This is a genomic window from Limisphaerales bacterium (genome assembly GCA_014382585.1).
Lineage (GTDB): Bacteria > Verrucomicrobiota > Verrucomicrobiia > Limisphaerales > UBA1100 > JACNJL01.
On record JACNJL010000044.1, the window covers coordinates 57,672 to 107,893 of the forward strand.

Sequence of the window (50,222 nt, forward strand, 5' to 3'; positions counted from 1 at the left end):
AGGCGCGAGAGGCCGGCTTTCACTTGATTGCCCAGCGCGAGGTCCACGCCGGCTTGTGCGTATGCGGTTTTACCCATAGTGAATGACCAATGACCAATGACCAATCACCAAGGAATGCCGAATGACAAAATGACCCATTGGGGTTTGGGGCTTGGTCATTCCTTGGTCATTGGATTTTGGGAATTGGTCATTCATAACAGTCTAGGCTGCGTGTCTTCCGCCACGAGACTCTTGGCGCGGTCGCGTTGGCGTTCCATAATGTGCTTGTCCACGGCGGGATCGTATTCCACTGGATAATTTCCATCGTAACACGCCATGCAAAATGATTCCTTCGGATGACCGGTGGCGCGCACCATTCCCTCCTGTGAAAGATAATTCAGCGAGTCGGCATTGAGATAAGTGCAAATTTCTTCAATCGTATTATTGGCGGCCATCAACTTACTGCGATCAGGAAAATCAATCCCGTACACGCACGGATTTTTGTGCGGCGGGCAGCTCACCAAAACGTGCACTTCTTTCGCGCCGGCTTCTTTGAGGCTGTTGACGCGCTTTTTACAGGTGGTGCCGCGCACGATCGAATCATCCACGATGATCACGCGCTTGTCCTTCACCAATTCCGTGATGAGATTGAGCTTCACGCGCACATTGAAATCGCGGATGAGCTGGCTCGGTTGTAAAAAACTGCGGCCCACGTAGTGGTTGCGGACGAACGCCATCTCGAAAGGGATGCCACTCTCGTGCGCATAACCCAGCGCGGCGCAATTCCCGCTATCGGGAATGGGCACCACAATGTCCGCGTCGATGGGGTTTTCGCGCGCCAGTTCGCGGCCCATTTCCACGCGCACCGTGTGGACGTTGCGACCGTCAAGATTGCTATCGGGCCGTGAAAAGTAGACGTACTCGAATATACAAAACGACCGCTTCTCCTGTTCGGGAAAAGCCTCGATGCTACGCAATCCGTCATCATTGATGATGACAATTTCGCCCGGCGCCACATCGCGCACAAACTTCGCCTCAATCAAATCCAACGCGCACGTTTCGCTGCTGAGCACGTACGCGCCGCTGGCGAGCTGGCCGATGCACAGCGGGCGGAAGCCGTGCGGATCGCGCACGCCGATCAATTCGTTCTCGGTCATAATGATGAGAGAGAACGCGCCTTCGAGTTTGCGGATGGTGTTGACGAGCGTGTTCTCGCCATTGCTCGTCGGCTGCGCGAGCCAGTGCAACACGATTTCGCTATCAACGGTGGTTTGAAAAATAGAGCCGCGTTCTTCGAGTTCCTCGCGCAGCGCGGCGGCGTTGGTGAGGTTGCCGTTGTGGGCGATGGAAATTTGACCGCGCGAACAATCCACTGTAAGCGGCTGTGCATTGCCGATGTTGGAACTGCCGGTGGTGGAATAACGCGCGTGGCCGATGGCGGTGTGGCCAACCAATTCGTGCAGCACTTTGCCTTTGAACACCTGCGGCACGAGGCCCATCCCTTTGTGCTCGCGAAACTGCGTGCCGTCGTTGGCGACAATGCCGGCGCTTTCCTGTCCGCGATGCTGCAGTGCGTACAAGCCGTAGTACGTCAGCTCAGCGGCATTGGGATGGCCGTGCACGCCGAACACGCCGCAGTAGTGTTTAGGGTAATCCTGTTCGTCGTTCATCCCACGCTCATTCTGCTAGGCCATTGCGTTGTCGATTGAGTTCCACCAAAGATCGTGCAAGCCGGCAACCTCCCACGACCACTCGCCGGTCGTCGACTTAATTTTCAACGCCGCGCCTGTTTCGGCGTCCACCGTCCCGATGCGCCGCGCGGGTACGCTCATCAACTTGGCGCGCTCGATGGCTTTCACGGAGTCCAATTCCGAAGTGGTGATGACGATGCGCCCGAGGGTTTCGCCAAACAAAAGGGCATCGAGACGTTCGCAATCAATTTCGGCTAAATCAATTTCTGCGCCGATGAAGCGCGGGGTGTTGCGGCCTTCGACTTTGGAGAAGCAGCATTCCGCCAAGGTCACGGCGAGGCCGCCCTCGGCGCAGTCGTGCGCGCTTTTTACCAAACCACTTTGGATGAGGCCCAGCAGTGTGGTGCCGAGCGTGCGTTCGGTTTCCAAATTGCAACGCGCCGGCGTGCCGTTTTTTTGCTCGTGCAACACTTGCAAATACGCCGAGCCGCCGAGGCCGCACAATGGATCGTCGGTGTCCACCGGTTCGCCGAGCAAAATAATCGCGTCGCCGTCGTCCTTGAACCACTGCGTTGTCACGTGGTCCGCGTCTTCGATAAGGCCCACCATCGCCATTGTGGGCGTGGGGTCGATGGCGCTTTTGGGGTTTTGATTGTAGAGGCTGACGTTGCCGCCGGTGACGGGCGCATCAAACGCCGCGCAGCCCTCGGCCAGACCGCGCACGGATTCCTTCAATTGCCAAAACAACTCCGGGTTATGCGGGTTGCCGAAATTTAAATTATCGGTGGAACCAATCGGCGTGGCGCCGCTGCACGCGAGGTTGCGCGCGCATTCGGCGACGGCAGCCTTCGCGCCCTCGAAGGGATCGAGATAAACGTGCGTGGCATTGCAATCCACGGCGAGAGCGAGAATTTTTTCAGGGAACGCGCCGTTGCGGTCTGTGCCATTGTCAGCGCCGGGAACGCTGTCGGCTTTGATACGGATGACTGCGGCATCGCTGCCGGGATTGACCATCGTGTTGGCGCGCACCATGTGGTCGTACTGGCGGTAGACCCAATTTTTGGAAGCGATGGTCGGCCACTTGAGCAGTTTGCCGAGAGCGGCGGTGGGGTCTCCCACGTCGTCGATGCCTTCTAAAGTGAACGCACGCACATCGGCGAGGTACTGAGGCTCCTGCGCTTCGCGGTGATAAATGGGCGCGTCATCGGCGAGCTTGCTGGCGGGCAGATCGACGACTATGTCGCCGTGATTTTTTACGACCATTTGGCCCGTGCCCGTCACGTTGCCAATTTCGGCCCACGGCAAATCCCATTTATCGAAAATGCGTTTGACTTCCTCCTCGCGACCTTGCTCCACGATGATGAGCATGCGCTCCTGCGATTCGCTCAGCAAAATTTCGTAGGGCGTCATGCCGGGGCTACGTTGCGGCACCTTGGCCAAATCGATCTCAATGCCCGTGCCGCCGCGCGCCGCGGTTTCGCAAGTGGAACACGTGAGGCCCGCGGCACCCATATCCTGAATGCCCGCAACCGCTCCGGTGGCGAGCAACTCAAGACAGGCTTCCATGCAGAGCTTTTCCATGAAGGGATCGCCCACTTGCACCGCGCCGCGCTGGTGTTCGGCGGATTCCTCGGTGAGATCCTGCGAGGCAAACGCCGCACCCGCGAGCCCATCGCGTCCCGTGGCGGGGCCGACATAAAAAACCGGGTTGCCCACGCCCTTTGCCGCGCCGCGCGCAATTTGGTCGTGCCGCAACACGCCCAGCGCGAAGGCGTTCACGAGTGGATTGCCCTCGTAGCTTTTATCAAAATAAACTTCGCCTCCGACCGTCGGAATGCCAAAGCAATTTCCGTAATGCGCGATGCCGCTGACCACGCCGCGAAAGAGCCGCCGCACTTCGGGGTTGGAAAGCTCACCAAAGCGCAGCGAGTTGATGGCGCAAACCGGCCGCGCGCCCATCGTAAAAATATCGCGAATGATCCCACCCACGCCGGTAGCCGCGCCTTGGAAGGGTTCCACAGCACTGGGGTGATTGTGGCTTTCAATCTTGAATGAAATGGCGAGGCCATCGCCAATGTCGAGAATACCGGCATTCTCCTCGCCCGCCGCCACGAGCACACGCGGTGATTGAGTGGGGAAGCCCTTTAATAAAGCGCGTGTGTTTTTGTACGAACAATGCTCGCTCCACATCACGCTGAAGATGCCCAACTCGGTGTAATTGGGCGCGCGCCCGAGTAATTCCAAAATGCCTTCGTACTCCTCTGGCGTGAGGTTGTGCTCGGCAACCAATTCCGGCGTGATTGCGGGATCGGCGGCCATCAGGCGGAGGCGAGGTTGGGTTGGGATTTAAGTGTGGCGATGAGGCTTTCGAAAATGAGGCGGCCATCATCTTCGCCGAGGGCGGGTTCGGCGGCGCGTTCGGGGTGGGGCATCATGCCAGCGACGTTGCGTTTTCCGTTGCAGATGCCGGCGATGTTGGCGCGCGATCCGTTGGGGTTGGCGTGGTCGGTGAGGTCGCCTTCGACGTCGACGTACTGGAACAGGATTTGGTCGTTGTCCTCGAGTGACTGCAGGGTTTCGTCGTCACAAAAATAATTGCCCTCACCATGGGCGATGGGGATGCGGAGGTTTTTGCCTTCGGGGATTTGGCCGGTGAAGGGCGAGTCGTGCGTGGCGGTTTGCAGGTAAACGTGTTCGCAGCGGAATTGTAGCGAGCGGTTGCGAATGAGCGCGCCGGGGAGCATCCCCGCTTCACAGAGGATTTGGAACCCATTGCAGATGCCGAGTACGTGGCCGCCGTTATCGGCAAATTCTTTGACCGCCGCCATCACGGGGCTGAAGCGCGCGATGGAGCCGGTGCGGAGATAATCGCCATAGCTGAATCCGCCGGGGATGAACACCGCATCGGCATCGCCCACCGAGTTTTCCTTGTGCCACAGCAATTCCGTGGGGCGACCGAGCACATTGCGCAGCACGTGCACGCAATCCTGGTCGCAATTGGAGCCGGGGAATTGGAGGACCGCGAACTTCATCAGTCCTCGAAAACGAGCCGGTAGTCTTCGATATTCGGGTTGGCGAGGAATTTATCGGCGTATTCGCTGAGCTTGGCCTCGACCGTTTCGCGGTCGCCGTCCATTTCGATTTCCACGTATTTGCCGATGCGCACGTCGCCCACGCCGGAGCAGCCCATGTGCTCCAGAGCGGTTTGCACGGTCTTGCCCTGTGGATCGAGTACCGCGCGCTTGGGGGTGATGATGACTTTGGCTTTCATTCCTTCAAAAAAGGTGTGCCCACCAAAGACAGTATTTGCCTGCCTGCGGTCAAGGGGCATTTATTGGGGTTATTGACATAAAAAAAGGCACCCCTTTAGAGGGTGCCTTCGTGAAAATACCCGTGCTCTATTTTCGAAACACTTTAGTGGAAGAAGGCCCCATGGTCACTCCGCCTCTGGAATTAATGTGCGCCTTAACAAGTTTACCCCTAACTCCCAGATCTGCATCGGTAGATTGCTTGGCACTGCCATCCATTAACACCAACTGACCCTGACTTTTATTTAGCCCTGTGAAGGCCTCCGCGTGCGGAGGGTCTGCATCCGCACCACACCAATCCGCATCAGCAAGATCTTCGCCATGCACGTTTAAGGTCACGGAAAGAATGGAAGCGGGGCGAATGCTGTCTGCACCCTCCACAAACCCATAACTGATTGCCTTGGCCAATTCCATGTTATGGCCTTGAGCCTTTGTGTTATAGCTTGCCCATTTGGACTGACAAACCTCATTGGCAGCCTGGCGGGCGGCATCACAGGGCGAGGTGATGAGTTTAGCTGACTGGAGTTCACTTTTCATGGCCGCCATTCCAATAATGCAACCGGTCATTTGGGAAAGCATTGTTTGATTGCCAAAATGATTCATGATTCCATGGGGGGTTAATTGCCATGGCATCCGACCATCGTTTTCCTGAGCGAAACCAATAGAGGCCTTACCAATCTGCGCAAGATTGTTTACGCACTTAATACGGGCCGCCTTAGCCTTAGCCCGCGCGAGGGCGGGCAGGAGCATTGAGGCTAAGATCCCAATAATTGCGATTACCACCAGAAGTTCAATTAGAGTAAAACCCGCCTGCCGGGCTTCATTTATTCTTTCTTTATTCATCTTATAATTAAAATTTTTGATTTTTATATTTTTAGCAGCACCGTGTCAGGTCGCCACATTATCCGTAAAAAGCCTTACAGGCACTTTACGGGTTTCGTTTTAAAGGAAAAGGAAGCTAAGCCACCGATCGAGGCGGAGGCGAAGGAGGGGGAATGGGTTCGATAAAGAAAACAGAATTCGGATCGATTACGCAATTCAGAAACTTACCGGAATCCTCATGGATGCTAACATCACATGGGGGCATAGGAATCAACGGGCAAAGAATATCCGCCAGAACAGCTTCGTCAGGCACTCCATTCTGGTGGTTTTGGGTTTGTTGAATAATCTGGCAGATGTCACAGGAATCTCTGCAACTCATGGCTTTTTCGAGTGCCTGATCCAAGGGCATGACCTCTAGATTCACTAATGTATTATTACTCAAGGCAACCAACTGCAATAACACCAAGCGCGGCCCCAGCCCGAAAGCAATAGTCGCAATTATAGCAACCCGTAAGGCTTGACGAATCCAGATTGGCAACGACCGGCTCATTTGTCTTTTATGATCAACTGAAACGCCCCGGACATTTTGCTATTCGCCTCGGGCACCGGGATGGCGTTGTATTTCCAATCCACACGAATTCGATAGGCCACCCCTGTTGCGCTTGCCGGAACAGGCACCAGCGTCTCCCAACGGTTGGTGACCAGTGCTGTTCGCTGCATCGGAAAACTATTCGTCCCCACCAGCACCACCGGATGCACCGTTTCGTGGCGGACACCGTTGGCGTTGTTTTCCCAAATGATCTCGACGCGATATAGACCGTTGGGATCGCGCGGCTGTTGGGTCACGGTGAGGTTGGTGAGCGTGGCGCGGGCGCAGCCGCCCATTAGCAGCGCGGCGATGAAAACGATGAAAATTCCCGTTTGGCGTGTCATTGCTTAGCGGCATATTTGCACCGGCGAACGCGCTTGTAAAGCGAATTGGCAGGGAAATTGGTTTGACCCACCCGAGCCGGTGCGCTATGGGTTCGCGTCCCATTTTACAAGCCTATGTTTGGAACTTTTCGTAAACACTCGCAGCCGCTGTGGATCGCGATCATCATTGTGGTCGTCATCAGCTTTGTCATCTTTTTCACGCCAAATTTTGACCCCTTTGACACTGGCGGAACGGTCACCGCCGATGCCGCCGCGGTGGAACAGGCACAGAGCCATATTCTCATCAATGAAGTCATCGAATTGCGCCAGCGCCAATCGTTAGCTCAATCACTTGCACGGAACGGCCGCATACAGGAAGCCATACAACTCTCAGGCGGAAATTTTCAGGAAGCTTTCCAGTTGATCCAATCGCCCGACGTATTGGCCACCGCCAACGCCAACCGCATCGCCGGCAACTCGCGCCACATCGATCTCGACGGCGATGACTACAACGATATCAACAGTTTGGAATACCGTGCCCGCATTCGGTTACGAAAGCTGGCTCTCGCCCGGGAGCTGGGCATCATGATCAGCGACAGCGCCGTAAACGCCGCACGAAATTTTATGGTGCAGAACCTCAACGGCACACAGGAATACAACGCCAACCATTACGATCAACTGATGAACCAACTGGCCAATGGCGGCTTCATCGCCTCTGGCCGCATAGGCCGCGAGCAATTCGATGATTATCTGCGAAACCGCCTCACGCTGATGCAGCTTAACGCGTTGATGACCCGCAGCGCTGGATTCTGGCCCGATACGGATACAGCCGAACTTTTTGCACGCCAAAACCGGGAGTACGCCGTGGAAGCCGCTTTCATCTCCCTCACCAACCATACCGCCTCCGCGACGAATTATGCCGACCTCATCAAAGCCGATGGGTTCACCAATCATTTCAACCAAATCGCCAACCAATACCAAGTGCCCGTTCACCGAACCATCGCCTATGTGAAAATTGAACTGGCCGATTTCGAAGGCGACATCCGCAAAGAATTAAAATTTGATGATGAAGTGCAAAAACTCATTGAACAGCACAACACCACCACCAACCGATTAACCGAAACCAACGGCACCGCATTGCCCATCAATGCCACCAACCTCCTCGCCCGCGCCGAGGAAGAAGTGCGGAAAACACCTATCGGAGATAAAATGTTTGAAATCTCCAACGCCGCCGCGCGCGCTCAGGCGCTCGCCTTCCGCAAAGCCCTTTTCATTCAGCCCCCCTACGCCACCGCCCTCCTCGGAGCCACCGCCAAACAATTTGGGCTACCGCTTCACACCGCCACCTTCAGCCGTGAAAATCCGCCCGAAGATCTCCCCGGTGCCCTCATCGAGGCCGCCTTTGCCTCCTCGCTCAAGTCCGGCAAATTGCTCGAAAGCGCCGTGTTTACCACAAACCCGAACCACATTTACATTCTCGGCCTCCAATCTATTACGCCCCTCAAACTGCGGCAATACGCCGAGCTGACCAAGGACGAGCAAAAAGAAGTTCACGAAAGCTTCCTCACCTCCGAAACCCGCCGGTTAGCGCTGGAAGCCGGTGAACAATTTCAGGCCGTCGCCGAAGCCAGCCTCAAAGAAGGCCGCACGTTTGCCCACACCGCCACCAACGCCGGGCTCAGCATGGTCACCCTCCCGCCATTTTCACTCTACACCGCAGCTAGCACGAACCACATTGATTTACTGAAAAATCTCGTGCCACTCAACACCCTGCAAAACGCCGTGCGCACTCACGAACAAAATCAACAAAGCAAACCCGACTCCGAAAAAGAAAACCTCTCCGCCTTTCTCGAAAACATCGATGGCGGCGTTTCGTTTAACGACTCCATCGCCGGATATGTACTGCACATCACCAAACGCACCAACCCCATCGCGCCCGATGCCAATGCCCTCCGCGAATTTGCCGCAACGAGTCGACGCAACACCCGCACCCAGGCCGCCGGCAACGATTGGTTTACTGGCCACCAACGCCAACTCGATGCTGAAATTATCATCAGCTCCCTTGAAAACCGCCGCGCCGGTTTGCCTTCGGAAATTAATGAGGTGAACGAAAACATCCTCTATAAAGAACAAAAACTCGCCGGACAACTCGCCGCCAGCCTGAAGCAATCGGGCATCACCGATAAAACAATCACCGACCCCCTTGAGCATTGGACTGAAGCCCAAACAGGCACGCTGAAAAAACAGGTGCACGAACATTATTTTGCCCAGCCCCCCAAGCACCCCGCCGCCGCCAAAATAATCGTCCCGCTCCTCAGCAGCGGTCTCCGGGAACCGTGGGCAGATTTAGATGAAGTGATGGCCGACCTACACAAACTCAAATCTCTCCAAGCCACCGGCATCGACGAGGCCATCGCCAAAGCCAAGCAATTAGTGAAATAACTTAACCCCCGTTTTCCAACGGCACATCCTCCTCAATCTCGCGCCGCGTCCGATGCGGCATCCACGGCCGCACAAAGCCGTACACGAGATACACAATAAAAATCAGCGGCGCCCCCAGCGGCAGCGCGTATTTCCGCCCCACCGTCGCCAAAAGTCCGATCGCCACCGCCGCAATCACCATAAAGAAAAATGATCGCGACCCGCGCAGGTTTACTTTTTTGAACGTCGGATAGGCCACCCTGCTCACCATCATCGCAGAAAGAAACAACAACAACACCGGCAGCGCAAATTTCCAGTCGCCCTGCGTAAACCCTTTATCCTCAAACCAAATCAAAAAATAAGTAATGCTCGCCACCAATCCCGCCGCCGCCGGAATAGGGAATCCCTTAAACTCCCTCGAATGCTTGCCCGCCGCCTCGCCGCGCGCCTTGCGATCATCCTCAAGGGCTGAGTAGCAATTAAACCGCGCCAACCGCAGCGCCCCACAAATCACATAAATTGAGGCAATCCCCCAGCCCACCTCCGGCGAGTTCTGAAACACATCGCCCAACACCACCCGATGCACCAAAAACGCCGGCACAATCCCGAAGGAAACCACATCCGCCAGCGAATCAAACTCCCGCCCAAATGGACTATCATACCCTCCGAGCCGCGCCACGCGCCCGTCCAACACATCAAACACGCACGCCAACAAAATCAATTCCAGCGCCCAATAAATCGCCTGTTTCGCCGCAATAAATTGATCCCCAAACACCGGGTACTTCGTTGGATCCCACTCGTACAAGCTCGGCGCGCCCACAATGATCGTCAACGCCAAAAAGCCACAAAACAAATTCCCCGCCGTAAACAAATTCGGCAGAAAATAAATCTTTAATTCCCCGTTGTCATCAAAGCCAATGGGAGGCTTGGAGCCCTTGCGGTTGGGTTTGGATTCAGACATTAACACCCCCCGGTGCCCAGCACCGGAAAACAGCCGCACGCTACCCCAACCCACCCAAAAACTAAAGCTGATAATGGGATTAGGGAGTAGTGGCCAAATTCACACCCCTACTCCCTACTCCCCACTCCCTCAAAAATTTCTTATTTGCCACCGGTCGCTTCGTCGCTAGATTGCGCGCGTGAGTGATTTGAATTATGACCTCGCCATTGTTGGCGCTGGCCCCGGTGGATATGTGTCCGCCATTCGCGCGGCGCATCACGGGCTGCGGGTGGCACTCGTGGACCCCAACCCGCCCGGCGGCGTGTGCCTGCATACCGGCTGTATCCCCACCAAAACGATGGTCGCCAGCGTGGATCTACTGCGCCAAGCGCAGCAGTCCAGCCAATGGGCCGTGAGCATCGCCCAATCGGAAGCGCAGTTGGCCGCTATTGTGGATCGCCGCCAAAAGGTGGTGACCAAGCTCGCGGCGGGCGTGCAAAATCTCATCGACAAAAACGGCGTCGATTTCATCAAAGGCCGCGGGCGTTTGAAAAGCCCCACCGAAATTGAAGTGACCGATGCCGAAGACAACGTCACCCAAACGCTCGTCAACCCGCGCGCCATGATCCTCGCCACCGGCTCGCGCCCAACAGATTTGCCGATCGCCCAGCGCGATGGCGCGCGCATTCTCAACAGCGATGATTTGCTAACGCTCACCGAATTGCCGCCGCGTTTACTCATTCTTGGCGGCGGCTACATCGGCTGCGAATTTGCCAGCATCTTTGCCGCGCTCGGCAGCGAAGTCACCGTGCTCGAGGCCGAACCGCGCTTGCTCCCCGGGATGGATCCCGATCTATGCGATTTTTTGCGACGCGGATTCAAACGCCAAAAAATCACTGTCCGCCTAAACACAACCGTCCAATCCGCCACCGCCACCGATCAAGGCGTCTCCGTCCAACTTGCCGATGAAACCCTCGAAGGCACGCACCTCCTTGTCGCCGTCGGCCGCACGGCCAACACCGAAGCCCTCGGGCTCGAAGCCGCCGGTGTGGCACTCGATGGCCGCGCGATTGGCGTCAATGAATGTTGCCAAACCAACGTGCCCAACATTTTTGCCATCGGCGATGTCACCGGCAAAATGCAACTCGCCCACGTCGCCACCGCCCAGGGCCGCATGGTGGTGGATAACCTTATCGCCGGCAAAAACAATGCGGCAATGAATTACGATGAAATCCCCGCCGCCGTGTTCACGCATCCGGAGATCGCCACCATCGGCCTCACCGAAGCGGAGGCCGAAGCGCGCGGCATTCCCATCCGCATGGGCCGCTTCCCCTTCGCCGCTATCGGCAAAGCCCTCGCGCAAGGGGAGACTGATGGATTCGTCAAACTCATCGCCCACGCCGAAACCGGCCAACTCCTCGGCGGCCACATCCTTGGCGGCCACGCGGCAGAACTCATCGGCCAAATCACCCTCGCCATTAAATTGAACGCCACCGCCGAGCAACTCACCGAAACCATCTTCGCCCACCCCACCCTCAGCGAAGCCATCCTCGAAGCCTCCGAAGCCCTCTTCGGCCAAGCCACCCATTTACCCAAAGCCCGCGAACGTTAATGAGTCAAAACATCGTCTACTTCGATTTGGAAACCAAATACGCCGCGGACGATGTGGGCGGCTGGAGTCATATCGACAAGATGGGGATGAGCATCGGCGTCACGTACAGCACGGCGCGCGGGGATTACAAAATTTACGGTGAACCGGAGGTGGAGGATCTCATCAAGGAACTCCAGCGCGCCGATTTGGTGGTGGGATTTAATCACATCCGTTTCGATTATCGCGTGCTGGAGGGTTACTCGATTTTTGATTTCAGCCAGGTGCCTTCGCTCGATATGTTGATTGTGCTCAACGACACGCTCGGCCATCGCCTCAAGCTCGACTCCATCGCGCAAGCCACGCTCGGCTGCGAGAAATCCGCCGAAGGATTGCAGGCCATCGAGTGGTACAAACAAGGCAAACTCGCCGAGATCGCCGAGTACTGCTGCTTCGATGTGAAGATCACCAAACTCGTCCACGAATACGGCGCCGCCCACGGCCATCTGTTTTACACCAATCGGTTTGGAAATAAACTAAAGGTGGAAGTGGAGTGGTAAATGCAACCGTTGCACCCAATGTAGCCCGGGCTACAGGGCGGACGCCACGCCTACCGCTAGCTTCTGCCGATACGCGGCGGTATCCACTTTTCTGGATTCGGTGGGGTTGGAAAGATAGCCGCCTTCCACCAAAATCGCGGGGCGTTTCTGGCCTTTGATGACGGACATAAAACGCACGCGGCGCACGCCTCGATCAGGCATTTTGCAGGTGAGCAGCAATTGATTGTGCACGCGGGCGGCGAGTTGAAAGCTGCTGGCGTCCCACGGGTTATTGGGCAATTTGGTGGAAACCGGATCGGGATTGCCGCGCGTGAAGTGCGAGGGCATTCCGGTGGGCGAGATGCAATACGTTTCCAAACCGCTCACCTTCGCGGCGGCGGCGTTGAAGTGCAGGCTGATAAATACCGAGGCGTGCACGCGGTCGGCGAACTTCACGCGATCGGTCAGCGAGAGGCTGTCATCCGTGACGCGCGTGAGGTACACCCGCCAGCCTTTGCGTTCCAAAAGCGGCTTGAGCCGCATCGCCCAATCGAGCGTGTATTCCTTTTCGTATTTCTTGTTGAAAATACTGCGCGTGCCTTTGTTGTCTTTGCCGTGGCCGGCATCGATCACCGCCACGCGACCGAGCGTGGGCATTCCGGAAATGAGCGGCGCGAGATGTTTCTGCACGTCCAGCGCGTGGATATAAAGATGGCCCTCCACCAAACGCGGCCCAAAGCCGAGCCAGATTTGCATGCCCTGACAAGTGATGAGGCGCTGACGCGGCGTGAAGTCAAACCGCATATTCGCCGCCACCAAACGATGCACCGTGCCGCTGCGCTGTTGGATGCGGCCAAACCAGCCTTCGTATAACTTGCCCCAACGCTCGAGCGAAATCCATTCCGCGTCGGCAACCTTCACCGTGTATTCCTTGGGCAACGCCTGCGCGGGCATTAGTTTTTCACCCTGCAAAACGATCGGCTGCGCAGGTTGCACCTTCGGTCGCGCGGGAGGCGCGGTGGACGCCGTGCCCGTGCCGGGCGGCAAATATCGTGGCGGCTTGGCCGTGGCGACGCGCACGGGTGGCGCGGGCCGTTCGGGTTGTTGTTTTGCGACCCCAGTTTTTTTGGCTGCGGGCACACGGTAAGTGATCGGTCCGTGACTGCGCGGCGTCATTTCACACGACGCCAAGACCACGACCGCCAAGAGAGCGGAGTACGCCCGTTTTGATTTTGTTTGCACCTCCTTTGTCACGCCGACAGGGCGCGAAAAATGCGACGCGCACCCTGCCATCCACCCGCCGCGATGTCGAGGTTATTCACAATGGTGAACAAACCGCTTGCGCCATTTCCCCTGAAAAAGTAATGCTTTGCGCCCGTGAGAATTCTTGTGGCCATCACCGGCGCCAGTGGCGCGATTTACACCCAACGCCTGCTCGATCGGCTCGACCCCGCCGCGCACGAGATCCACGTCATCACCAGCAGCTACGCACAAATCGTGCTCAAAGAAGAACTGCCCGACGGCCTACGCCTCGCCGAGGGCGTGCAGCTTCACGCCGCCAAAAGTATGAACGTCCCCTTCGCCAGCGGCTCCAACGCCTTCGATGCGATGGTGATTCTCCCCTGCACAATGGGAACCCTCGGCCGCATCGCCCACGGCTACAGCGAGGACGCCCTCCTCCGCGCCGCTGACGTGATGCTCAAAGAAAACAAAACGCTCATCCTTTGCCCGCGCGAAACGCCACTCAGTTTCATCCACGTTAAAAACATGGAACTGCTCCTCCAAGCCGGCGCCACGATGATGCCCACCAACCCCTATTTTTATGCCGGCGCAAAAACACTCGAAGATTTGGCCGACACCGTCGTCGCCCGGGTCCTCGATCACCTCGGCGTGGAAAACGAAATCTCCCCCCGCTGGCGGGAAGAAGAGGAGTAAAGGAAAGGCGTGCTCTCCAAGCGCGCCAAGGCGGTTTCCGAGAAACCGCCCCACCATCACAATTTATTCAATTGTGATTTCTTCTTTTGCTTTTCCCTTCCCAAACCTCCACGCTCAACCCGTGGCGCGCAAAGACGAAACCAGCGAAAACCCCAAACCCTCCCTGCTCCAAAAATGGGGCGGGTTCGTTAAGTTTTCGCACACCATCTTCGCCCTGCCCTTCGCGCTGGCCTCGATGGTGTTGGCGGCGCGGGCGGGATTTGCCGTGCTGGGGCCAAAAGCGCAAGAATCTGTGCCGTGGATGAAACTCGGCTGGCCGGGTTGGAAATTATTCAGCCTCATTCTGCTGGCGATGGTCACCGCGCGCACGTGCGCGATGGCATTCAACCGCATCGCGGATCGCAAATTCGATGCCGCCAATCCGCGCACCAAAGATCGCCATTTGCCCGCCGGAAAAATCACACTCACCAGTGCGTGGACACTTTGCATCCTCAGCGCGCTGGCGTTCGTCGCCACCACGTTTGGCATCGATATGGTGCGCGATGCGCATCAGGGGCGGCTCGTTTGTTTTTTCCTGTCGCCGGTGGCGTTGCTTTTTATTCTCGGCTATTCACTCACAAAACGGTTTACCGATTTCACGCACGTCTTCCTCGGCATCGCACTGGCGATTGCCCCGATCGGCGCGTGGCTGGCGGTGAATGGTTCGTTTGATTTTTCGCCAAACGTCAAAGACCCGCTGCGGCACAGCGCGTTGCTGCCCACTATTATGGCGGCGGCGGTGGTGTTGTGGCTGATTGGCTTCGACATCATTTATGCGATTCAGGATTTTGAATTCGATCGCGATCACAAGCTGCACTCGCTCGTTGTCCGATGGGGCCCCGAAAACGCGCTGACCGCTTCGCTGCTGATGCACATGCTGTTGCTCGCGTTGCTGACGTTGTTTGGATTATTCGCCGCGTTCAAAATGTCATATTGGATTGGCCTGATTATCATTTCCGCGTGCCTGCTGCTCGAGCATTGGATCGCCCGCAAGCGCAGCCTCGATTGGGTGCAACGCGCGTTCTTCAATCTCAACGGCATCGTCAGCATCGTTTTTCTGGTGATGGTCGTCACCGAGGTCAGTCTTGTGGGCCGCTTCATTTCGTGGAGATTGTGGTGATGGATTTCATTTTGCAAAAAAGCGAACTGGCCGATCTCGCCGAAAAAGTCGAAACCGGCACGCCCCTCGATGCCGACGAGGCGCTGCGCCTGTTCCGCACGCCCGACCTCAACGCCCTTGGCCGCCTCGCCGCGCTGGCCACCGAACGCAAGGTCGGCAACCGCGCCAGTTACATCGTCAACCGCTACATCAATTATTCCAACTACTGCATTCTCTCGTGCCAGTTTTGCAGCTTCGCGCGCAAGAAACGCGATGGCGATGGCTTCGAACTTTCCATCGAGGAAATGGTGACCAAAGCCAAGGAAGCGCTGGCGCTCAATATCACCGAGCTGCACATCGTCGGCGGTTTGCATCCTTCGTTGCCGTTTGATTACTACACCGAAATGCTGCGCGCACTAAAAGCGCTCGATGCCAATCTCCAACTCAAATGTTTCACCGCTGTGGAGATTTATCATCTCGCCCGCCTTAGCAAACAGCCGATGCCCGAAGTGCTCGCCACGCTCAAGGCTGCCGGACTGGATTCGCTCACCGGCGGCGGCGCGGAAATTTTTCAACAAGACGTCCGCGACGCCATCGCCCGCGGAAAAGAAACCGCCGCCGAATATCTGGAGGCCCACCGCGCGTGGCACACCCTCGGCGGCCGCAGCACGTGCACGATGCTCTTCGGCCACGTGGAATCCATTGAGGATCGCATCGATCACCTCGCCCAACTCCGCGCGTTGCAGGATGAAACCGGCGGCTTCACCGGTTTCATCCCGCTGCCTTACCAGCCGGAAAACAACGCCATCCCCGTCACGCATCCGCCCACCGGCAACGATGCCCTGCGGACCATCGCTGTGAGCCGGTTGTTTCTCGATAACTTCGACCACATCACCGCCTATTGGGTGGGCCTCGGGATGAAGCTCGCCCAAGTCGCGCTCAGCTACGGTGCGGATGATTTGCACGGCACGATTGTGGAGGAGCACATTTTCAAAATGGCCGGTGCCGGCGGTGGCGATGGGCAAGCCGAGGCCGCGCTGGTCAAAGCCATCCGCGAAGCCGGCAAAGTGCCCGTGCAACGAAACACCTTTTACGAACCCCTCCGCGAATGGACCGGCGACACGCCCGATGCGCCCGACGATTCTGCCCCGCCGAACGTTTTGAACGATAATTTGGCCACTGCATGAAACGCATCGGCTCCGTTCCTTATCTCAACTCCGTGCCGCTCACGCACGGCATCGAGCACGAAACGGATTACGACGTGCCCTCGCGTTTGGCGGAAAAACTGCGTGCCGGCCAACACGATGCCGCGTTGGTGAGCATCACCGAGGCGCTTTTTCACGACGGCTACGATGTGCTCGATGGCGTGGCCGTGGCCTCGCGCGGCGCGGTGAAGAGTGTCTTCCTCGCGCACAAGCAACCGCTGGACAAAATCGAAACCATCCACTGCGACACCGCCAGCCTCACCAGCGTGAACCTCCTGCGCATGCTCTTCGCCGAACGCGGCCGCATCCCAAAACTCGAACCCCTCGGCGGCTATCGGCAATCCGCAACGCTGGAAAATGTGCTGCTCATTGGCAATCCCGCCATCGATTTCCTGCGCGCCCCGCACAAGCACCACATCTGGGATCTCGGCACCGCGTGGCACGAACTCACCGGCCTCCCCTTCGTCTATGCCGTCTGGGCCCTCCGCCGGGACCAACACGACGCGCTCCTGCGCGAAAAACTCCGCACCGCCAAAACCAACGGCCTCGCCCACCTCGCCAAAACCATCGCCACCTATCCCGACTACGACGCCGACTTCCGCCAATCCTACCTCGGCGGCCATATCCAATACGAATTCAGCGATGAAGAAAAAGCCGGTTTAGCAAAATTCTGTGAACTCCTAAAAACACACGGCAACCAGGAAGTGCACCATCCCACTTACGTGTAGGTAGGGCGTGCTCTCCGAGCGCGCCACGGCGGTCTGGGACAGACCGCCCTACCTTGCTTCAGTTTCATTTCGCGCTTACACTCCCCGCGTGGACGATCTGCTCCAAAAAACTTGGAACGGCGAACGCGTTTCCGAGGCGGAGGCGTTACAGCTGTATTCGCTGCCGCTGGAAACGCTTGGCGCGTTGGCGCATCGACGGCGGGAATTGGCCAAGGCGAAGGCCTTCGACGGGCGCGGCAATGAGATCATCACCTACAGCATTGATCGCAACATCAACTACACCAATGTCTGCAATGTGTACTGCAAATTTTGCGCCTTTTGGCGGAGCGAAAAGGCGGCGGACGCTTACGTGATTTCGCACGCGGAGATTGACCAAAAAATAGAGGAAACCCTCGCGCTGGGCGGCACGCAAATTTTGATGCAAGGCGGGCATCATCCCAAACTAACCAAGCAATGGTATCTCGATTTGCTGTCACACATCCGCGAAACATTTCCGTCCATCAACGTGCACGGCTTCAGCCCCAGCGAGTTCATTCATTTTCAGGAAGTGTTTGATGAACCCTTGGAGGAAATCATCCGCGATTTCAGCGCGGCAGGCTTGGGCTCCATCCCCGGCGGCGGCGGGGAAATTTTGGTGGACCGCGTGCGCCAAAAAATTTCCCCGCTCAAAGCAATGAGCGACGAATGGCTGGAAGTCATGGCCATCGCCCATCGCCAAGGCCTCGCCACCACCGCCACGATGATGTTCGGCCACGTGGAAACGGTGGAGGAACGCATCGAACATTTGGAACGCGTGCGAGTGCAGCAGGATGAAACGAAGGGCTTCACCGCCTTCATCGCGTGGACGTTTCAATCAGAAAACACAAAACTCAATGCCCCCACCGTGGGCGCGCACGAATATCTTAGGATGCAGTCGCTCTCGCGAATTTATTTGGATAACATCGACAACCTCCAAAGCTCATGGGTGACACAAGGGCGCGAGATAGGCCAGATCGCCCTGCGCCATGGGGCGAATGATTTGGGCAGCATTATGATCGAGGAAAACGTCGTGTCCAAGGCCGGCACGGTTTACTGCATGGACGTGGCCGACATGCAGCGCTTGATCAAAGACCTCGGCTACGAACCCCGCCAGCGGGATAATTGGTACGCCCTCGTCGACGGCGTGGCGGCTTAATTCAGCGATGGATCCACTTTATCCGCAGATACCGATGCCGGCAACGGCGGTGGTTCAAGACTGAAGACGCTGTTCAGAATCGCCTCTTTTGTTTTCCAAAGCATCGTCATGGTAAACGTGACGACGAGGGTGGCGATCCACAGGACGGCGGCTTTCATCATCGCGGCGAGGCCCAGATAACTGCCAATGCTTTCAGCAAATGCCGGGGCGGCTCGACGCAGGAGGTCGAACACCCAGTCCGCCTTCTGATGCGTCCACAAGCCGATGACGAGTGCCAGAAACAGGCCAAAGTTTAAATACACAAACAGCCGTACGTCCGCGCGCAGGATGGGGTCGGGCAACATCGCGGCGAGCCGTGCGAGCACGTGATTGAGGTTCAGCACGTACATCATGCTAGCAGTAAAAAAAATGCACGCGGAATAAACGATGTGCTTTTGTGCTTCGCTCATTTGGGTCCACGTCATTGTGTCGGACGTAAATTGCTGCTGCCAATGGAGGAAAGGCACGAGCCCCACCATCAGCAGCGCCAATACTCGCGCGAAGTGCACGGTGCCCTGCCACACACGTTCCTGTTTTTGGAAATGGCCGAGGCTGTGGGTGCCATACCACAACAGTGCCATTGCCGCCAGCGCGGGACCGATGCCCCATGATTCCCACCACGACACCATCGTTTCCTGCACACACACGAGCAGCGCAAAGGGCAGCGCCCAAAAGAGCACCTCCAACCCGCGCACGAGCCGGCGCAGTGTGGGCATGAGGTCGGGGTGCAACGGTTCGTGCGTTTCAGATTCAGCCATAATTAAAATGAAAGATAAGTGTACTCGTCCAGGCCTCGCTCGTATTCCTCGAGCAACCGCATTCCTTCGCTGGGCTTAAGGCGGTTGTCGCGAATGGCGGCGTCGAATTGTTTTTTCATCTGGCGCTGCAAATCGCGCCGGTGGAATTGCACGCTGTCGAGGCTTCCACTGAGGGTTTGGCCGCGGATGATTTCTTCGATGTAATAACCGCTCGGCTCGTCGGGGTCGAGAAACACGTGAATTTCATTCACGCGCCCGAAAAGATTGTGCAGGTTGCCCATCACATCCTGATACGCGCCCATCAAAAAGAATCCCAAGAAATACGGCTCGTTGCCTTTGCTGTTTTTTCGCAATGGATGGAGCGGCAGCGTGTCGCGCACGTCCTCAAGATTGATGAACTTCCGCACCGCCCCGTCGGAATCGCAGGTGATGTCCACCAACGTGGCCTCACGGGTGGGGCGTTCGGTGTGGCGGCTCAGCGGCACGATGGGGAACAGCTGCTCCACCGCCCAATGATCGAGCAGCGATTGGAATAATGAAAAGTTGCAAACATATTGGTCGCTCAATTGGTCTTCCAACTGCGTAATTTCCTCGGGCACATGTTCCGCATTGCGAAAATAGGCCACTACTTTTTGACAAATTTCCCAATAGAGCGTTTCGACTTTCGCTTTTTCCTCAAGGCCAAGCACGCCAAGGGTGAACATATTGGTGGCGTCGTCCTTGCAATTGACGGCGTCGTGATACGCCGCAAGCTTACCGCCACGCGCGAAGCCACGACGGATGCGCAATAGTTGCTCCACGAGCGGGTGTTCTTCTTTGCCGTATTTAAGGCGCGGCTTGTGGGTCTTCGGCGTTTTGTTATTGGCACCAAATACTTCCACCAACAGCACGCTGTGATGCGCGACCACGGCACGGCCGCTTTCGCTGATAAGATTTGGATGCGGCACGTCCTCGGCATTGCACACTTCGGCAACGGTTTGCACCACGTCGTTGGTGTATTCTTGCAGCGAGTAGTTTGCGGAACTTTCGAAAGCGGCACGTGAGCCGTCATAATCCACGGCCAACCCGCCGCCCACGTCGAGGTATTCCAGAGGGAAACCCAACTGCCGCACCTTCGCATAAAAACGCGCGCCCTCCTGCACGGCTTTGCGCACGGTGAGAATGTCCGGCACTTGCGAGCCAATGTGAAAATGCAACAATCGAAAACAATCCTCCCAACCCTCGGCGCGCAGCAGCTCAATGGCAGCCATCAGCTCGGCGGTGTTGAGGCCGAACTTTGCATCCTCGCCGCCGCTGTCCGCCCACTTGCCGGTGCTGCGACTGAGCAACCGCATCCGAATGCCGAGCTGCGGCCGCACGCCTTCGCGTTTGGCCACCGAAATAATCCGGCGCAATTCGTCGGGCTTCTCCACCACCAAAACCACTTGCCGCCCGAGCCGCGTGCCCATCAGCGCCGTGCGGATGAACGCGTCGTCTTTGTAGCCATTGCAAATCAGCAAACTGCCCGGCTCATCCTGCAATGCGAGCGCCGCGTGCAATTCCGGTTTGCTGCCCACCTCCAACCCAAACCCGTGCGGCCGACCGGCATCGAGAATTTCCTCCACCACTTCGCGCAGCGAATTCACCTTCACCGGAAATACCCCGCGATAGCGCCCCGTGAAGTCGTGCTCCTCAATCGATTGGTCAAACGCCGCGCAAATTGCCTCCACCCGATGCCGCAAAATATCCTGAAACCGCACCAACAAAGGCGCCTTAAATCCCCGGTCGCGGGCGGTGGCCAGCACTTCCATCAGCTCCACCTCCGCGCCCGCCGCCTGTTGTGGGTGCGCCACTACGCGGCCGCCGGCGTTGATGCCAAAATACTCCGCGCCCCAGCGATCGATATTGTACACGGCACGCGCGTCTTCAATCGTCCACGGGTCGTTCATATTTTCTTGGGCGGCATTCGTCATCGGCGGGGCATCATAGGGATGAAAAATAGATTTTCAATACGGGCATTGCAAATTTTTCCGCGAGCGCCTTTTATGCCGGATGCCATCCGTTCAGAAAAAAGCAGACCTCAAAACCATCGTGGCCCACTGCGACAAGACGTTGCGCCTCGACGCCATCGGCGATTACGACGGCGCGCACAACGGTTTACAGATGGAAAACAACGGGCGCATCACCCGCATCGCCGCCGCCGTGGACGCCTCGCTCGCCACGGTGCGGATGGCCGCCGCAGCGAAGGCGGATTTGTTAGTCGTCCATCATGGCTTATTTTGGAGCCCGCAACTGCCGTGGACCGGCCCCAAGCGCGCGCTCATCGGCGAGTTGGTCCAAAACAATCTCGCCGTGTACAGCGCCCATTTACCATTGGATGCTCATCCGCGCCTTGGCAACAACGCCGGTTTTTGCAAAGCACTGAAATTCACCAAGCCCAAACCATTTTTCGAGGAACACGGCGCACCCATCGGCCTGCGCGTGAGCACGCGTTTGTGCCGTGATATTTTGAGCAGCCGATTGAAGAGCGTGCTGGGCGCACCCCCCAAGCTCTTGCGCGGCGGGCCGAGTGTTTGCCAAAAGATCGGTATCGTCACCGGAGGCGCCGGCGGCAGCATCGCACGCGCGGCGGCGGAGGGGGTGGATACATTTATCACCGGCGAAGGCCCGCACTGGACCGGCGCGCTGGCGGAGGAATTGGGGATCAACGTTTTCTACGGCGGCCACTACGCGACCGAGACGTTCGGCGTGAAGGCGCTGGCGGCTCATCTGTCGAAGCAGTTTCGTCTGCCGTGGGAGTTTCTGGATCATCCAACGGGACTGTGACCTCCACTTCCAATTCCTCCGGCTCATCGTCGTCCTCATCATCGCGCCGCCGACTCGGCACAAAAATCAACAACGCGCCGAGCACGCCCGCCAATCCCAGCCCCGCGAGGCTGATGCGAATGCTCTCCGCGGGCGGTGCGAACTTAAATTCCACCGTGTGTTTCCCGGGCGACAAATGCACGCCACGCATTAAATAATTCGCCCGCAATAATGTTGCCGGTTTTCCATCCACCGTCACTTGCCACGCCGGATGATGTTTGTCGTTCAGCATCAACACCGTGGAGGTTTCCGCATCCGTCGAAATCACCACCCGTTTGGGATCATAAAATTCATAACGCGCGGGCACGACCGTCGCATTCGCATCCGTGCTATCCGGCTTGGGAATTTCCTCCGCCACCAGCACCTCCCGATGCGGATCCCAATCCGGATCCGGCAACAACGCCAGCGCCGTTTCATCCGCCACCCCACTCCGCCAATGCGAGTACACCCCTGCCCGCGGCAAGGCATCCTCAAACTCCACCAATGCCAGCAGCCCTCTCGGCGTGGCTTTGGCGGTATAGTTGGGGACGCCATTGGTGGAGCCCGGACGCGGGATGAGGTTGAAGGATTCCCGCAACGTGAATGCATTCGTGTGGGTTTTGAACATCTTGGGCAATTCCGGCAGGATGCTCACCCGCCCGCCCAGCAGCCAGCGTGTGCTAGTCAGTTCCATTGAGCGTCGTGGATTTGCGCCCACCGCCGCACGGTACGCAGCATTCTCCGGTGCCACGCGCGGTTCTTGGATGAGATCAACCGTGTGCACCCGATGCCACGGAAAGAGGCCCTGTTTCCAGTCGGTTTGGTACACCTGAAAAAACAACTGCAAATACTGCGACTGCGCACTCAAATCTGAGATACCGATTTCGAGCTGATTCTTTTTGATGGGATCCACCGTCTCCTGATGCTCGAGGATCAGCCGCTGTTGTTGCTGCGCCAGCGTGCGCAGTTCAGAAACCATCATACCCTGTGCAAATTGCACGCGCTGTTCGTAAGGCCGCTGGGTAAGGATGCGCACGATGTCGTTGGAGGCGTACTGGGTGAGGTGATTAAAATGCACGACAAACGGCGCACTCCCCCGCCCGAGATCTGCGCACAACAGCACGCCGCACACCACCCAACCCCCCGCCGAGCGTGCACCGGCCATCATCAGTGCCATCCAGCCCACCGCCAATACCAACATCCCCATCGCCACGCTGGCCGCAGTGATGCTGTGGCTCGCCATAGCCTCGGCGGTTTCTTTATCAAACCCAAGTGAATCGATGAGATTCAACCGGATATCCGGTAAGGAAACAAAATAAACCACCCACGCCAATAATGCGACGCCCACGAACGCCAACAGTCCCACACCCCAATTACGATTCCACCCCTGCAGCGAGGTGAGTCTTTTTTTCAATGAGATCCGCGCCGCCGTATTTGAATGGTACGCACGCGCCATGCCTTCGAGTCCGAAAGCAAATAACACGACCAGCGCCACGCTCATCGGATGCATGAATTTGATCGGGTTGCGGATGGTGTCGAAAAACGGCAGTTTATAAATCAGCTGATAGAACGGCGCGTGATGTCCCCAAGCCAACAATAAACATCCGAAGGCGCCGGCGGTCCATACCCAAACCCACCGCCGCTCAGCCGGACCGTACACGCCTTGCGCCCGAAGGCTTTGTAGAAAAGCCCACGCCGCGACCAACAGCACAATCAATCCCGCGTAAAGGCCCGGATACGCGTGCCGCTTGAAGGGAGCGCGCTGTGGACCGGCTACTTTCGCATACGATTCCATAGCCTTGATGTGGCTGCGGGGATTTTCCGCCAAGGCGCGGCTGTACGCCGGTTCCTGCCCCACCGCGCCCCAGTAACGGTGGGCATCAGACACCGGCAAGTTGAGCCAGCCGTGTGGATTATCGCGATACCCGAACAAACCGGGCACGGCCATGCGCAACGTTTCGCCCGGCGGCACGCTCCATTGCGTGGCGGCATCAAACTGTTGTTGCTCAATGAGTTTCAACTGAGCCAGCCTTTGAGATTCCACTTCGGCCAAGTATTGTTGCTTCTGTAACGGCCCGAGTTCAGGCGCAGCTTGGATCTGATCGCGGGCACGTTGCACCGCTTTCTCCAATTGGTTTAACGGCGAAACCTTCATCGCCGCAGCCGTGCCACCGGCAGTCTGAAAAAGATTCACCAGCGTGTGCCCCGCCATCAACGCAGCCGCCACAGCCACAACGCCTACTTTAGCAAACCCGCGCAGGGCGTTTGGCGCGAGATTATAAGTTCTTTGCCCATCGCGATTGAGCACCGCCACAAACACCACCGCCGCCACGCACAGGCTGAAAATGCCGCCCACATCAAAACTTTCCATCACGCCCTGCCCCAGCGCAAACCCGCCCAGCGCCGTCCACACCCAAACTCGCCAGCCGGTTTGGCGCAAGCCGTGGAAGACTGCTGCCAAACACAAACACGCGCCCGCCGCGCCGAGGGGCACGCTGGGCAAACCCCAAGTGGCGTGCGTCAGCAAATCACCATTGAGCGCCAACGCCAACGCGCCGAGCACGCACACCGGTTGCGAAAATCGCAGCGCGCGGAAAAGCAGCCACCCACTAAACCCAAGCAGCAGCAACGCCATCGGGGCGTAAGTTTTGGCAAAGAGCACAGGGCCGCCGTCACCGCCCAGCGCGAGGCACACATCGAAATAGGCTTTGGTAAAGTTGGGCATCGCCGAAGGCACCTCGCCGCCCAGCCAGTTTTGATCCTGCCAAAAACTCCAGCCGGATTGTTCATCGAAGGCGTGAGACTGAATACCCGCAAGCGGGGAATCATTGGCGAAAATGACCTGCCCGCGCTCGAGGCTCCCGCGAAAGAGAAAGCCCAGCACTAACGCCAGACACGCGAGCACAATCAGCGCGTCGAGCCATTTGGGAGAACGGGGTTCACTTGAAGAGTCGGACATCAAAACCTCAGCGGCGACCCTGCCCCGAAACGCCCCGCAAGGCAACGGCCAAGTTGCCCAGCATCCCCGCCCACGGGCCGGTAATGGCGCGGGTGGCGCGATCAATTTCCTGACGATAATGCGGCGTCTCCTCCGCCGATTGCGCGCGCTTCACCCGACTACGCGCGGCAAGCAAACAACGCTGGCGAAAATTCCACAGCCATGCACCGAAGCCAGTTTTTTCTAGCAACGCCGAGGCGGCCACCATCGCCTGCCATTCATCCGCAATCACTGCGCCCGGCTCGCGGCGGTTGCGGGAGGTGGTCGAATACTCGTGCCGCCGATATTCACAAAGGGCCGAAGGCACCTCGATCACCATCTCGCAAGTGGCCGCCAGTTCCGCATAAAAAACCGCATCGGCGCATTGAATGAAGTGCGTAAGAAATTCAACCGGCAACAATTGGCGGTTCGTTTTCATTAAAACCGCCGGCAAACAAATCGTCCGCAAATCCGCTTGGGCGGCGATAAATTCCTTTTGCGGAATGGTGATGGGCGCGCCGCCAGGCACAATGGGGAATGGACACATTAAATCCCCACCCTCCACCAATACGCCCTCTTCGCCGATCACTTCGTACGCCGAATAAACCAGCGCGCGCCCTTGGACCGCTTCCAACGGCTCAAGCATCCGCTCATAAAACTCCGGCTTGATGAGGTCATCCGCCGTGAGCAAATGCAGCACGTCCGCCTCTTCTGCGTAGCGCAGCGCGTTGTTAAAATTATCCGTTGACTCAACGTGCTCGTCGGTGAGCCGCCACTCGAAGCCTTCTTTTTCAAATGCCTTGGCGATCCGATGCGTGCCGTCGGTGGAACAGTTGTCTTGAATGATCACGCGATCGGGCCGGCGCGTTTGGCTGGCCACTGATTCCAGCGTGGCTTCAAGAAAACGTCCGCCGTTGTAAACGGGAATGACTGTAACCAGCTTGCTCATCAATAATTAAACGCCGAGTGTGCGCTTCAAGGTTTCCGCCACGCGCTGCACTTGTTCACGCGTGAGGTTCAGCGCCGACGGCAAGTTAATGCCCAACGGACTGAGGCGATAGCTCACTGCATTTCGCTTGCGTGCCACCGCCGCTTCCGCGTGTCCTTCATACGCCGGCAAACTGCTGAGCGGATGAAACATCGGCCGACTGTCGATGCCTTCCGCGTCGAGCGCGGCCATCAGTTTTTCTTTCGGCCATTCCAGCATTGGATCGAGCACGGCGGTGACCATCCAAAATGTGTTCTTCGTGTTGGCTGGTTCGTGATTCAAAGTGACGCCTTCCACTCCCACCAATGCCTCACGATACCATTCAAACATCTCCCGCTTGCGGGCCACCAATTCCTCCGCACGCTCCACCTGTGCCAAGCCAATCGCCGCGGCCACGGGCGGCATTTTGTACTTGAAAGCAACTTCCGTGTTTTTGAAATGCACATCACCGGGCTCGCGGCCGTGATCGCGCAACTGCATCACGCGCGCGTGTAATGTGTCGTCATTAGTCACCAACATTCCGCCTTCGCCGGTGGTGAAAGTTTTGGAACCGTGAAAACTAAACGCCGCGACATCGCCCAACGCACCCGCCTTGCGTCCGTCAAATTCGCTACCGATGGCCTCGGCGGCATCTTCAATAATTTTCAAGCCATGCTCATCGGCGATGGCCCGCAGCGCGGCATAATCCGGAACGCCGCCGTACAAATCTACCGGCAAAATCGCCTTCGTGTTTTCGGTGGTGCACGCGCGCACACTCTCGGCACTGAGGCACCACGTGTTTTCATCCACATCAGCGAATACCACCGTGGCACCGACATATGAAACCGGCGCGGCACTGGCAATCCAGGTGAGGTCCGGCACGATCACCTCGTCGCCCGGCCCAATGCCCAGTGCCGCCAACGCGAGATGCAGGCCCGAAGTGCACGAGGGCAAACTCACCGCGTGCTTCACGCCAATGTAGTTGGCAAAGGCGGCCTCAAAACGATGCGGATATTCACCGGCGCGCGCGTACCATCCATTCGTTGCCGCGTCGGTGGCGTAATCGATCTCCCGCTGAGTGATGCCCGGGCCGGCGATGGGGATGCGATCGCTCATTAGTCCGCCACGCATTTCAAATAACCGCCCGGAGCCACGCTGATTTGCAGCTTGGCGTCGATGGCGGTATTGACCTCAAAGCGTTCAGTCGTTTTCAAAAAAGCATCCGTCGCCGTGCGGGGATTATCACCTTTGTCCCACGGGCGATCGGGAAACGACCCCGCCGGCATATCCTCAATCAGCGTGTCGCACACGACTAAATAGCACCCCTTCGTGACCAGCGGCGCATACAATTCCAATTCCCGCAAAACGTGCTCGTGCGTGTGATTGGAATCAAGCACAACCATCACCCGCTCAGCTCCGGAGGCAACTGCGGCGACTTGCGCGGCGATGGCGTCCTCGATCGACGAGCCTTGAATCATTTCGATGCGCTCAAACATCGGGTGCGCTTCGATCTCGACGCGATTGTGTTCGCGGATGTCGATATCCACGCCGAGCACGCTTCCATCATTGCCGAGCAGTTGCAGCATCGACGCGTGAAAAATCAGCGATCCGCCGTGAGCGATGCCCGTTTCAATGATGAGATCCGGTTTCGTTTCCCAAATAATTTCCTGCAACGCCGCAAGATCCTGCGGAAATTGAATGACCGGCCGACCAAGCCACGTAAAATTGTAAGTGTAATGATGCGGCGCAATCGCAGCCACCCAATCGCGCGTCGCCTGTCGCACGGATGCATCCGCGTGCAGTCCGTCAATGTTGTCCTGCACCTCGGCAAAAAACTTGGCTACCTCGCTCATCGCGCGAAATCCTTCCAGTAAACCGTCCCCGAGGCAATCACTTCCCGCCCCGCGTGCCCGCAATTAGCCGCCAAATCCAACGCGCTGACAAAGGGCGTAAACGCCCCGTGCAACTGCGGATACGCGCGTTTTTCATAATTCAAATACTCCACCCGAATGCCTGCTGCCTCGAAGGATTCGTGGTCCAAATAATCCCACGCGCCGTGCCCCGTGACATAACGCTCCGCGCCCAAGGCCTGGCAAATCGCCAACACCCGCGCTGAACCCGTGCCTTCGATGTCCAGTGCTGATGACCACTGAATTACCTTCGGGATGATTTCAAAAAAACCCGCCAACGCCTCCACGCTCGCCGCACTCAACGCCGCCAGCGATTCGTGTTCTTTTTCAAACACCGATTTCACCAAGCCCAACATTTCCTCCGTATGCGGCGCAGCGGCGTACGCTTGCCGCAGCGTCGCAAGCTGTTTGCGCCGCCAATCGTGTTTGGCCATTTGCGTTTCATTGAGCGACTGCCCAAGTTTGGTTTCCGCCAATGGCACCGTGAGCCACGGCGTGCCCTCGGCGGTTTTTATTTGCACGCGGTTAAAAAATCCACCCTTTGAAAACTGCGCATCATCCAAATACACAAATACATCGGCGAGCCGCATTTGCTCCAACATCCCCACCCACGGGAAATACATCGGCTGGGATATCACAACCGTTTTCATCGCAGCGTCTTCTCCATAAAAACCACGTCCCGCCAATGACTGCCGTCAAAGTAATGCCGACGTTTCGTCTCCACGGTTTTGAATTTCAGTTTCCAATAAAATGCAATCGCCCGATGATTCACGCGCAACACGCGCAGCGTCAGTTTTTTACACCGCAGCTTTTTCTTCGCGTGCATTTCCAAAAGCCCCATCGCCTTCGCCGCCACGCCCTTGCCGCGCACCGATCGAGCCAAACAAATTCCCAAATCCGCCGTGCCCCGCTCGCGGTCAACCTGCGTCAACTGCACAAACCCGCATGGGCCGCCGTTTTCGATCACAAAAAAAACGCCGCTCGAATCCATCGTACGCCGCCGAATCCACGCTCGCACTTCCGCGGGCGAATACTGCCTCGGCTCAATCATGAGTTGAAGTTGCACTGCTGCGTCATTTCGAAGACCCGATAACACCGCAAAATCCCCCGTCACTGGAGCAAGCAAATTGACTTTCACGGGAAAAATACCTCCAATTCCTGCGACCAATTCAACATTGCCATCTCCTCGCGGGCCACGCGCGGGTTGAGCCCAACATAAAGTCGCCGCACAGTTTCCGGTAATGCCTTGGGCGCAAGGATGGGTTTCTTTAACAAAATCTGCTTTTGCCGATGCGGGTTTTGGTCGAGAAAACATTTCACCGCTTCGGGTCGTTCGAGGCAGGCGTGAATGAATGTGCCATAAAACCCGGAGCCATAAATGGCGGTTTCGCCGTTGCCCGCATTTTCAAACGCCCGAACCCGGTTGCCAAATTCCTGCCAGTATTCGGCCATCTCGTTGATGACATCGGCGACTGAATTTGTGATTGGGGCAATTCCATCTGCATCATTTTTTTCCGCGACCACCACCCACGCGCTGTTGTGTGCAGTGCTGTCAATTTCGCGCACGGCAAATCCGGCATCAGCCAACAAGCGATGCAGCGAGTGTTCGGAAAAATGATTCACGTGGTCGGCCACCACGAGATCGGCGGTGTTTGCAAACACATTGGGCACGAGAAAATAGAATGTGCCGCCGTCACGCAATAAACGATGCGCCTGCGCCACAAACTCGCGTGGGGTGTCCACGTGTTCCAGCGCGAAAAATGAAATCACCGCGTCGAAGCTCCCCGCCCATTCGGCGGGCAGTTCGTACACCGCTTGGTTTTCAGCGGGCACGAAGGCGTTCCAAAAATCGCGGTACTGTTCTCCCACATCGAAAACGTGCGGGGCAATATCATCACGGTGGCCGTGCAGGGCTTTGAGCGTGGCGGCCTTGCCGCAGCCGTAGTCGAGCACTTGCGCGTTGGGCGGGAGGTCGAGTTTTTCCAGCAATGTGGTGACTTGATGTTCGGTGCGGAAAATTTTCCGGCCCTCGCGCACGGCGTAGAGTTGATCCTCCTCCTCGCTGGCGGTGAGGATGTGATAATCTTCGGCGTAAAATTTTTCCAGCGCGGGCAGCGGTGCGGTTTGGGTGTGGCTACAACTTGCGCAATGCCAAACACGGGTGGCACCCTCGAGCACTTGGCACAGCGAGGTGATGGAAACGGGCCGCGCGGATTCATAAACCGGCGCGCCCAGCGGCCCCTCGCAAATGTTGCAGGCGTCCGTCATTCCACCACCCATTCCGGATGCACCGCACGGAGGTCATTGCCAGCAGCGTACGCGCCGGGCCAACCGAGTTTTTTCCCGGTCGGCTCCGCAAAGTTGAACCACCGCATTTGCATCGACCACCGCGATCGGGCGGCACGGTTTTCGCCGGAGCGATGCAACGTGAGGAAATCGACCAACACCAAATCGCACGGCTCCGTGAGCGGCGCAGATTTCTCGTACTTTGCAACGCGCTCCGCTTCGTCGGCCAAGGTCAATCCGTACGCACCGGTTTTGTCAGGGTTAGCCGAATCGTGTTCGCATACCGGAGCGAAATCGTCTTTGTGCGAACCAATGCAAAACTCCACGGGGCCGAGCTCATCGGTCATCGCCAGCAACGGACTCCAAAAAACCAACCCATCCAAACTACGCAACTGCGCCGGATAATCCTGATGCCACCCGGCGCGAAATTTTTCCTCGGCGGGATTATCAATCCGAATGCCGTAACCGCCCGCCGCAATGCCCGGCGCGTCCGTGCCGCGCACTTGCCGCACCACCGCCTCGTGCTTCGCGCTGGCCACGAGACGGATGAACGCGGGGATTTGTTTCACTGCATCATACACCACGCCACCGAGGGCGCGATCGTGCGCGATGAGGGATTGATAGCCCGCGTCAAATGTCTCCGACGCAAAGTCGGTTTGCTCGATGGCGAGTTGGTGTTGTTCGATGAGTAAACCGATGATCGAATGGACACCGCGCTGCACAGCTTCCACTTCGCCGCGTTCATAAAAATTCGGCAACACCAAAAAGCCATCGCGGACAAAGGCGGCGAGCTGTTCATCTGTCAGTGGCGCGCTCATTCGGTGAAATCCGGAAAAGACAAATCGCGCTCGCACACAATGGCACCGGCGATGGGCCATTGGATTTGGAACGCGGCGTCATCCCAGCGCACACCGCTTGCGGATTCCGGCGCGTAGGGCGCGCTCATCTGATAAAATAATGTGGCATCGTCGGTGAGCGTTTGGAAACCGTGCGCGATGCCTTCGGGTAAAAATACGGCGCGGCCGTTCGCGGCGCTGAGTTCGTTGGCGATGGATTGCTTAAACGTCGGCGACTCCGGCCTGAGATCCAGCGCGATGTCGTGCACCGCGCCGGAGACGCATCGCACGAGCTTGGCTTCCGCATACGGGGTGGTTTGGAAATGCATCCCGCGCACGGTGCCGCGTTGGGTGTTGTGCGAAAGATTGGTTTGGACGAGGTCAGTCGGCAAGCCGTGCGCGGCGAATTCCTCGCGGCACCACGCACGGGCGAACCATCCGCGATCATCCGCGTGCTTATCCAGCTCGATGACGAACACGCCGTTGATTTTTGTTTCAGTAAATTTCATTCGTTCAAACCAACCGCGCTTCCGGAATGGGGATTAAAAATTTCCCGCCCGAGTCGCGGTACGCTTGCTGCTGCGCGAGGATTTCATTCGCGAAATTCCACGCCAACAATAAAGTGACGTCCGGTGCGCGTTGGGACAGTTCCTCGGCGGGGACGATTGGCACGTGCGCACCGGGCATCAGCTTACCGTGCTTGTGCGGGCTGCGATCGGCCACGAAGGCGAGGTCATTGGCCATAATGCCACAAAAATTTAATAACGTGCTGCCTTTGGCCGCTGCGCCGTAGGCGGCGAGGGTTTTGCCTTCGGCTTTGAGGGTGGAGATTCGCTCGCGCAACTGGTCGCGGATGGCTGAGGCGTTGGCGGCGAAATTTTGATAATAACCGAGATTGCCCACGCCCAATTTGTTTTCCTCTGCGCGTAATGCCGTGACGGTTTCATCGGCAGCGTGGACATTGTGTCGCACAAAAATACGCAGCGAACCGCCGTGCATCGGCGTGCGCTCGACGCGGATGATGCGGAGTTTGTGGCGGGCGAAGATAGGTTCAATGGCGGTTAGGGTGAAATAGAAAACGTGCTCGTGATAAATGGTGTCAAATTCAGTTTGGGCAATCATCTCGGCGGCGTGCGGAAATTCGAGGATGGCATGGCCTTCGGGGGCGAGCAACGCCGCAAGGCCGGCGACGAAATCGTTGGGGTCGGGAGCGTGGGCGAAGACGTTGTTGGCGAGGATGAGGTCGGGTTGTTTTTCCGTTGCCAATGCTTGCGCGAGTTTTTTGGTGAAAAAATCCGTGCGCGTTTCCACTCCGTTTTCGCGCGCGACGGTGGCGATGTTTTCGGCGGGCTCGATGCCGAGGTGCGGTGTGCCCGCCTCAGCGAACTGGCGCAGGAGATAGCCATCGTTGCTGGCGATTTCGACGACATAGCTTGGCGCAAACTCTTTACGATAGCGCGTGGCGCATTCGGCGGCGTGTTTGACCCACGCATCTGAGTAGGACGAAAAATAAATGTAATCGCTGAACAACTCGACCGGCGGCACAAGATTGGTGATTTGCAGCAACCAACATTCGGTGCACACGGCGAGGCGCAGGGGGAAGCACGGTTCGGGTTGGGCGAGGTTTTCGGGGGCGAGGAGATTATTGGCGAGCGGTTGTTCGCCGAGATCGAGAATCAATTTGCCGGAGCGCGCGGCGCACGAGCGGCATTGGAAGTCCTCCAGCATTTTTATTGGGCCCACGCGGCGGATGCAGCCGTGGCATCGGCGGTGAACGCTTCGAGCTGAGCAAGGCTGAGGCCGTGAAGATCTTCGGCGTTTACGATGTGCCGTTGGTGATACCAACGCGCGGTACGTTGAACGGCGGTGGCGAAATCCCAAACGGGTTGCCAGCCGAGTTGCTCGCGGGCTTTATCGATGGCGAGCGAAAGCGTGGCGGCTTCGTGCGGGGCGGTTGGATCGGAGGCATCGGTCCATTCGCCGGGCCAATGTTGGAGGAAATTTTCCACGAGTTCGCGCACGGGGCGTTGGGCTTCGGGCGTGGGGCCGAAGTTGAAGGCGTCGGTGAAAGCATCATCCTCGGCCAAGCGCGCGCCGAGCCAAAGGTAGCCGGACAAACAATCGAGCACGTGCTGCCACGGACGCGTGGCGGCGGGACTGCGCACGGCGATGGGTTCACCGGCTGCAAGCGAGCGAACGCAATCGGGCACGATGCGGTCGACACCGTAATCGCCGCCGCCAATGACATTGCCGGCGCGGGCGGTGGCGATGCGGCCGTTAAATGCGCGTTGCCAACTGCGGGTCATGATTTCGGTGGCGGCCTTGCTGGCGGAATAAATGTCGTGCCCGCCGAGTGGATCGGCCTCGGTAAAGGCGCGGGATGAGCCGTCATTTTCATAACACTTGTCGCTGGTGACGACAACGATGGGGCAATCGTTTTTGTTTTGCCGCAATGCTTCGAGGACGTGGGCGGTGCCGAGGATATTGGTGGTGGCGGTTTCCAGCGGGGCGGCGTACGAACGGCGCACGAGCGGTTGGGCGGCGAGATGGAAAACGATGTCGGGCTGCGCGTTGGCGGCGGCTTGTTTGACCAAATCGAAATCGCTGATGTCGCCGATGGTTTCGCTGGCGAAGGTATTGGGCGCGAGGGTTTCGTGAAGATTGGACGCGGCGTGCGGTGCGAGGGCAAAGCCGTGGACGTTCGCGCCGAGGTCGCGCAACCACAGGCTGAGCCACGCGCCTTTGAAGCCGGTGTGGCCGGTGACCCACGCGGTTTTGCCGCTGTAAAATTTGCCGAACATTCCTACCAGATTTTCCACGGTGCAGCGCCGTCGGCCCACAGTGCCTCGAGTTGTTGCTGCTCGCGATGGGTATCCATACACTGCCAAAAGCCGGTGTGACAATGGGCCTTGAGCTGGCCTTCACTGGCGAGGCGCTCCAATGGCTCGCGCTCGAGGATGCAGTCGTCGCCGGTCAAATAATCTCCGATGCGTTTGTTGATCACGCAATAGCCGCCGTTGACAAAGCGCGGCTCGCGGTCGGGTTTTTCGCTGAAGGTGGTGATGGTGCCTTCGTTGATGGACAGCTCGCCAAAACGGCCGGCCGGTTGCACGGCGGTGGCGGTGGCGATCGCGCCGTGGTTTTTGTGAAACTCAATGGAGGCGTTGAGATCGCTATCGGTCAAGCCGTCGCCGTAGGTGAACAGGAAATCTTCATCGCGCACGTGGGGCAAGGCGCGGGCGAGGCGACCGCCGGTTTCGGTGGCGGGGCCGGTGTCGAGGAGGGTCACGGTCCAGTCTTCCTCGTCGTGATGGGTGTGGTATTGCACTTCCGGCTCGCGGCCGAGCTTGAGCGTCACGTCGCTGGTGTGCCAAAGGTAGTTGCGGAAATAATCTTTGATGACCTCGCCTTTATAGCCGAGGCACAGAATGAAATCGCGATGCCCGTGGTGGGCGTAGGTTTTCATTATGTGCCAGAGAATCGGCCGACCGCCGACGGGCACCATCGGCTTGGGACGATACTCCGTCTCCTCGCGCAATCGCGTGCCCTGGCCGCCGCATAGGATAACCACCTGCATCGCGGGAGGTTAAACGGGATTGGCCCCGCTGCCAACAACCTTCGCTTTGCGCGGGCGGCTGCGATTGCTACGCTGCCACGGACGTGCGTGATTTTTTGTTCAACTTGTTTCCGCCGGGCGGGCGGCTGCGGCGCGGGGTGGAGGCGTTGTTGCCGGTGGCGGATGTGTTGCTGCTGCCGTTCACGCTAGCGGGGGCACTGTTGCTTGGGGCCATCCGGATGGCTGGCGTGGAGCGGTTTCGCGTGGCGCGGTGGGTGTTTCGCAAAACGCGGGTGTTCCCCGTGCGCGATCATTATTACGAGCCGCTTGTCAATCCCGCGCACCTCACGCGTTCGCTGGAAGAACCGCGCGCGCTGCCGGGCATTAAGTGGGACGACGCTGAAATGCTCGCCCAACTCGATACCTTTGACTTCAACGACGAACTGCTCGCCATTCCGATGGAGGGCACCGACGGCTTTTTTTACAACAACCCCGGCTACGGACGCGGCGATGCGGAGATGCTTTATAATTTTCTGCGCCACCTCAAGCCGCGACGGTTCATCGAAATCGGCTGCGGCATGAGCACGCATCTCGCCCAACTCGCCTTTGCCCAAAACGAAAAAGACGGCGCGCCCCCCTGCGAACACACCTGCATCGAGCCCTACGAAAATCCGTGGCTCGAGCAACTCGACGTCACCGTCCTGCGCCAACGCGTGGAGGAAGTGAGCCCCGACGTCTTCGCCGGCCTCGCGCCGCGCGACATTGTGTTCATCGATTCCTCGCACATCATCCGCCCGCAAGGCGATGTGCTCACCGAATACCTGCAAATCCTCCCGCGCCTCCCCAAAGGCGTGTGGGTGCACGTGCACGACATCGCCACCCCGATGGATTACCCCACCCCGCTCATCGTCGACCAAATCAAACTCTGGAACGAACAATACCTCCTCGAAGCCTTTTTAACACACAACCGCGATTGGAAAATCCGTTGGATGATGAATCACCTTTTGCACACCCACCCCGAGGCGGTTCATCAAAAATGCCCCATCACCGCCGAGGCGATGACAAAGGGCGAAGGCCCACGTGGCGCGTGTTTTTGGATGGAGAAGGTGGATTAGATTTCCGTCAATCGGCGGAATTGGTGCACGAATGTTTCGGGCAAGAATTTTTCGCGGAAACTTTTCTCGGTTTCACGTTCTTCATCGGTCAACAAATGGCGTCCCTCCATCGCGGCCCGCAGGGTATTGATAAGATTTTCGATGGCGGTTGCATCGTCCGTGCGGATTTTGGTGGAGTGGGCCAGCGGATAACCGTTAACCACTTCGGGGATGGCACCGGATTGGCTGGCGACGATGGCGCGTTCCAAGAGGCGGGCTTCGAGAGCGGTGCGACAGAGACTTTCTTCCACGCGGGAGGGACAGACGACGAGGTCGTGTTGGGAAATTAATTTTGGTACATCGACGTGGGCGACGTGTTGAAGCAGATGAATGTTGTCGCCCGTGGCGCGTTCCACTTCGGGGCGCAGCGGGCCGTCCATTCCGAGGATGGAAAGAGTGGCGTGGGGTTGGAGTTTGCGCCACGCGGCAAGGAGGAGGTCGATGCCTTTCTCGGCAGACAAGCGACCGTAAAATAAAACCTTCGCGGGGCCATCGGTCGCGACTGCCCGTGATGGGGGTCGTAAAAAATAATCTTCCACGGGCTGATACAGCGTGGTGAATTTGTCATCATCATTCCCATCGCCCGCGAAGGCGCGGCAGCGATCGGTGATGAAATCGGAAACACCGGCCACGCGCGTGCTGGCGGCGAGGGCTTTTTTCCACGGAGCATCGCGGCCGCGCAGCCACACGTTGATCAAAGGTGCAAGCTTGGCGCGGGTGGCGGTGGCGTCCATTCGTTTGGGGACGACTTCCTGGCACCACGTGAAGAGCGGTTTGTCGGCAGCATCGGCGAGGGCATGCGCGAGGACGATCGCGTTCATATCCGGGCAGAAAATCGCATCGTAATTTTCCGGGCGCACCCCGGCGTTTTGAGCGGCGCGGAAGAGTGATCGGTCGAGCATCCGGTTTGGTAGAAATAAAATGGTACGCTTAAACGCCTGCGCGTTTTGCGAACACCAGCGCGGCAGGGTGATGCGGTGCATTCCCGGCTCACCCCGATCCGGCCCGCCGGCGAGGCACAGCACCTCCACCTCCCACCCCGCGCACCGCCGCAACAACGCCGCCGCCTCACGCGCGACCATCTCGGCCCCGCCGTGGTCGTGCTCATAAAAAAATGAAACCAGCAGGAGGCGCATTAGGTTGTTGGTGAAAATTCCGCCACCCACAGGCCGTTGGCGTAGGGGAACGGGTGGCCATATTTTGTGCCGACGGCTTCGGTTTGTGAGGCTTCGCGCCATTCGCGGCGGCGATGGCGCAGGAGGAAATGCGCTTGGTTGGCGGCGAGTTTGTTGTTGGCGATGAGTTCGTCCAAGGCGGGATTGTACCCGAGCGGCACGGTGATGACGAGGCGTCCATCGGGCGCGAGCAACGCGCGGCAGGCGGCGATGGCGGCTTGGATTTTTTCCTGGGAATCGCCGCCATCATCATCGAAGCCGATGTGTTCAAAGGTGGAAATGGAAAGGATGACCGCGAATCGCTCGTCAGTTTCCCATTCGGTGATGTCTTCGTTAATGACATTTGGAGCGGTTTCGTATTTGTCGATGACAGTGTGAGTATGCGGGCCGTAATGGCCGAGAACGTTTCCGATTTCCAAAATCGGGCCGTCGGTTTGGGCGAGGTGCCAACGGGCGATTGGGATTTCGGCGCAGCGTTCGTTGCTCCACGTGACGTTGTAGTTTTCGTAAACGCATAGGAGGCGTTCGTCGCGATAATCAAATTCCCGCGGGCGGAGGAAGGGCCGCACGATCGGCGAGGCGAGTTTGCGCAGGGGGAGCAGAAAAATTTCACGCCAGCCAAAGCGCTTGGCGAACCATCGCACTTTGCCGGTGAGGCCGCTGTAAAGATGAGCGCTCATTCGTCGTCGTCATCAATATCGGATTCGTCGTCGTCATCGCCCCAATCCATTTCACCGCCGTTTGCCCAGGCTTCGAGTTGGTCGCAGGCGGCGGGGAGCACTTGATCCCAATGAAATTCCTTGGCGCGGTCGCGGGCGGCGATGCGCCAATCCTGATACGCGCCGTCGTGGCATTGCACGTCGGCGATCATCGCGGCGAGTGCGGTGGGGGATTCTTCGTCGGTCACGAGGCCGGTTTGGCGGTGCAAGGTGGATTCCACCAAACCGGGCGTGGGATACACAATGGCCGGCGTGCCGAGAGCGTTGGCCTCGATGACGTTGAGCCCCCAACCTTCGCGCAGAGAAGTGTGCAGCAAAAAATGGGCGTCGCGCAGGGCGGCATCTTTTTCGGCCTCGGGCAGTGGGCCGCAAAATTCAACGTGGTCTTCGACTTTTAACTCAGCGGCCAACCGGCGCAGCGCGGGTTCTTCCTGACCTTGACCGACGATTTTTAATTTCGCTTCCACTTCGTGTTCGCCAAGCAAACTCCACAACGCGGCGATGGCGTGATCCACTTGTTTGTTGGGCGCGAGGCGGGAGACGGTGATGAGCTGCAGCGGTTCATCGAGTTCCTTTTCCGGCAACGTCTCCAGCGCGCGGGTGTCCACGCCGTAAGGAATTTGCGTCACGGAATCAATGCCTTGTTCGTGCAACAGATCGCGCGTGTAAGTGCTCGCAGTCCAAAACGGCACGTCGCGATATTGGCGCAGCGTGAGGCCTTCCTGCCAACTCCCGATGCGGCTGAGTGGCCACGGATAAAACGCTTTCCAAATCGGGCCGAGCACTTCGTGAATGTAGGCGACGCATTTGTCGGTGCACCAAATGGGCGCGTACCACGGGATGCCGTGGTGCTGATCGATGACGAGATCGAAGGGCTTTTGCGTGGCGTGCCATTTGCGCGCGGCCATCCACGCGGTGAATTTGCCGCCACCGCGAATGACGTCAATCCCGTCAATGACCTCCGCCGGATCGCCTCCGTCAAATTCATTGGCAAACCACGTGACCTCGTGGCCGCGCTGCACCAAGCCGCGCAGATAAGCGTGGGTCACGCGCTCGGCGCCGCCGGCGAGTGGGTTGCGCGGGTCGCGCCAGTTGAGCATTAAAAATCGCACGCGGCGCAGTCTTCACCGTGGCGGGCGGGCGCGGCAATGAAAAAGCCCTTTGACCCGCGCGTCCATTTACCGAAAGATGAGCCCGCGCGCGAGTGGCGGAATTGGTAGACGCGCCGGATTTAGGTTCCGGTCTCGCAAGGGGTGGAGGTTCGAGTCCTCTCTCGCGTACCATTTTTTTGTTCACCGCGACTGCGATGAACCCCTTAATTCTTTGCAGCGAGGAGTTTTTTCAAAGCCGCTTCCATTTCGGGGACACTGAAACCGCGCGGGCCGCGCCCGCCTTGGTAAGCAATGCGGGCATCGGGGCCGATGATGTACAAGCGATCCGGAAACCCATCGAAAGCGCGCATCACGGAATTGTCGATGTCATCCACGAGCAGCGGAATGGTAAGATTCAAACCGGCTGAGCAGGCGGTGGCCACTTCCTTGCGGGCCAAAAAAGTCTTGGGCTGCTCAATCTGCACGTGGCGCGCGGGGCGACTGGAATCGGTGGGATGAGCCTCGCGGATGTACACCCAAACGAAGTCGGCTTGTTTACCAAAAGTTTCGTAAACTTTTTGGAGGCGCCCGGCCTCACGCGAAAAGGGGCCTCACGTGTAAGATCCAAACACCACGACGGTGTGGCGCTTGATTTTTGAAAAATCCAGCACGCGATCACCCGCCATAAATTGTGCGGAAACCTTGGGAGCAAGCGACCCCACTTGCACTCCGACACCGCCACCACCAATTGGCCGTTGACCTTGGCCGAAAAACCGTGCCCATTCTTCCAGCGTCACGTGACCGTCGGCTTGGGTGTCGGCTTTGTTGAAATCCGCCGCCTGCAGCAAGGTCGTCCATTCCTTGGCGGAAATTTTTTGATCCGCATTTGAATCGAGCCCGCGAAATAATTCCTGCGCCGCATCTCCACCACCGCCCTGCCCCGGACGTCGACCGCCCTGTTGCATTCGTGCGCGGCGCATGGCTTCCATTTCGGGTTGGGTGAGGAATCCGTTTTTGTCTTTGTCGAATTGGTCGAAGAAATTTTTTGGCCCGGGAAATTCCGCGCGCGAAAATTTGCCGTCGCCATTGGCATCCATCCGCTGACGAAACCCGCCCGCACCATTTTGCCGCGTTTGTGCCGGCAACAAGCCCGCGCTCAATATCAGTAGAACTCCAATTGCACGCATCACCCCATTGGACGTCGCTCCGCCTGAGTTGGATACATCCAATTTGCGCCCTTAACAGCCCGACCCTACGTGCTCACTTTTTAGGGGCCGGCGGCGCCTTAGCTGGCTTGCCTGACTGGGCTTTCAGGCATCGCTGCAACGTCATCAACGCCATCGCCGTGCCATATTGCTGGTGGTAATCGTAAAACGGAAAATCCCACCAACTGCCGTCTTTTTCCTGCAGTTTCATGATAATGGTGGCCATATGATCTTGCAGCCGGGGGCGCTCGGCGGCGGGCACGTGATCGAGGCACAGCGCGCCGTAGTAGTGGCCGTAATAATAAAAATAACCGGCCACCTGAAACCAAGCCTCGTGCGGGCGCGGGCGTTTGCGGCCGATGCCGAGCCATTCATTGCGGGCGTAAAGGCGGTCGAGCCAATCAACGAGCACCTTGTCGGTGATGCGTTGATCGCCCCACACACGCAGCGCGATGTTGCCCGCTTGCGACCGGCCGAGGCTGCCGCCCGGGCGGTTGATTCCGCGGCGCGGTGAGTTTTTTAAATACTCGCCATAAAGAAAACTGCCGTCGGGCAAGTGCTGCCGCTTGAGTGCGGCCAGTGCGCGGGTCACCAATTTTTTGGGCGGCTCAATACCGGCCATTTTGGCCTCGTGGAACGCAACGAGCACCGTGGCGTTGACGAACGAAATGGAACTGCTCGCGGGCTTCTTGGTGCCCAGACGCATATCGTAATAGCCCCAGCCGCCATCAACAGATTCGTAGGCATCGAGCCGGTCAAACTGTTGCGCGATGAGTGCGTCGATTTTTTTAATCTTCGCCGGTTCAATCTCCGCCCGCGCGCGCAGACGCACCAATGCCTGCAGGCCGTAGCCGTGCGCCCACACGTTGTACATCGCATCCGCCGTGGCGCGGCGCAGCTTGGGCAGATGCTCCAGCAAATAAGCCTCCGAATCCTTCAACGCCGCGCGGGCTTGCGGGGTATCGCCGCCCGCTTCGATGATGGCGGAAATGCAAAGTGACGTAACCGCCAATCGAAAAGCATAATGGCTCTGAAACCCGGGCGCATAAATATTGAGCCCCTTGGTATTACGCGGGCTACCCCACGAGCCGTCTTTGTTCTGCCGGTCCAGCAGGAAATAAATGCCGCGCTCAATTGATTTTTCCAGATCCACTCGCGGCACGGGCTGTGCGTCGGGCAGTTTCGGTATGGGCACGGGATTAGCCGCCGGTAAACCCATCGCAGCCACGAGGCTGGCAAGGGTGATCTTGGACAAACGGTTCATAGATTCCTTTCCGAATGATTCCGGTTGGAATTAATTGATCTTCACTAGATCGCCGGCTTTGAGGCCGCTGGTGATTTCGGTTTGACCATTGCTGGTGCGACCGATTTGCACCGTTATATTTTTTGTGGAATCGCCGTCCACCCCGATCACGTAAGGCTTTTGATCCGCGTCATAATGCAGTGCGGTGGAAGGCACGGTGAGGGCGTCGGCCTTGGAATAGGTGCCCAGATTCACCGCGCAGCCCATGCCGGGAGCGAGGTAGCCGTGGTTCGCACCAAGGGTGGCGGCAAGGGTGACCGCGAATTTGCCGGGCGCGGTGGGCACGCGGCTGATGGCGGTGACAGTGACGGGGATGCGCTGCTCGGGCGCGGCGGTTGGCGTGGCCCAGCCCCGGGTGCCGAGATTAATCTGGCGCAAATCTTTTTCGGCCACGCTACCGCTGATGATGAGCGGGCGCGGGGTCACCACGGTCATAAAAATCTCGTTGGGCATTACATTGCCGCCGGCGCGCAGTTTGGCGGTGAGATGTTTGCGGCCGGTCCACAAGCCGTTCACAAATTCGCCGTAATAAACCACGCCATTGGCGGAGGCTTTCACGTCAAGCAATTGGCGGTCGGCTTCAAGTTTGGCGTGAGATTCCACAACTTTGTTGAAGTCCACCTGCTTTTGCTCGATGGAGAGCTGGCGGCGCTGGGTGGAGGATTCGAACGTTTCCTTGAGACGTTCCTGCGCAAGTTGAGCGCGTACTTGGGCGGTGGCGCGATCTTCGATTTCACGCGGCAACCCAAACTTAAGCGCGGCGAGGCGCGTCAGCTCCGCGCGTTCCAACGAAAAGCGCGCGCGGTTCACAGTGTTAAGCGCGCGGGTGATGATGATCTCCTCCGTTTCCTCGGTAAGGTCATCCGCTTCGTACATTTTTTTGAGCTGCTTGAGTTCCTCTTGCGCATAAGCGAGCGAGTTTGAGTAAGTGGAGTAACTCTGGTGCGTCGATTTCACGTTAAACTCTTTAATGTACTCTTGGAAATGTTTTAAGTCCTCTCCCAATCGCTTGAAGGCCAGCTGCGCGGAAACTCGATCCAAGTCGGCACTCTTGCTGGCAAACTGATGTTCCGCTTGCGACAATGCAAGATCCACCCGCGCGGTTTCCAGCGCTCGCTTGCTGTCGGTAATCCGACGATCAATTTTTTCTGTTTCAAACTCAATCAAGGCCGCGCCCTCGCCCACTTCCGCGCCGTGAGCGACCACGCGTTTCACCGTAAGATCCGCCCACACCTTGGGTCGCAACTTGATGGCTGAAGATTTCGCCGGGCCAAATGCTCCGGACAGTTTCACCTCCACCTCAAACACACCGGCTTTGACGGTGTGTACGCCCTTGGGCGGGGTATTGGTGGAGTCGGCAGCAAGCAGTGCGACGGCCTGTGCAAACAGGAAACAAATCGAACACATCGAAAAGGTTGATTTCATCCGGCGTGTCTACCGTCCATTGCCGGGTTTATCAAGCCCCGCCTTCGAGGCTGGCAATAGATGATATTTTCCCGCTGCCGGATTAGTCAAACGCGTCACCCGCCCGTCCGGCCAACGCACCTCCAGCGAATCCACCGCCGTCAAATCGCCCAACCCGAAATGGGCGGTGAACGGATGCTGCACCCGCCACGAATCGCCTGTCACCACCCAGTGCCGCCATATTTTTTTGCCCGCGCGCGCGGTTACCACCGCGCCCACCGGCGACCGACCCGGTGCGCCCCGCAAATGCGCGCCAATCCAGCCGCCCTCGGGTTTCAAACGATTGGCCAACAACCGAACGTGGGGCAAATTCAATCCGGTTTTGAAATCCCAATGGCGTTCGGTCACTAATAAATCCGGCCGCCCATCCGCATCGAAATCCGCCGCCACTACGCTGCGGCCATCGCGCTGGCTTCCCGCGCCCAGCAAAAAACCCGCCTCGCGCCAGCCGCCTTGGCCGTCATTGAGCAACAACGCGTTGGGCTGAAATCCGTGCCACGAAAGATTCGCGCGCACCGGCCCCATCACCCCTTTGAAATGCGCAGCCAACGCAACATCGGGTTGATTGTTTTGAGTATAAATATCATGACGCCAAAAAATGCTATCGTAATCCTCCACCGTACGACGGCTGGAAAAACCCGTGGCCACAAACAGGTCTCGATCCCCATCGAGATCAAAATCCGCACCACTCACGCCGTGCGCCCAACCGGTGCGTTGGAGTATTTTTGATTTCGTTTCGTTAAAAACCAACCCCTTCGCCCCGCCAAGAAACAAACGATTTCCACTTCCCATTGCCACCCGACGGGCCAAAAATTCTGGCAACGATTGATGGCCGAGCTGCAATCCAGACAAACGCCGCGCGGCTGCGGAATCCACGCCGGCCATAAATACATCGGGCCGTCCATCGCCGTTAAAATCGCCCACCGCGTGGCTCTGACCAAACGCGTATCGGGCCTTACCGAGCGTGCCGTTGAGGTCCGTGAATTCCCCCTGCCTGTCATTGGCGTAATGATCAAGCCCGCCGAAATCCGCCACGTTCAGCAAATCCAAATCGCCGTCGCCATCGAGATCCACCCACGAGGCGCTGCGGGTGCGGCGGTGTTTGCGCAGGTTTGGCGCGGCGGTTTCGGTGAATTTCCCTGCACCATTGTTTAGCAGCAAGCGCGATGGGTGTCCGTCGTTGGCATCGAAATAGGGAAGCGGAAACTGGCCGTCGACAAAGGGCGGCTTGTAAGTGGTGATCCAAAGATCAAGATCGCCATCGCCATCCACATCGCCCGCAGCAATCGCGCTGGCACCGTGCCACTGGGCTTCGCCGATGAATGCTCGCGTGGGTTTTTCGAACTGCTCAAATTCAGTTTCCGCCGTGCCGGCCCAAAGCCACGGCCCATCGCGTGCGGGCACGCCCAGCAAATCCACCACGCCGTCTCCGGTGAAATCGGCCAACACTGCCGCCGTCAAGGGCTCGGGAAAAACCGCGCATAATTTGGCTGCTTTAAATTTCCAACTGCCGCGATTCCATTGCACGGAGTTATTGGCGGGAAAAATTATTTCAGGCAATCCGTCGTGATTCAAATCCTGCACTAACACCGGTCCGCTGCCTTGCGGTGCGGATTGTTCTGCAAACCCGCGCGCGCCTGTGTGTTCGTCACGCTGCAGTTCGCTCACCGTTATGGTTCCGGGTAAAAATTGTTCCTGCGCGTTTTGTGTTTCAGTCCATTGAATCGTCAGCAACCCGCGCAGCACCACCCGCGACTGCCCATTGCGCGCGCGCACGGTGAATGCGTATTTTGATTCGGCTGTTTTATTGTTAAAGGCATAATGTTCATGCCGCCATTGAGTGCCACGAAGTTCCCATCCTTCCGCGCTGCGCGCTTTGAGCCATGCTTTCCATTCGGTGGGATTCATTTTTTGGTTCGGCCCGATCTCAAGCGAACCGAATTGAAATTCTGCCAACACCGCAAATTTATCCTTGGCCGCGCGCAGGACGTCCCATGCGGTAACGAGGGTTTCGTGGAATCGTTGGGCATCCATTTCGCGCGACCACATGGTCCGATCGAACCGTGTGCGCAGTTGGGTAATCAAATTCACGCGCTGCATTAACTTCACCGGCATTTGCTCGCTCACTAACAGCCCGTTTTGGTAAACCCGCTGCACGGCATGTAACCCGGTGGCGTCCCATTCGTCCCACTTGCCGTGGGGTTGATCGCTCTCGAAAAAGGCACGGTGTTTCACCCGCCCGTTAGCGTGCCATTCCACAAACTCACCGTTCAGTTTACCTGCGGTATAATTCAGAATACGGCGCGGTTTGCCATTGGAATGCCATTCCTGCCAACGGCCATCGGGCCGACCGTCGCGAAATGCAAATGCCCCGCGCCGGGTGCCATTGGTATGCACGGCCTCCGTGCGACCGGTGAAGGGATGCAGTTCGTCAGTGCGATAAAATAAACCGTCGGCCTGTTTTTGCACTTGTGTCGCGGGCACGGTGCCGCCGTCGTCAGGGGTGCCGGGCCTGGCGGGTGGCGGCGCATCCCGTCCGCAACCCGCGCCCAGCAGCAGGGCGGCAATGCCAGCGAACGCGCGCATCGTTAGGCCCCGAATGCTTTGCGCATCATCGCCACGCTTTTGGGCACGGCGGTTTGCGGGTTTTCTTTGCCCTCGAATTCGATGGACACGTAGCCGCGATAGTTTTCTTTGGCCAAAATTTTGGCGATGCGTTGGTAATCCAAATCCAATGAATACCACTCGCCGCCGCCGTAATAGGTTTTCGCCTGAACGAAGGTGGTGCGGCTGGCGATCATCTCCAGTTTCTTGTACGGATTTTCCAGAAAATTTCCGGTGTCCATCAGCACGCCGAGCCACGGCGAATTGTCAAACGCCTTGGCGATACGCAGCAACCCTTCGGGCGTACGCGCGAGGCCCCAGTGATTTTCCAGCGCCATGTGCACGCCGAGTTTCTCGGCGATGGGGATGAGTTCCTGAATGGAATCGATGCACCACTTGAAAGCTTCTTCTTCCGTGTGCCCTTTCGGCACCGGCTCGATGCCGCGATTGGCCATCAATTCATCAAACGAAATCGTGCGCCAGCGTCCGGTGTTTAGCCGGATGCACGGGATGCCCAGCTCGTGCGCCAGTTGCATGCAATGGATGGTGTGCTCGATATTTTTCTTGCGATCCGCCGCCTTGGGTTTCACAAAGCCTTGGTGAATGGACAAGCCCACCAAGCCCACGCCATTCAGAAATGCGTGCCGCTTGAGCTTGCGCAAGTACGCCGGTTTTTCCTCGGCCATTTGCATATGCAAAACGTCCACGCCCTCCACGCCTAAATCAGCGGCGTGATCGATGACCTTTTCGATGGGATATTTCTTAGCCGTAAAATGCCAATAAGAATAAGTGGCCAACGCCAGCTTGGTGCGCGCTTTGGGTGCCTTGGCTTTGGCAGGTTTATCTTTGGCGGCAGCAGAAACCGGCAACGGCAACGCGGCGGCGGCCAACGCAGCGGAAGCGCCAATGAAAGCGCGCCGGGATGTGGGATCACTGGAATGATTCATCATTTGGGTGGCGAAAGTGTCGCGCCAACGCAGATGGAAATCAACCCCACATCACAGGCGAGTTGAACGAGGTGCGATTGTATGCGGCGCGCGGCGTATTCGGCCGGCGTGATGAGCACGCCGGGACGCTTTGAAATCCCTCGATGACGCGTTGCCGGTCGCGCCAAATCATCGGAATAAGGCACAAGTAAAACTTAAAGCGTCTTAAAGCGTCTCGCGGCGGACCGCGCGCACGCCGGCGAGAAGGCGTTCCATATCTTCCATCGTCCAGCCTTCGTAGTGTTGGCCGTAAGATTCCCACGCGGTTTTGTCGCCCTCCACTAAGGCGGCAAGGTCGGCCTCGCGTTTGGCGAGAGGGTGCGTTTGGTCCGGCGCAGTCCAGCGCGCCAGCCGTTCTTGCACGGCGTCCATAGGTGGCCGGTTATTGCACGGGGGCGTTGAGTTCCCCGGACGAAACCTCCGTGCTGCCGGGAGCCGGTGGCACGTCGCCGTGGTTTTGCACATCGGTGGGCGGCGCTGGGTTTTGGGAAACGCATCCGGCTAAACCGACTAAGAGACCGACACAGGCCACGCCTAAAATTAAAAGATGCTTGGTCATAGGAAACGGAGTATACTGCCCCAAGCCGGCGTTGGCAACTTAAAGGGTTCAAGTAACCCAACCGCGCCTCGCCGCGTCATTTAACATTATGAAACATGACTCCACCCCACGCAATCGCCGCGATTTTCTGGCCCTCAGTGGCCTCGGCGCCCTTGCCCTTCCCTCCTTTGCGGAGGCCACGCCTTCCACCGAAGACAGCCACGGCTACATCAATTTCCTCAAAGGCAAAGGCGAGGACATCGTGCCCGAAGGCAAATGGAAGGCCACGCACGCGGACATCCTCGGCCCATTTTGGGCTGGCGGCGCGCCGTATCGCGGCAAGGTGACCGCACCGCTCGCGCCGGGTGAACTGCTCGTGATGCGCGGCCGCGTGTGGAGCCATCGCACCCGCGAACCGCTCGCCAATGTAGTGCTCGATGTTTGGCAAGCCGACCACAAAGGCGTGTACGATTTCCAAACCGCCAAACGCACCGATCCGCGCCCCACGCTCGCCGATGCCCGCGGCTTCAGCGGCGGCACCCAACCCGCACGCAATAATTTTAAGAACCGCATCCGGCTCATCACCGACGAGCAAGGCTATTACGAATACGAAACCATCAAGCCCGCCGCGTACGGGATTGGTCGCGCGACGCGGCCCGCGCACGTTCATTATATGGCGCAGGCCAAAGGCCACGCGCGGCTGATCACCCAATGTTATTTCAAAGGCGACAAACATATCGCGGCCGACCCGTGGGCCAGCAAGTCGCCGCTCATCGTCGATCTCAAAAAAGTAAAAGGCGAATACGGCGCCTACTTGCAAGGCCAGTTCGACCTCGTGCTGGGCACCGCGAACGCCTAGTCCGTCATTGCATTTTTAACCGGTTTTATATATAACCCCAGCGCGCCGAAAGTATGCTGGGGGCTGTTAAAAAACTGTTCGACCGCAAGCAGAAGCCGCCTTATCAGGCCGGAACCAATCTGTTGCTGTTGCTCGTCCTTTCCGTAGTCATTGGCTCGGGCGTTTCCTATGCCACGTTGGGCTTCATGAAAGCCTTCGATCATGTGGTCAATTGGGTGTACTTTGATTGGAACGATTCCCCCAGCGGCCGCTATACGCACAAACTCGATGCCCGCAACAAACTCTCACTCGATTTCCGCGGCAACAACACGCACAACCTCGACGCTCTCAAGCAAACCCGGTGGCCCACCGCCGGCAAGTGCACAATCGTCACCACGCGAGATGGGTTACGCCAAGCGCCCGTCACCGGCCAATGGAAATTTGAAAACGACCAAGTGCAAGTAGAGGTTGAAGGCCAACCCATCGAGCTGAGATTCGATGGCAAACACCTCATCCCCATCGCCGCCGACGCCAATGCCACCCAGCTTGCCGCACATTTGCCCGGCCCCGAGCCCAACCACAAAATCCAGTTTAGCTACAAACAGGGCTCCTTCACCGACGTCCCCAAATGGCACATCCTTGTTGCCCTCATCGTCGGCGGGCTTTTCATCGGGCTGCTCTATGTTGCCTTCAAACTCCCGCGCGGTCACGGGCCCGCCGACGCCATCATTGCCCGCATCAACAACGATGGCATTATGCCCATCCGCGAAGGGATCTCCACCGCCATCGTTTGCATTAGCTCCATCGGCCTCGGCGCGTCCGTCGGTCGCTATGGCCCCGCCGTGCACCTTGGCGCCACACTCGGCTCCGGCTTCGGCCAAGCCTTTAAGCTCGGCCGCACCAACACCGTCACCTTCCTCGGATGCGGCATCGCCAGCGCCATTGCCACTTCGTTTAACACCCCCATCGCCGCCGTCATTTTTACGCACGAAGCCATCATCGGCCATTACTCGCTGCGCGCCTTCGCCCCCATCACCATCGCCGCAGTGGCCGGCAACGCCGTGGCCATCCACAACGGCCGATTCTTTGATGGCTTCCAAAACCTCACCGCCCCCGCCGAGCTCACGCTCAGCCAATATCCACTCTTCGCCATCGTCGGACTCATCGCAGCATTCTTTGCGCTCGTTTATATGCGCGGCATCGTAGCGATGGGCAAGGCGGTCAAGAAAACTAAAGTCCCCCTTTGGCTGCGACCGGCCCTCGCCGGACTTGCCATCGGCCTCGTCGCCATCTGGCTGCCCAACCTCCTCGGGCTCGTGGAGGAAACCACCTCCCAAGTCATCCAGGATCAAGGCCGCGAATATATTCTGCAGTTGCTGTGCTTTTTAATCATCTTCAAAATAGCCGCCACCGCCCTTTGCCTCGGGTGCGGAATGCACGGCGGCGTGTTCGGCCCCGCGCTTTGCATTGGCGCGATGGTTGGTGCCGCCATCGCTATGGCAACAGACCACAGCTATTACCAAATCTTTGCCCTCGCCGGAATGGGCGCGTGCATTAGCTCCGTCGTCGGCGCGCCCATCGCAACCATTCTGATTGTCTTCGAGCTAAACCAAAACTACTCCGTCGCCACCGCCGTGATGGTCGCCGTGGTGATCAGTAACCTCGTCACCAACAAATTTTTCGCACGCTCATTTTTCCTTCACCAAGTGCAAGCCGCCGGCATCGACATTAATGCCGGACGCGAAGTACTCATCCTCCAACGCCGCCGCATTCGCGAAGTGATGGAAAGCAAATTCCACACCATCGCCCCCGAAGCCGATTTGCCTGCCATCGAAAAAGCGCTGCGCGCCAATCCCGAAGCCGATCTTTACGTCACCGATGCCAGCCAAAAACTCCTCGGCGCCATCACCCTCGCCAGCGCGTGGGACGCCCTAAAATCCCGCCGCACCCAAACCGCCGCCGACCTCGCCCAAATGCCCGAGCACATTCTCACCGAAGAAACCGACCTCAACACCGGCTTCGAGATCATCGAAGAATTCGTCGGCGTCAGCATTCCCGTCGTCGAAAACACCGAAAATATGCGGCTTTCCGGCATCATTCACGAAGCCAACGTCATCCAAGCCTACAACGAAGCAGTCAAAACCGCCCGCGGCGAAGAACAAGGCCTCGAATAAACGGTCAAAAAAAAAGTGAAAAAAACTACCAAATCGGTTGACAAACCCCGTCCAACTAGTACGTTTACGTAGCATTTGGCCGCGACCCGATGCCGAAACTTTGTTAAGAAATACTTGAAATATAGTGACCAAACCCAGATGCTAACCGTCCAATAGAGTGGCATTATGATCACCCGCACCACAACCAGCCAAACGTCCCGCCTCCGCGCCATCCCCGTGGCCCTCCTTTTCGCCTTCCTCGCAACCGTCCCCACCCTATTCGGTGCAACACTCGGCGGCCTCGGCGGTGCCATGAGCATCGGCAGCAGCCTTCAAGGTATGGGCATGAGTGGAATGGGGAACGCCATGAGCCGCGCCCAAGGTGTCTCCAATATGGGTGGAATGATGGGTGGAGGTATGGGCGGCATGGGTGGAGGTATGGGCGGCATGGGTGGAGGTA

At 57.9% G+C, this 50,222-nt stretch carries 44 protein-coding genes, 1 tRNA gene and 1 pseudogene (1 of these 46 only partly in view); 14 read left to right on the forward strand and 32 right to left on the reverse strand.

Annotation, left to right across the window (positions count from 1 at the left end; genetic code table 11):
• From H8E27_09970 to H8E27_10000, 7 genes are all read right to left on the reverse strand, one after another.
• Window positions 1-77 carry the 5' end (the start) of a phosphoribosylformylglycinamidine cyclo-ligase gene (locus H8E27_09970; protein ID MBC8325939.1) on the reverse strand. It extends 979 nt beyond the left edge of the window, so the window shows 77 of its 1,056 coding nt (coding positions 1-77); its start codon is at window positions 75-77; its stop codon lies beyond the left edge, outside the window.
• Window positions 78-191: 114 nt separating this feature from the next.
• The gene (locus H8E27_09975) at window positions 192-1,649 is read right to left on the reverse strand and encodes an amidophosphoribosyltransferase (GenBank protein ID MBC8325940.1); all 1,458 of its coding nucleotides are present in this window, start codon (window positions 1,647-1,649) and stop codon (window positions 192-194) included.
• A 15-nt stretch (window positions 1,650-1,664) separates the two neighbouring features.
• Window positions 1,665-3,989 (reverse strand): phosphoribosylformylglycinamidine synthase subunit PurL, encoded by a 2,325-nt coding sequence (purL, locus tag H8E27_09980; GenBank protein MBC8325941.1) that lies wholly within the window; start codon window positions 3,987-3,989, stop codon window positions 1,665-1,667.
• A complete protein-coding gene (gene purQ / locus H8E27_09985) occupies window positions 3,989-4,702 on the reverse strand; it encodes a phosphoribosylformylglycinamidine synthase subunit PurQ (GenBank protein ID MBC8325942.1) in 714 nt (237 codons plus the stop codon). The genes purL and purQ overlap by 1 nt, the downstream gene beginning before the upstream one ends.
• Window positions 4,702-4,941, reverse strand: coding sequence for a phosphoribosylformylglycinamidine synthase subunit PurS (purS, locus tag H8E27_09990; GenBank protein ID MBC8325943.1), 240 nt, complete (start codon window positions 4,939-4,941; stop codon window positions 4,702-4,704). Before purS ends, purQ begins: the two co-directional genes overlap by 1 nt.
• 127 nt (window positions 4,942-5,068) lie before the next feature.
• Window positions 5,069-5,821, reverse strand: coding sequence for a type II secretion system protein (locus H8E27_09995; protein MBC8325944.1), 753 nt, complete (start codon window positions 5,819-5,821; stop codon window positions 5,069-5,071).
• A gap of 525 nt (window positions 5,822-6,346) precedes the next feature.
• A complete protein-coding gene (locus tag H8E27_10000) occupies window positions 6,347-6,733 on the reverse strand; it encodes a hypothetical protein (protein MBC8325945.1) in 387 nt (128 codons plus the stop codon).
• Between the two features lie 114 nt (window positions 6,734-6,847).
• Here H8E27_10000 and H8E27_10005 point away from each other — a divergent pair, with 114 nt between their 5' ends.
• Window positions 6,848-9,154, forward strand: coding sequence for a hypothetical protein (locus tag H8E27_10005; GenBank protein ID MBC8325946.1), 2,307 nt, complete (start codon window positions 6,848-6,850; stop codon window positions 9,152-9,154).
• 1 nt (window position 9,155) lies between these two features.
• Here H8E27_10005 and H8E27_10010 read toward each other — a convergent pair whose 3' ends face one another.
• Window positions 9,156-10,094 carry a phosphatidylcholine/phosphatidylserine synthase gene (locus tag H8E27_10010; protein ID MBC8325947.1) on the reverse strand — a complete coding sequence of 313 codons (939 nt, stop codon included), beginning with the start codon at window positions 10,092-10,094 and terminating at the stop codon, window positions 9,156-9,158.
• Window positions 10,095-10,272: 178 nt separating this feature from the next.
• Between H8E27_10010 and lpdA the strand changes: the two genes are divergently transcribed.
• A complete protein-coding gene (lpdA, locus tag H8E27_10015; GenBank protein ID MBC8325948.1) occupies window positions 10,273-11,685 on the forward strand; it encodes a dihydrolipoyl dehydrogenase in 1,413 nt (470 codons plus the stop codon).
• Complete coding sequence (locus H8E27_10020; GenBank protein MBC8325949.1) at window positions 11,685-12,221, forward strand: helicase; 537 nt, start codon at window positions 11,685-11,687, stop codon at window positions 12,219-12,221. Before lpdA ends, H8E27_10020 begins: the two co-directional genes overlap by 1 nt.
• Before the next feature lie 30 nt (window positions 12,222-12,251).
• Here the strand turns inward: H8E27_10020 and H8E27_10025 are convergent, their stop codons facing one another.
• Complete coding sequence (locus tag H8E27_10025) at window positions 12,252-13,340, reverse strand: N-acetylmuramoyl-L-alanine amidase (GenBank protein ID MBC8325950.1); 1,089 nt, start codon at window positions 13,338-13,340, stop codon at window positions 12,252-12,254.
• 237 nt (window positions 13,341-13,577) lie between these two features.
• Here H8E27_10025 and H8E27_10030 point away from each other — a divergent pair, with 237 nt between their 5' ends.
• The 5 genes from H8E27_10030 to mqnC all read left to right on the forward strand — a co-directional run bounded on the left by H8E27_10030 (window position 13,578) and on the right by mqnC (window position 18,380).
• Complete coding sequence (locus H8E27_10030; protein MBC8325951.1) at window positions 13,578-14,135, forward strand: UbiX family flavin prenyltransferase; 558 nt, start codon at window positions 13,578-13,580, stop codon at window positions 14,133-14,135.
• Window positions 14,023-15,294 (forward strand): UbiA family prenyltransferase, encoded by a 1,272-nt coding sequence (locus H8E27_10035; GenBank protein MBC8325952.1) that lies wholly within the window; start codon window positions 14,023-14,025, stop codon window positions 15,292-15,294. Before H8E27_10030 ends, H8E27_10035 begins: the two co-directional genes overlap by 113 nt.
• Window positions 15,294-16,460 (forward strand): aminofutalosine synthase MqnE, encoded by a 1,167-nt coding sequence (mqnE, locus tag H8E27_10040; GenBank protein ID MBC8325953.1) that lies wholly within the window; start codon window positions 15,294-15,296, stop codon window positions 16,458-16,460. Before H8E27_10035 ends, mqnE begins: the two co-directional genes overlap by 1 nt.
• Window positions 16,457-17,206, forward strand: coding sequence for a menaquinone biosynthesis protein (locus tag H8E27_10045; protein MBC8325954.1), 750 nt, complete (start codon window positions 16,457-16,459; stop codon window positions 17,204-17,206). The genes mqnE and H8E27_10045 overlap by 4 nt, the downstream gene beginning before the upstream one ends.
• A gap of 88 nt (window positions 17,207-17,294) precedes the next feature.
• Entirely contained in the window at window positions 17,295-18,380 is a 1,086-nt protein-coding gene (gene mqnC / locus H8E27_10050; GenBank protein ID MBC8325955.1) for a dehypoxanthine futalosine cyclase, read from the forward strand.
• Here mqnC and H8E27_10055 read toward each other — a convergent pair.
• A complete protein-coding gene (locus H8E27_10055) occupies window positions 18,377-19,177 on the reverse strand; it encodes a hypothetical protein (GenBank protein MBC8325956.1) in 801 nt (266 codons plus the stop codon). The two genes, mqnC and H8E27_10055, sit on opposite strands and share 4 nt — an antisense overlap.
• Before the next feature lie 2 nt (window positions 19,178-19,179).
• Entirely contained in the window at window positions 19,180-21,129 is a 1,950-nt protein-coding gene (speA, locus tag H8E27_10060) for a biosynthetic arginine decarboxylase (GenBank protein ID MBC8325957.1), read from the reverse strand.
• A 79-nt stretch (window positions 21,130-21,208) separates the two neighbouring features.
• On the opposite strand from speA, the gene H8E27_10065 reads away from it, so the two are divergent.
• Window positions 21,209-21,982 carry a Nif3-like dinuclear metal center hexameric protein gene (locus H8E27_10065; protein ID MBC8325958.1) on the forward strand — a complete coding sequence of 258 codons (774 nt, stop codon included), beginning with the start codon at window positions 21,209-21,211 and terminating at the stop codon, window positions 21,980-21,982.
• Window positions 21,983-24,966: 2,984 nt separating this feature from the next.
• Here the strand turns inward: H8E27_10065 and H8E27_10070 are convergent.
• The 11 genes from H8E27_10070 to rfbF form a co-directional block, all read right to left on the reverse strand.
• The gene (locus H8E27_10070; GenBank protein ID MBC8325959.1) at window positions 24,967-25,926 is read right to left on the reverse strand and encodes a glycosyltransferase; all 960 of its coding nucleotides are present in this window, start codon (window positions 25,924-25,926) and stop codon (window positions 24,967-24,969) included.
• A 6-nt stretch (window positions 25,927-25,932) separates the two neighbouring features.
• Window positions 25,933-27,060 carry a DegT/DnrJ/EryC1/StrS family aminotransferase gene (locus H8E27_10075; GenBank protein ID MBC8325960.1) on the reverse strand — a complete coding sequence of 376 codons (1,128 nt, stop codon included), beginning with the start codon at window positions 27,058-27,060 and terminating at the stop codon, window positions 25,933-25,935.
• Entirely contained in the window at window positions 27,060-27,797 is a 738-nt protein-coding gene (locus H8E27_10080) for a cephalosporin hydroxylase family protein (GenBank protein ID MBC8325961.1), read from the reverse strand. Before H8E27_10080 ends, H8E27_10075 begins: the two co-directional genes overlap by 1 nt.
• Window positions 27,794-28,504 (reverse strand): WbqC family protein, encoded by a 711-nt coding sequence (locus H8E27_10085; protein MBC8325962.1) that lies wholly within the window; start codon window positions 28,502-28,504, stop codon window positions 27,794-27,796. Before H8E27_10085 ends, H8E27_10080 begins: the two co-directional genes overlap by 4 nt.
• Window positions 28,501-28,920, reverse strand: a complete 420-nt coding sequence (locus H8E27_10090) for a GNAT family N-acetyltransferase (GenBank protein ID MBC8325963.1) — start codon at window positions 28,918-28,920, stop codon at window positions 28,501-28,503. Before H8E27_10090 ends, H8E27_10085 begins: the two co-directional genes overlap by 4 nt.
• A gap of 68 nt (window positions 28,921-28,988) precedes the next feature.
• A complete protein-coding gene (locus tag H8E27_10095) occupies window positions 28,989-30,122 on the reverse strand; it encodes a class I SAM-dependent methyltransferase (GenBank protein ID MBC8325964.1) in 1,134 nt (377 codons plus the stop codon).
• A complete protein-coding gene (locus H8E27_10100) occupies window positions 30,119-30,958 on the reverse strand; it encodes a phytanoyl-CoA dioxygenase family protein (GenBank protein MBC8325965.1) in 840 nt (279 codons plus the stop codon). Before H8E27_10100 ends, H8E27_10095 begins: the two co-directional genes overlap by 4 nt.
• Entirely contained in the window at window positions 30,955-31,485 is a 531-nt protein-coding gene (gene rfbC, locus H8E27_10105) for a dTDP-4-dehydrorhamnose 3,5-epimerase (GenBank protein MBC8325966.1), read from the reverse strand. Before rfbC ends, H8E27_10100 begins: the two co-directional genes overlap by 4 nt.
• 4 nt (window positions 31,486-31,489) lie before the next feature.
• Window positions 31,490-32,704, reverse strand: a complete 1,215-nt coding sequence (locus H8E27_10110) for a class I SAM-dependent methyltransferase (protein ID MBC8325967.1) — start codon at window positions 32,702-32,704, stop codon at window positions 31,490-31,492.
• A gap of 2 nt (window positions 32,705-32,706) precedes the next feature.
• The gene (rfbG, locus tag H8E27_10115; GenBank protein MBC8325968.1) at window positions 32,707-33,777 is read right to left on the reverse strand and encodes a CDP-glucose 4,6-dehydratase; all 1,071 of its coding nucleotides are present in this window, start codon (window positions 33,775-33,777) and stop codon (window positions 32,707-32,709) included.
• A gap of 2 nt (window positions 33,778-33,779) precedes the next feature.
• On the reverse strand, window positions 33,780-34,553 hold the full coding sequence (rfbF, locus tag H8E27_10120; GenBank protein MBC8325969.1) for a glucose-1-phosphate cytidylyltransferase: 774 nt from the start codon (window positions 34,551-34,553) through the stop codon (window positions 33,780-33,782).
• Between the two features lie 218 nt (window positions 34,554-34,771).
• On the opposite strand from rfbF, the gene H8E27_10125 reads away from it, so the two are divergent.
• The gene (locus H8E27_10125) at window positions 34,772-35,647 is read left to right on the forward strand and encodes a class I SAM-dependent methyltransferase (GenBank protein MBC8325970.1); all 876 of its coding nucleotides are present in this window, start codon (window positions 34,772-34,774) and stop codon (window positions 35,645-35,647) included.
• Here the strand turns inward: H8E27_10125 and H8E27_10130 are convergent.
• The 3 genes from H8E27_10130 to H8E27_10140 are packed head-to-tail and all read right to left on the reverse strand — an operon-like array spanning window position 35,644 to window position 38,692.
• Window positions 35,644-36,822: a glycosyltransferase family 4 protein gene (locus tag H8E27_10130; GenBank protein ID MBC8325971.1), complete on the reverse strand. Its 1,179-nt coding sequence runs from the start codon at window positions 36,820-36,822 to the stop codon at window positions 35,644-35,646. The genes H8E27_10125 and H8E27_10130 overlap by 4 nt on opposite strands.
• Window positions 36,822-37,541, reverse strand: a complete 720-nt coding sequence (locus tag H8E27_10135) for a class I SAM-dependent methyltransferase (protein ID MBC8325972.1) — start codon at window positions 37,539-37,541, stop codon at window positions 36,822-36,824. Before H8E27_10135 ends, H8E27_10130 begins: the two co-directional genes overlap by 1 nt.
• On the reverse strand, window positions 37,538-38,692 hold the full coding sequence (locus tag H8E27_10140; GenBank protein ID MBC8325973.1) for a glycosyltransferase family 4 protein: 1,155 nt from the start codon (window positions 38,690-38,692) through the stop codon (window positions 37,538-37,540). Before H8E27_10140 ends, H8E27_10135 begins: the two co-directional genes overlap by 4 nt.
• An 86-nt stretch (window positions 38,693-38,778) precedes the next feature.
• Between H8E27_10140 and H8E27_10145 the strand changes: the two genes are divergently transcribed.
• A tRNA-Leu gene (locus H8E27_10145) sits at window positions 38,779-38,863 on the forward strand.
• Window positions 38,864-38,895: 32 nt separating this feature from the next.
• On the opposite strand, the pseudogene H8E27_10150 reads toward H8E27_10145, so the two are convergent.
• From H8E27_10150 to H8E27_10180, 7 genes and pseudogenes are all read right to left on the reverse strand, one after another.
• Window positions 38,896-39,276, reverse strand: a pseudogene (locus H8E27_10150) (hypothetical protein).
• 6 nt (window positions 39,277-39,282) lie between these two features.
• Window positions 39,283-39,858, reverse strand: coding sequence for a hypothetical protein (locus H8E27_10155; protein MBC8325974.1), 576 nt, complete (start codon window positions 39,856-39,858; stop codon window positions 39,283-39,285).
• 73 nt (window positions 39,859-39,931) lie between these two features.
• On the reverse strand, window positions 39,932-41,140 hold the full coding sequence (locus H8E27_10160) for a terpene cyclase/mutase family protein (protein ID MBC8325975.1): 1,209 nt from the start codon (window positions 41,138-41,140) through the stop codon (window positions 39,932-39,934).
• Between the two features lie 30 nt (window positions 41,141-41,170).
• Window positions 41,171-42,604, reverse strand: a complete 1,434-nt coding sequence (locus tag H8E27_10165; GenBank protein MBC8325976.1) for an HlyD family efflux transporter periplasmic adaptor subunit — start codon at window positions 42,602-42,604, stop codon at window positions 41,171-41,173.
• 9 nt (window positions 42,605-42,613) lie between these two features.
• Window positions 42,614-45,229, reverse strand: a complete 2,616-nt coding sequence (locus H8E27_10170; protein ID MBC8325977.1) for a VCBS repeat-containing protein — start codon at window positions 45,227-45,229, stop codon at window positions 42,614-42,616.
• A gap of 2 nt (window positions 45,230-45,231) precedes the next feature.
• Window positions 45,232-46,197 carry a sugar phosphate isomerase/epimerase gene (locus tag H8E27_10175; GenBank protein ID MBC8325978.1) on the reverse strand — a complete coding sequence of 322 codons (966 nt, stop codon included), beginning with the start codon at window positions 46,195-46,197 and terminating at the stop codon, window positions 45,232-45,234.
• 201 nt (window positions 46,198-46,398) lie between these two features.
• Window positions 46,399-46,605 (reverse strand): hypothetical protein, encoded by a 207-nt coding sequence (locus tag H8E27_10180; protein ID MBC8325979.1) that lies wholly within the window; start codon window positions 46,603-46,605, stop codon window positions 46,399-46,401.
• A gap of 275 nt (window positions 46,606-46,880) precedes the next feature.
• Here H8E27_10180 and H8E27_10185 point away from each other — a divergent pair, with 275 nt between their 5' ends.
• From H8E27_10185 to H8E27_10195, 3 genes are all read left to right on the forward strand, one after another.
• Entirely contained in the window at window positions 46,881-47,630 is a 750-nt protein-coding gene (locus H8E27_10185) for a hypothetical protein (GenBank protein MBC8325980.1), read from the forward strand.
• 53 nt (window positions 47,631-47,683) lie between these two features.
• Entirely contained in the window at window positions 47,684-49,783 is a 2,100-nt protein-coding gene (locus tag H8E27_10190) for a chloride channel protein (GenBank protein ID MBC8325981.1), read from the forward strand.
• A gap of 165 nt (window positions 49,784-49,948) precedes the next feature.
• A partial coding sequence (locus tag H8E27_10195; protein MBC8325982.1) for a hypothetical protein occupies window positions 49,949-50,222 on the forward strand: 274 nt, incomplete at its 3' end.

Excerpts from the sequence above, each read along its gene's own strand:
- H8E27_10155 (MBC8325974.1), bottom strand. The coding sequence starts at position 39,858 with ATGCGTGCAATTGGAGTTCTACTGATATTGAGCGCGGGCTTGTTGCCG.
- H8E27_10020 (MBC8325949.1), top strand. The coding sequence starts at position 11,685 with ATGAGTCAAAACATCGTCTACTTCGATTTGGAAACCAAATACGCCGCG.
- H8E27_10095 (MBC8325964.1), bottom strand. The coding sequence starts at position 30,122 with ATGACGGACGCCTGCAACATTTGCGAGGGGCCGCTGGGCGCGCCGGTT.
- H8E27_10045 (MBC8325954.1), top strand. The coding sequence starts at position 16,457 with ATGAAACGCATCGGCTCCGTTCCTTATCTCAACTCCGTGCCGCTCACG.
- H8E27_10065 (MBC8325958.1), top strand. The coding sequence starts at position 21,209 with ATGCCATCCGTTCAGAAAAAAGCAGACCTCAAAACCATCGTGGCCCAC.
- rfbF (MBC8325969.1), bottom strand. The coding sequence starts at position 34,553 with ATGCAGGTGGTTATCCTATGCGGCGGCCAGGGCACGCGATTGCGCGAG.
- H8E27_10035 (MBC8325952.1), top strand. The coding sequence starts at position 14,023 with ATGCCGGCGCAAAAACACTCGAAGATTTGGCCGACACCGTCGTCGCCC.
- H8E27_10000 (MBC8325945.1), bottom strand. The coding sequence starts at position 6,733 with ATGACACGCCAAACGGGAATTTTCATCGTTTTCATCGCCGCGCTGCTA.
- H8E27_10175 (MBC8325978.1), bottom strand. The coding sequence starts at position 46,197 with ATGATGAATCATTCCAGTGATCCCACATCCCGGCGCGCTTTCATTGGC.
- H8E27_10075 (MBC8325960.1), bottom strand. The coding sequence starts at position 27,060 with ATGAGCGATCGCATCCCCATCGCCGGCCCGGGCATCACTCAGCGGGAG.
- H8E27_10080 (MBC8325961.1), bottom strand. The coding sequence starts at position 27,797 with ATGAGCGAGGTAGCCAAGTTTTTTGCCGAGGTGCAGGACAACATTGAC.
- H8E27_10005 (MBC8325946.1), top strand. The coding sequence starts at position 6,848 with ATGTTTGGAACTTTTCGTAAACACTCGCAGCCGCTGTGGATCGCGATC.
- mqnE (MBC8325953.1), top strand. The coding sequence starts at position 15,294 with ATGGATTTCATTTTGCAAAAAAGCGAACTGGCCGATCTCGCCGAAAAA.
- H8E27_10185 (MBC8325980.1), top strand. The coding sequence starts at position 46,881 with ATGAAACATGACTCCACCCCACGCAATCGCCGCGATTTTCTGGCCCTC.
- rfbC (MBC8325966.1), bottom strand. The coding sequence starts at position 31,485 with ATGAAATTTACTGAAACAAAAATCAACGGCGTGTTCGTCATCGAGCTG.
- H8E27_10010 (MBC8325947.1), bottom strand. The coding sequence starts at position 10,094 with ATGTCTGAATCCAAACCCAACCGCAAGGGCTCCAAGCCTCCCATTGGC.
- H8E27_10165 (MBC8325976.1), bottom strand. The coding sequence starts at position 42,604 with ATGAAATCAACCTTTTCGATGTGTTCGATTTGTTTCCTGTTTGCACAG.
- rfbG (MBC8325968.1), bottom strand. The coding sequence starts at position 33,777 with ATGTTCGGCAAATTTTACAGCGGCAAAACCGCGTGGGTCACCGGCCAC.
- H8E27_10130 (MBC8325971.1), bottom strand. The coding sequence starts at position 36,822 with ATGCGCCTCCTGCTGGTTTCATTTTTTTATGAGCACGACCACGGCGGG.
- H8E27_09975 (MBC8325940.1), bottom strand. The coding sequence starts at position 1,649 with ATGAACGACGAACAGGATTACCCTAAACACTACTGCGGCGTGTTCGGC.
- H8E27_10070 (MBC8325959.1), bottom strand. The coding sequence starts at position 25,926 with ATGAGCAAGCTGGTTACAGTCATTCCCGTTTACAACGGCGGACGTTTT.
- H8E27_10055 (MBC8325956.1), bottom strand. The coding sequence starts at position 19,177 with ATGGCTGAATCTGAAACGCACGAACCGTTGCACCCCGACCTCATGCCC.
- H8E27_10180 (MBC8325979.1), bottom strand. The coding sequence starts at position 46,605 with ATGGACGCCGTGCAAGAACGGCTGGCGCGCTGGACTGCGCCGGACCAA.
- purS (MBC8325943.1), bottom strand. The coding sequence starts at position 4,941 with ATGAAAGCCAAAGTCATCATCACCCCCAAGCGCGCGGTACTCGATCCA.
- H8E27_10190 (MBC8325981.1), top strand. The coding sequence starts at position 47,684 with ATGCTGGGGGCTGTTAAAAAACTGTTCGACCGCAAGCAGAAGCCGCCT.
- purQ (MBC8325942.1), bottom strand. The coding sequence starts at position 4,702 with ATGAAGTTCGCGGTCCTCCAATTCCCCGGCTCCAATTGCGACCAGGAT.
- H8E27_10110 (MBC8325967.1), bottom strand. The coding sequence starts at position 32,704 with ATGCTGGAGGACTTCCAATGCCGCTCGTGCGCCGCGCGCTCCGGCAAA.
- H8E27_10125 (MBC8325970.1), top strand. The coding sequence starts at position 34,772 with ATGGCTGGCGTGGAGCGGTTTCGCGTGGCGCGGTGGGTGTTTCGCAAA.
- H8E27_09995 (MBC8325944.1), bottom strand. The coding sequence starts at position 5,821 with ATGAATAAAGAAAGAATAAATGAAGCCCGGCAGGCGGGTTTTACTCTA.
- speA (MBC8325957.1), bottom strand. The coding sequence starts at position 21,129 with ATGACGAATGCCGCCCAAGAAAATATGAACGACCCGTGGACGATTGAA.
- H8E27_10160 (MBC8325975.1), bottom strand. The coding sequence starts at position 41,140 with ATGAACCGTTTGTCCAAGATCACCCTTGCCAGCCTCGTGGCTGCGATG.
- purL (MBC8325941.1), bottom strand. The coding sequence starts at position 3,989 with ATGGCCGCCGATCCCGCAATCACGCCGGAATTGGTTGCCGAGCACAAC.
- H8E27_10135 (MBC8325972.1), bottom strand. The coding sequence starts at position 37,541 with ATGAGCGCTCATCTTTACAGCGGCCTCACCGGCAAAGTGCGATGGTTC.
- H8E27_10170 (MBC8325977.1), bottom strand. The coding sequence starts at position 45,229 with ATGCGCGCGTTCGCTGGCATTGCCGCCCTGCTGCTGGGCGCGGGTTGC.
- H8E27_10085 (MBC8325962.1), bottom strand. The coding sequence starts at position 28,504 with ATGAAAACGGTTGTGATATCCCAGCCGATGTATTTCCCGTGGGTGGGG.
- H8E27_10100 (MBC8325965.1), bottom strand. The coding sequence starts at position 30,958 with ATGAGCGCGCCACTGACAGATGAACAGCTCGCCGCCTTTGTCCGCGAT.